This is a genomic window from Polaribacter sp. 20A6, assembly GCF_011378915.1.
Lineage (GTDB): Bacteria > Bacteroidota > Bacteroidia > Flavobacteriales > Flavobacteriaceae > Polaribacter > Polaribacter sejongensis.
Window position 1 is genome coordinate 1 of sequence record NZ_WTPZ01000007.1, and the last position, 57,671, is coordinate 57,671.

The 57,671-nt window shown below is 30.8% G+C and carries 49 protein-coding genes and 2 tRNA genes (1 of these 51 running past the window's edge); 31 read left to right on the plus strand and 20 right to left on the minus strand.

The window, feature by feature from the left end; genetic code table 11:
- Positions 1 to 1,285 precede the first annotated feature (1,285 nt).
- The 10 genes from thrS to GQS57_RS15160 all read left to right on the plus strand — a co-directional run bounded on the left by thrS (position 1,286) and on the right by GQS57_RS15160 (position 14,605).
- Positions 1,286 to 3,226, plus strand: coding sequence for a threonine--tRNA ligase (gene thrS, locus GQS57_RS15115; RefSeq protein ID WP_165733706.1), 1,941 nt, complete (start codon positions 1,286 to 1,288; stop codon positions 3,224 to 3,226).
- A gap of 115 nt (positions 3,227 to 3,341) precedes the next feature.
- Entirely contained in the window at positions 3,342 to 3,860 is a 519-nt protein-coding gene (gene infC / locus GQS57_RS15120) for a translation initiation factor IF-3 (protein ID WP_165733851.1), read from the plus strand.
- Positions 3,861 to 3,982: 122 nt separating this feature from the next.
- Positions 3,983 to 4,180 (plus strand): 50S ribosomal protein L35, encoded by a 198-nt coding sequence (rpmI, locus tag GQS57_RS15125; protein ID WP_165733707.1) that lies wholly within the window; start codon positions 3,983 to 3,985, stop codon positions 4,178 to 4,180.
- Between the two features lie 112 nt (positions 4,181 to 4,292).
- The gene (rplT, locus tag GQS57_RS15130) at positions 4,293 to 4,637 is read left to right on the plus strand and encodes a 50S ribosomal protein L20 (protein ID WP_068450935.1); all 345 of its coding nucleotides are present in this window, start codon (positions 4,293 to 4,295) and stop codon (positions 4,635 to 4,637) included.
- Positions 4,638 to 4,723: 86 nt separating this feature from the next.
- Positions 4,724 to 5,302, plus strand: coding sequence for a hypothetical protein (locus tag GQS57_RS15135; RefSeq protein WP_165733708.1), 579 nt, complete (start codon positions 4,724 to 4,726; stop codon positions 5,300 to 5,302).
- A gap of 210 nt (positions 5,303 to 5,512) precedes the next feature.
- Complete coding sequence (glgA, locus tag GQS57_RS15140) at positions 5,513 to 6,718, plus strand: glycogen synthase (protein WP_165733709.1); 1,206 nt, start codon at positions 5,513 to 5,515, stop codon at positions 6,716 to 6,718.
- Between the two features lie 4 nt (positions 6,719 to 6,722).
- On the plus strand, positions 6,723 to 7,988 hold the full coding sequence (locus tag GQS57_RS15145) for a glucose-1-phosphate adenylyltransferase (RefSeq protein WP_165733710.1): 1,266 nt from the start codon (positions 6,723 to 6,725) through the stop codon (positions 7,986 to 7,988).
- A gap of 42 nt (positions 7,989 to 8,030) precedes the next feature.
- Positions 8,031 to 9,968 (plus strand): alpha-1,4-glucan--maltose-1-phosphate maltosyltransferase, encoded by a 1,938-nt coding sequence (locus tag GQS57_RS15150; RefSeq protein ID WP_165733711.1) that lies wholly within the window; start codon positions 8,031 to 8,033, stop codon positions 9,966 to 9,968.
- Between the two features lie 46 nt (positions 9,969 to 10,014).
- Positions 10,015 to 11,922, plus strand: coding sequence for a 1,4-alpha-glucan branching protein GlgB (glgB, locus tag GQS57_RS15155; RefSeq protein WP_165733712.1), 1,908 nt, complete (start codon positions 10,015 to 10,017; stop codon positions 11,920 to 11,922).
- A 277-nt stretch (positions 11,923 to 12,199) separates the two neighbouring features.
- Complete coding sequence (locus GQS57_RS15160) at positions 12,200 to 14,605, plus strand: glycoside hydrolase family 31 protein (RefSeq protein ID WP_165733713.1); 2,406 nt, start codon at positions 12,200 to 12,202, stop codon at positions 14,603 to 14,605.
- A gap of 1,006 nt (positions 14,606 to 15,611) precedes the next feature.
- Here the strand turns inward: GQS57_RS15160 and prfA are convergent.
- Complete coding sequence (gene prfA / locus GQS57_RS15165; protein ID WP_165733714.1) at positions 15,612 to 16,688, minus strand: peptide chain release factor 1; 1,077 nt, start codon at positions 16,686 to 16,688, stop codon at positions 15,612 to 15,614.
- A 69-nt stretch (positions 16,689 to 16,757) separates the two neighbouring features.
- Between prfA and GQS57_RS15170 the strand changes: the two genes are divergently transcribed.
- Both GQS57_RS15170 and GQS57_RS15175 read left to right on the plus strand, forming a co-directional pair.
- Positions 16,758 to 17,189 carry a hypothetical protein gene (locus GQS57_RS15170; protein WP_165733715.1) on the plus strand — a complete coding sequence of 144 codons (432 nt, stop codon included), beginning with the start codon at positions 16,758 to 16,760 and terminating at the stop codon, positions 17,187 to 17,189.
- 415 nt (positions 17,190 to 17,604) lie between these two features.
- Positions 17,605 to 19,347 (plus strand): amidohydrolase family protein, encoded by a 1,743-nt coding sequence (locus GQS57_RS15175; protein ID WP_165733716.1) that lies wholly within the window; start codon positions 17,605 to 17,607, stop codon positions 19,345 to 19,347.
- 67 nt (positions 19,348 to 19,414) lie between these two features.
- Here GQS57_RS15175 and GQS57_RS15180 read toward each other — a convergent pair whose 3' ends face one another.
- Positions 19,415 to 21,331 (minus strand): ABC-F family ATP-binding cassette domain-containing protein, encoded by a 1,917-nt coding sequence (locus GQS57_RS15180; protein ID WP_165733717.1) that lies wholly within the window; start codon positions 21,329 to 21,331, stop codon positions 19,415 to 19,417.
- A 75-nt stretch (positions 21,332 to 21,406) separates the two neighbouring features.
- Between GQS57_RS15180 and GQS57_RS15185 the strand changes: the two genes are divergently transcribed.
- A complete protein-coding gene (locus GQS57_RS15185; RefSeq protein ID WP_165733718.1) occupies positions 21,407 to 21,796 on the plus strand; it encodes a DUF983 domain-containing protein in 390 nt (129 codons plus the stop codon).
- Positions 21,797 to 21,963: 167 nt separating this feature from the next.
- Here GQS57_RS15185 and GQS57_RS15190 read toward each other — a convergent pair whose 3' ends face one another.
- From GQS57_RS15190 to topA, 8 genes are all read right to left on the minus strand, one after another.
- On the minus strand, positions 21,964 to 22,647 hold the full coding sequence (locus GQS57_RS15190; protein WP_165733719.1) for a hypothetical protein: 684 nt from the start codon (positions 22,645 to 22,647) through the stop codon (positions 21,964 to 21,966).
- A gap of 22 nt (positions 22,648 to 22,669) precedes the next feature.
- Complete coding sequence (locus GQS57_RS15195) at positions 22,670 to 23,731, minus strand: FAD-binding oxidoreductase (protein WP_165733720.1); 1,062 nt, start codon at positions 23,729 to 23,731, stop codon at positions 22,670 to 22,672.
- Between the two features lie 206 nt (positions 23,732 to 23,937).
- Complete coding sequence (gene gldN / locus GQS57_RS15200) at positions 23,938 to 24,798, minus strand: gliding motility protein GldN (protein WP_165733721.1); 861 nt, start codon at positions 24,796 to 24,798, stop codon at positions 23,938 to 23,940.
- A gap of 17 nt (positions 24,799 to 24,815) precedes the next feature.
- Positions 24,816 to 26,342, minus strand: a complete 1,527-nt coding sequence (gldM, locus tag GQS57_RS15205) for a gliding motility protein GldM (RefSeq protein WP_165733722.1) — start codon at positions 26,340 to 26,342, stop codon at positions 24,816 to 24,818.
- Between the two features lie 45 nt (positions 26,343 to 26,387).
- The gene (gene gldL, locus GQS57_RS15210) at positions 26,388 to 27,041 is read right to left on the minus strand and encodes a gliding motility protein GldL (RefSeq protein ID WP_165733723.1); all 654 of its coding nucleotides are present in this window, start codon (positions 27,039 to 27,041) and stop codon (positions 26,388 to 26,390) included.
- A 28-nt stretch (positions 27,042 to 27,069) separates the two neighbouring features.
- The gene (gldK, locus tag GQS57_RS15215; RefSeq protein ID WP_165733724.1) at positions 27,070 to 28,446 is read right to left on the minus strand and encodes a gliding motility lipoprotein GldK; all 1,377 of its coding nucleotides are present in this window, start codon (positions 28,444 to 28,446) and stop codon (positions 27,070 to 27,072) included.
- A 105-nt stretch (positions 28,447 to 28,551) separates the two neighbouring features.
- Positions 28,552 to 29,712, minus strand: a complete 1,161-nt coding sequence (locus GQS57_RS15220; RefSeq protein WP_165733725.1) for a formimidoylglutamase — start codon at positions 29,710 to 29,712, stop codon at positions 28,552 to 28,554.
- Between the two features lie 36 nt (positions 29,713 to 29,748).
- On the minus strand, positions 29,749 to 32,262 hold the full coding sequence (gene topA, locus GQS57_RS15225; protein WP_165733726.1) for a type I DNA topoisomerase: 2,514 nt from the start codon (positions 32,260 to 32,262) through the stop codon (positions 29,749 to 29,751).
- Positions 32,263 to 32,462: 200 nt separating this feature from the next.
- Here topA and miaB point away from each other — a divergent pair, with 200 nt between their 5' ends.
- From miaB to groL, 7 genes are all read left to right on the plus strand, one after another.
- A complete protein-coding gene (miaB, locus tag GQS57_RS15230) occupies positions 32,463 to 33,917 on the plus strand; it encodes a tRNA (N6-isopentenyl adenosine(37)-C2)-methylthiotransferase MiaB (protein WP_165733727.1) in 1,455 nt (484 codons plus the stop codon).
- A gap of 113 nt (positions 33,918 to 34,030) precedes the next feature.
- The gene (locus tag GQS57_RS15235) at positions 34,031 to 35,254 is read left to right on the plus strand and encodes a sigma 54-interacting transcriptional regulator (protein ID WP_165733728.1); all 1,224 of its coding nucleotides are present in this window, start codon (positions 34,031 to 34,033) and stop codon (positions 35,252 to 35,254) included.
- 248 nt (positions 35,255 to 35,502) lie between these two features.
- Positions 35,503 to 36,009 (plus strand): LptE family protein, encoded by a 507-nt coding sequence (lptE, locus tag GQS57_RS15240; RefSeq protein WP_165733729.1) that lies wholly within the window; start codon positions 35,503 to 35,505, stop codon positions 36,007 to 36,009.
- 63 nt (positions 36,010 to 36,072) lie between these two features.
- On the plus strand, positions 36,073 to 36,879 hold the full coding sequence (locus tag GQS57_RS15245) for a hypothetical protein (protein ID WP_165733730.1): 807 nt from the start codon (positions 36,073 to 36,075) through the stop codon (positions 36,877 to 36,879).
- On the plus strand, positions 36,876 to 37,208 hold the full coding sequence (gene secG / locus GQS57_RS15250) for a preprotein translocase subunit SecG (protein ID WP_165733731.1): 333 nt from the start codon (positions 36,876 to 36,878) through the stop codon (positions 37,206 to 37,208). Before GQS57_RS15245 ends, secG begins: the two co-directional genes overlap by 4 nt.
- A 175-nt stretch (positions 37,209 to 37,383) precedes the next feature.
- Positions 37,384 to 37,659, plus strand: coding sequence for a co-chaperone GroES (groES, locus tag GQS57_RS15255; RefSeq protein WP_068449432.1), 276 nt, complete (start codon positions 37,384 to 37,386; stop codon positions 37,657 to 37,659).
- An 80-nt stretch (positions 37,660 to 37,739) separates the two neighbouring features.
- Entirely contained in the window at positions 37,740 to 39,371 is a 1,632-nt protein-coding gene (gene groL / locus GQS57_RS15260) for a chaperonin GroEL (RefSeq protein WP_165733732.1), read from the plus strand.
- 133 nt (positions 39,372 to 39,504) lie between these two features.
- Here groL and GQS57_RS15265 read toward each other — a convergent pair whose 3' ends face one another.
- From GQS57_RS15265 to xrtF, 5 genes are all read right to left on the minus strand, one after another.
- Positions 39,505 to 39,912, minus strand: coding sequence for a heavy-metal-associated domain-containing protein (locus GQS57_RS15265; protein WP_165733733.1), 408 nt, complete (start codon positions 39,910 to 39,912; stop codon positions 39,505 to 39,507).
- A gap of 45 nt (positions 39,913 to 39,957) precedes the next feature.
- The gene (locus GQS57_RS15270; protein WP_165733734.1) at positions 39,958 to 42,204 is read right to left on the minus strand and encodes a TonB-dependent receptor; all 2,247 of its coding nucleotides are present in this window, start codon (positions 42,202 to 42,204) and stop codon (positions 39,958 to 39,960) included.
- 74 nt (positions 42,205 to 42,278) lie between these two features.
- Positions 42,279 to 42,677, minus strand: coding sequence for a hypothetical protein (locus GQS57_RS15275; RefSeq protein WP_165733735.1), 399 nt, complete (start codon positions 42,675 to 42,677; stop codon positions 42,279 to 42,281).
- Between the two features lie 44 nt (positions 42,678 to 42,721).
- Entirely contained in the window at positions 42,722 to 43,153 is a 432-nt protein-coding gene (locus GQS57_RS15280; protein WP_165733736.1) for an exosortase F system-associated protein, read from the minus strand.
- The gene (xrtF, locus tag GQS57_RS15285) at positions 43,150 to 43,686 is read right to left on the minus strand and encodes an exosortase family protein XrtF (RefSeq protein WP_165733737.1); all 537 of its coding nucleotides are present in this window, start codon (positions 43,684 to 43,686) and stop codon (positions 43,150 to 43,152) included. The genes GQS57_RS15280 and xrtF overlap by 4 nt, the downstream gene beginning before the upstream one ends.
- Positions 43,687 to 43,734: 48 nt before the next feature.
- Here xrtF and GQS57_RS15290 point away from each other — a divergent pair, with 48 nt between their 5' ends.
- From GQS57_RS15290 to rodA, 8 genes are all read left to right on the plus strand, one after another.
- Positions 43,735 to 44,187, plus strand: coding sequence for a GAF domain-containing protein (locus GQS57_RS15290; protein WP_165733738.1), 453 nt, complete (start codon positions 43,735 to 43,737; stop codon positions 44,185 to 44,187).
- Between the two features lie 77 nt (positions 44,188 to 44,264).
- Positions 44,265 to 44,390, plus strand: coding sequence for a hypothetical protein (locus GQS57_RS19140; protein WP_262887631.1), 126 nt, complete (start codon positions 44,265 to 44,267; stop codon positions 44,388 to 44,390).
- A gap of 135 nt (positions 44,391 to 44,525) precedes the next feature.
- Positions 44,526 to 46,052, plus strand: a complete 1,527-nt coding sequence (gene purH, locus GQS57_RS15295; protein ID WP_165733739.1) for a bifunctional phosphoribosylaminoimidazolecarboxamide formyltransferase/IMP cyclohydrolase — start codon at positions 44,526 to 44,528, stop codon at positions 46,050 to 46,052.
- 78 nt (positions 46,053 to 46,130) lie between these two features.
- Positions 46,131 to 47,159, plus strand: a complete 1,029-nt coding sequence (locus GQS57_RS15300; RefSeq protein ID WP_068449442.1) for a rod shape-determining protein — start codon at positions 46,131 to 46,133, stop codon at positions 47,157 to 47,159.
- 19 nt (positions 47,160 to 47,178) lie between these two features.
- Positions 47,179 to 48,009 (plus strand): rod shape-determining protein MreC, encoded by an 831-nt coding sequence (gene mreC, locus GQS57_RS15305; RefSeq protein WP_165733740.1) that lies wholly within the window; start codon positions 47,179 to 47,181, stop codon positions 48,007 to 48,009.
- Positions 48,002 to 48,505, plus strand: coding sequence for a rod shape-determining protein MreD (mreD, locus tag GQS57_RS15310; RefSeq protein WP_165733741.1), 504 nt, complete (start codon positions 48,002 to 48,004; stop codon positions 48,503 to 48,505). The genes mreC and mreD overlap by 8 nt, the downstream gene beginning before the upstream one ends.
- On the plus strand, positions 48,505 to 50,370 hold the full coding sequence (mrdA, locus tag GQS57_RS15315) for a penicillin-binding protein 2 (protein ID WP_165733742.1): 1,866 nt from the start codon (positions 48,505 to 48,507) through the stop codon (positions 50,368 to 50,370). Before mreD ends, mrdA begins: the two co-directional genes overlap by 1 nt.
- Position 50,371: 1 nt before the next feature.
- Positions 50,372 to 51,652 carry a rod shape-determining protein RodA gene (gene rodA / locus GQS57_RS15320; RefSeq protein WP_165733743.1) on the plus strand — a complete coding sequence of 427 codons (1,281 nt, stop codon included), beginning with the start codon at positions 50,372 to 50,374 and terminating at the stop codon, positions 51,650 to 51,652.
- Positions 51,653 to 51,946: 294 nt separating this feature from the next.
- Here the strand turns inward: rodA and rpsT (GQS57_RS15325) are convergent, their stop codons facing one another.
- The 5 genes from rpsT (GQS57_RS15325) to proS form a co-directional block, all read right to left on the minus strand.
- Positions 51,947 to 52,198 (minus strand): 30S ribosomal protein S20, encoded by a 252-nt coding sequence (gene rpsT, locus GQS57_RS15325; protein WP_165733744.1) that lies wholly within the window; start codon positions 52,196 to 52,198, stop codon positions 51,947 to 51,949.
- Positions 52,199 to 52,234: 36 nt separating this feature from the next.
- Positions 52,235 to 52,306, minus strand: a tRNA-Glu gene (locus GQS57_RS15330).
- A 358-nt stretch (positions 52,307 to 52,664) separates the two neighbouring features.
- Positions 52,665 to 52,916 carry a 30S ribosomal protein S20 gene (rpsT, locus tag GQS57_RS15335; RefSeq protein WP_165733745.1) on the minus strand — a complete coding sequence of 84 codons (252 nt, stop codon included), beginning with the start codon at positions 52,914 to 52,916 and terminating at the stop codon, positions 52,665 to 52,667.
- Between the two features lie 34 nt (positions 52,917 to 52,950).
- Positions 52,951 to 53,022, minus strand: a tRNA-Glu gene (locus GQS57_RS15340).
- Positions 53,023 to 53,117: 95 nt separating this feature from the next.
- Positions 53,118 to 54,596 carry a proline--tRNA ligase gene (proS, locus tag GQS57_RS15345; protein WP_165733746.1) on the minus strand — a complete coding sequence of 493 codons (1,479 nt, stop codon included), beginning with the start codon at positions 54,594 to 54,596 and terminating at the stop codon, positions 53,118 to 53,120.
- Between the two features lie 155 nt (positions 54,597 to 54,751).
- On the opposite strand from proS, the gene GQS57_RS15350 reads away from it, so the two are divergent.
- From GQS57_RS15350 to GQS57_RS15360, 3 genes are all read left to right on the plus strand, one after another.
- Complete coding sequence (locus tag GQS57_RS15350; RefSeq protein ID WP_165733747.1) at positions 54,752 to 56,029, plus strand: hypothetical protein; 1,278 nt, start codon at positions 54,752 to 54,754, stop codon at positions 56,027 to 56,029.
- Between the two features lie 42 nt (positions 56,030 to 56,071).
- On the plus strand, positions 56,072 to 57,460 hold the full coding sequence (locus tag GQS57_RS15355; protein ID WP_165733748.1) for an OmpP1/FadL family transporter: 1,389 nt from the start codon (positions 56,072 to 56,074) through the stop codon (positions 57,458 to 57,460).
- A 132-nt stretch (positions 57,461 to 57,592) separates the two neighbouring features.
- Positions 57,593 to 57,671 carry the beginning of a NifU family protein gene (locus GQS57_RS15360; RefSeq protein ID WP_165733749.1) on the plus strand. It continues 827 nt past the right edge of the window, so the window shows 79 of its 906 coding nt (coding positions 1–79); its start codon is at positions 57,593 to 57,595; its stop codon lies off the right edge, out of view.

Sequence of the window (57,671 nt, forward strand, 5' to 3'; positions counted from 1 at the left end):
TGTAAAACTAAAAAACTCTGAACGTTTTTGCCGAAAATTTCGGACTGCAAACATACAACTCTTTTTAATTATAAACCTAAGGAAATTGTTATTTTATTTTTAATAAAATTTTGACATTTTATCTAGATAAACTACTAATCCTCACCTTACTTACAACTCCTCAATGAACGCTGCTAACTGTGTGATATTACCGTTAGCGGGTGCAAACTTACAACTCATTTTTAATCTAACAACTATTTTTTTACCTTTATTTTAATTTAATTTTACATACCGTTTTAATAGACTTGTTTTTAAGGGGTTATGAAGGAAGTTTTTTTGAGGGAGTTTGGAAGGTTTTAGGGATTGGGGTGGTTTTGGAAGTGGATGTTTGTTTTAAACACATAAGAGCATAAAACATAGAGCTTGCTTGGAGGGTTAATTTTAGTGTAAATAGGTCTTTTGGTTGTTTGGGATTTGGTGAAATGTGGATGATTCTTTGAAATAGCATGATTGAAATAGGCTTTTCTGGTTATGAGAAATCCTTTTTTAAGCACTATACACTCTAACCGTTCCTTTCTTTTGCCAATAGTTGATACAATTTACAATATTAAAAATGGTTAAGTATTTTTTAAACAAGAAATTCTTTGAATATAAATACTATTGTATCATACTATTTAAGAGAGTATTTTTAAAAACAAAGATTATTAAGCATTAAGATGAGGAAAGGGTTGGCTTTGCTTCGCTCCTCCCAATAAGGTAAATCTAGCAATTGTGGATATATTTTAAGAATGTAAAAATCATGTTTATCTAAAGTCGAAATTGTTAGATTTCTTTTAAATACATAGGAATAGGTAAAACATAGTTTTGATTGCTCCTGTATACATAAAGGTTAGATAATTTTAATTAATTGGAATAGCTTAAAAACAACCAACATCTCCAGTTCAGAGAAATCTAACCTTATTTTTAGAGTTTAATAGTTCTCGACTCCGCTCGAACTGACAAAATAATAAGTTACTTCAAAATTTGTATTTATATATCCCTACTTGTCGTCTATATATAACGTACCAATTTTAAAATGGAAATTAAGTTAGCAAATACTCGTGTTAGGGATAGAAACGGCATCCTTTTTTGGAGGTTATTAAAGCGATAGCGAAAATAAGAACCTAAAAAGATATAGTGCAAAGCCCGACTGCGCTTTTTTAGCGTAGGAACACCCGTAAAAAAACTAACCTTTAATAAGTACATATATATATTGTGTGAAATATTGTTTTCTAATATCTTTGTATCCTCAAATATTATACATTAAATGATTAAAATAACTTTACCTGACGGAACTATTAAGGAGTTTGCTAAAAATAGCACTCCGATGGATGTTGCAAAAAGCATTAGTGAAGGGTTTGCTAGAAACGTAATATCTGCAAACTTTAACGACGTAACTGTTGAAACCACTACCCCACTAACCACGGACGGTTCTTTAACTTTATATACATTTAATGACGATGGCGGAAAGAAAGCTTTTTGGCATTCATCTGCACACGTATTAGCAGAAGCTATTTTAAGCTTTTATCCGAATGCTAAATTGACTATTGGACCAGCTATTGAAAATGGTTTCTATTATGATATTGATTTAGGAGAAGATGTTATTTCTGACAAAGATTTTTCTAGCATAGAAAAAAAGTTTTTAGAGATTGCTCGTGGAAAGCATGAGTTTTCTTTACGTTCTGTTTCTAAAGCAGACGCTTTGTCTTTATATAAAGCAGAAAATAACGAATATAAAGTTGAGTTAATTGAAAACTTAACAGACGGAGAAATTACTTTTTGTGATCATAGTAACTTTACAGATTTATGTAGAGGAGGTCACATACCGAATACAGGGATTATAAAAGCGATTAAAATAATGAGTGTTGCTGGTGCTTATTGGCGTGGTGACGAGAAAAATAATCAATTAACACGTGTTTACGGAATTAGTTTCCCGAAACAAAAGTTATTAACTGAGTATTTAGAGTTATTAGAAGAGGCTAAAAAACGTGACCATAGAAAATTAGGAAAGGAATTAGAATTGTTTACTTTTTCTCAGAAAGTTGGTGCTGGTTTACCTTTATGGTTGCCAAATGGTACTGCTTTACGTAATCGTTTACAAGATTTCTTAAAAATCGCACAAAAGAAAGCTGGTTACGAAGAAGTAATGACTCCACATATTGGCCAAAAAGAACTATATGTTACATCTGGTCATTATGAAAAATATGGTGCGGATAGTTTTCAGCCGATAAAAACACCTAAAATGGATGAGGAGTTTTTATTAAAACCAATGAATTGCCCACATCACTGTGAAATTTATAACTTTAAACCTTATTCTTATAAAGATTTACCTAAGCGTTTTGCTGAATTTGGTACCGTATACAGATATGAACAAAGTGGTGAATTACACGGCCTAACACGAGTTAGAGGTTTTACGCAAGATGATGCGCATATATTCTGTACGCCAGAACAATTAGATCAAGAATTTAAAGATGTTATAGATTTAGTTTTATATGTTTTTGGTTCTTTAGGTTTTGAAGATTTTACTGCACAGGTTTCTATTAGAGATAAAAGTAATCCTGACAAGTATATAGGAGATGCTGAAACTTGGGACACTGCAGAACAAGCTATTATTAACGCTGCTACAGATAAAGGTTTAGATTTTGTGATTGAAGAAGGTGAAGCTGCCTTTTATGGTCCTAAATTAGACTTTATGGTGAAGGACGCTTTAGGCAGAAGTTGGCAACTTGGAACGATACAAGTTGACTATAATTTACCAAAACGTTTTGATTTAACCTATAAAGGAGCCGATAACCAACTACACAGACCAGTGATGATTCACAGAGCCCCGTTTGGTTCTATGGAGCGCTTTATTGCGGTATTGCTAGAGCATACGGGTGGTAACTTCCCTCTTTGGTTAACTCCGGATCAGGTTATCTTATTGCCAATCAGTGATAAATATGAAAAATATTCAGAAAAAGTTTTAAAATCGTTAGAAAATTCCGAAATTCGCGCCCTGGTAGATAACCGAAGTGAGAAAACTGGTCGTAAGATTAGAGATGCAGAAGTTAGCAAAGTACCATTTATGGTAATTGTTGGTGAAAAAGAAGAACAAGATGGCACCGTTTCTGTAAGAAGACATGGTGAAGGTGATCTTGGTACATTTACAATTGAAGAATTTATTTCTTTAATTAAAGCAGAAGAAAGTAAAACATTGAGGAAATTTTAATTAATTTTGAAATTCATCTAGAAAATAAAAAGGTTGGAAAACAACCATTAGTTAAATTTAAAATTTATAAGTCATAGCAATTCGTAGAAGCAGGTCAAGAAGACCGTTAAGAGTAATCAAAGAAGATCAACATAGAATTAATGAGAAAATAAGATATGTTGACGAAGTTCGTCTTGTGGGCGATAATATAGAAGTTGGTGTATATCCTTTAGATAAAGCTAAAGAGCTAGCCAGAGAGCAGGAATTAGATTTGGTTGAAATATCACCAAAAGCTAAACCACCTGTTTGTAAAATTATTGATTACAAGAAATTCTTGTATGAGCAGAAAAAACGTGAAAAGGTTTTAAAATCGAAAGCTACAAAAGTGACGATTAAAGAAATTCGTTTTGGACCTCAAACTGATGAGCATGATTATGAGTTTAAAAAGAAACATGCTCTTAAATTCTTACAAGAAGGTGCTAAGTTAAAAGCATTTGTATTCTTTAAAGGACGTTCTATTATATTTAAAGAACAAGGACAAATTTTATTATTAAAATTAGCCCAAGAGTTAGAAGAATATGGTAAAGTAGAACAGTTACCAAAATTAGAAGGTAAACGTATGATTATGTTTATAGCTCCTAAAAAACTAAAATAAAAAAGTTTTTAAAGTTTAAAGCTTCTTAGAGATTTTAAAGTTAGGTATTACTTAACTTTAAAACTTTTTGGACTAATAACTTTAATACTAAAGATAATAAGCAAGTTAAAAACGAAGGAGAGATGCCTAAAATGAAAACCAAATCTAGCGCCAAAAAACGATTTAAAGTTACTGGTACTGGGAAAATCAAAAGAAAGCACGCGTTTAAAAGTCACATCTTAACAAAGAAGTCTAAAAAACGTAAGCTAGCCTTGACACATTCTGCATTAGTTCACAAAGCTGATGAATCGAATATCAAGCAACAATTAAACTTAAAGTAAATTTAAGTTTAAACAGGAAATTTAATTATTAACCATGTAATGTAGCAATTAAAAGTCATTTTTAATTAAAAGTACGTAAGTAGCGTCGCTCTTTACAAAACACATTGAAATTATGCCAAGATCAGTAAATTCAGTAGCCTCAAGAAAAAGAAGAAAAAAAATCTTGAAGGCTGCAAAAGGTTACTTCGGACGTAGAAAAAACGTTTACACAGTAGCAAAAAATGCAGTTGAAAAAGGTATGCTTTATGCATACAGAGACCGTAAAAACAATAAGAGAAACTTCCGTTCTTTATGGATTGTGCGTATTAACGCTGCAGCTCGTTTACACGGAATGTCTTACTCTCAGTTTATGGGGAAAGTGAAAGCTAATCAAATCGAATTAAACCGTAAGGTTTTAGCAGATTTAGCTGTAAACAACCCAGACGCTTTTAAGGCAGTTGTAGAAAAAATAAAATAAATAATAATACTTGCTTATAATAAAACCCAAACAGTTACGTTTGGGTTTTTTTTATAGACTTACATTACATTTCAAAAAACAAAAAAATGAAATCATTATTAATTACCTTACTAATATTTACTGCTACTATTTCTTTTTCACAAGAAACCGTAGAAGAAACAAACTCAATTGAAAACCAGTTTGATAAAATTTATAGAGTATCTACAACTTATCAGTCGTATAAAGTAATTAGTAAAGATAGTTACCAGAGTTTAAAGTCGAATGTTTTAGATTCTCTTAAGTCTTCAAAAATGATTATATCAAAAAAAGATATATTATTAAATGCAGAAAAAGAGAATATTGAAAAAAACAAGATTCTTCTATCTAAAACAAAATTAGATTTAGAAGCTTCTTTAATAAAAGAAAATTCTATATCTGTTGCTGGTTTACAATTAAGTAAGGTAACGTATAATCTTATACTTTGGAGTATTGTAATTATCTTGCTTTTAGCACTATCTTATTTTATATTTAAATTCACTAGAAGTAACGTGTTAACAAGAGAAGCCAAAGATAATTTAGCTGAGATAGAAGAAGAGTTTGAAAAACACAGAAAAAACACCTTAGACAAAGAGCAAAAACTTAGAAGACAATTGCAAGATGAAATAAATAAACAGAGAAATAGTTAATTTCATAAACAAAAAATTCATTAATTAAACATAAACTCTAAAATCTATGATAATTTTATATTAAGGCTCACTATTTACACCTTAATATTATCACTTTCGTAATATTTATGACTGAAATAAAAATACCCTCAATTATTTAGTCCATTAAATAGTATTTTGTTAACTTAGGATTTCTAAAAAAAACTAAACCAACTTAATTACTAAAATTTTATGAAAGCCCTTTTTTATACTAGAGAATATCCTCCTTATGTATATGGTGGTGCTGGTGTTCATGTAGAATATCTTGCTGCAGAATTAGCGAAGCTTATGTCTGTAGATGTTAAATGTTTTGGAGACCAGGACGACAGTAACAACAATCCAACAGTAAAGGGTTTTCCCTATGAAAACCCAATTTTCGATAACTCAGACGATAAACTTAAAGCCATCTTTAAAACTTTAAGTACGGGTCTTCATATGAATGCAGATCCTATAGATGCAGATGTTGTACATTGCCATACTTGGTATTCGCACTTTGCAGGGATTGTAGCTAAACTCTGCTACGGTATTCCTTTAGTAATTACTACACACTCTTTAGAACCCTTAAGACCCTGGAAAAGGGAACAATTAGGTCGTGGTTACGATGCTTCTTCTTGGATAGAAAAAACAGCTATTGAAATGGCAGATGCCTTAATTGCTGTTTCTGAAGAAACAAAAGAAGATGTTTTAAAACATTTTAATGTAGATGAATCTAAAATTAAGGTTATTTACAACGGTATTAACTTACAACAATATATTACTACTGCAGAAACTGCTACTTTAGATGAATATGGTGTAGATAAAAATAAACCTTATGTACTTTTTGTTGGAAGAATAACAAGACAAAAAGGAATTATTCATTTGGTAAATGCCATAAAATACATAGACCCAGATACTCAAATAGTACTTTGTGCTGGTGCACCAGATACTCCAGAAATTGGTGCGGAAATGAAAGATGCCGTTAACGAGGTTAAGAAAACTCGTAAAAATGTAATCTGGATTGATAAGATGGTAACCAAAGAGGAAATTATTCAATTATATTCTCATGCAGATGTTTTCTGTTGTCCATCTATTTACGAACCTTTTGGTATTATCAACATAGAAGCAATGGCCTGTAATACAGCTGTTGTAGCTAGTGCTGTTGGTGGTATTAAAGAAGTTGTTGTGCATGGAGAAACAGGTTTTCTAATCCCTGTAGAACAGCAAGACGCTGCCCCATTTGAACCTATAAACCCAGATAAATTTGCTAGAGACTTAGCAGAAGGTGTTAATAAAGTTATTAGAGATCCTGAGTTAAGGGAAACGATGGCTCAAAAAGGAAGAAAAAGAGTAGAAGAACATTTTGATTGGATATCAATCGCTAAGCAAGTAGAAGAATTATATAAATCACTAAAAAAATAACGCAATGATAAATGAAAAAGTATTAGGAATTATTTTAGGAGGTGGACAAGGCTCCAGATTATACCCACTAACAAAGGATAGATCTAAACCAGCTGTACCAATTGCAGGTAAATATAGATTAGTAGATATCCCTATTTCTAATTGTATCAATTCTGATATTAAAAGAATGTATGTATTAACTCAATTTAATTCTGCTTCTTTAAATAGACATATAAAAAACACTTATCATTTTAGTTTCTTTAGTTCTGCTTTTGTAGATGTATTGGCTGCCGAACAAACTATTAAAAGTGATAAATGGTTTCAAGGAACTGCTGATGCTGTAAGACAAAGTATGCAACATTTTTTAGCAAACGATTTTGAATACGCTTTAATTCTTTCTGGTGATCAATTATATCAAATGGACTTTAATGATATGATTAAAAAGCATGAAGATAGTGGCGCAGAAATATCTATTGCTACATATCCTGTAGAGGCTAAAGATGCAACCTCATTTGGTTTACTAAAAACAAATGAAGAAAATATAATTACTTCATTTATAGAAAAACCTGCAGCAGAGTTATTACCTGATTGGACTTCTGATGTAGGTGATGAAATGAAAGCACAAGGAAGAGACTACTTAGCTTCTATGGGTATCTATATATTTAATAGAGATTTATTAATAAAGTTAATGAGTAATCCTGATACGAATGATTTTGGTAAAGAAATTATTCCTCAAGCAATTGATAAGCATAAAACATTTAGTTATCAATATGAAGGTTATTGGGAAGATATTGGTACTATCGAATCTTTCTTTGAAGCAAATTTAGGTTTAACAGATGATGTTCCTCAATTTAATTTATATGATGAAAAAGGAATTTATACAAGACCAAGAATATTACCTACTTCTAAGATTGCAGGTTCAATTTTAAATAAAGTAGTTATAGGAGACGGTTGTCTGATTCATGCAGAAAAAATAGAAAGATCTGTTATTGGTATTCGTTCTAGAATTGGAAAAAACTCTTTAATATCTAATACCTATATGATGGGTAACGATTCTTATGAAACTTTAGACGAAGTGTCTGAAAACAATATTGATATTATGATGGGAATTGGAGACAGATGTTACATACACAACTGTATTGTAGATAAAAACTGTAGAATTGGTGATGATGTTAGAATTAATGGAGGAAAGCATATAAAAGATGTAGAAACAGATACCTATATGGTTAAAGATGGAATTGTAGTTATTAAAAAAGATGCTATTATCCCTAAAGGAACAAACATAGGATAGCACATTTTTTTACTTTTTTATTATTTAAACTTAACAAAATTAATGCAAAATCAAAGTAGAATTGTAGTAGAGAATATTGCTCCGCAAATAAACCATGGAACAGTAGACATTAAACGTGTTGTAGATGAAATTGTAAATGTAACTGCAGATGTTTTAGTTGATGGTCATGATGTACTTCAGGCTAATTTATTATTCAAACATGAAAAAGATAATGAATGGTCAGAAATTAGAATGACACCAACATCTAATGACGAGTATTTAGCAAGCTTTCAAACATCAAAACAAGGTTATTATTCATATAAAATTGAAGGTTGGGTAGATTATGCCTTAAATTGGCAACATGGTTTAGGAAGAAAAATAGATGATTCTCAACATGTAAGTTCAGAACTTTTAGAAGGAGCAGAACTTTTAGTTCCAATGCTAGAAAAAGTTTCTTCTGAAGATAAAAATTATTTACTGCACCTTATATTCATCTTTAAAAATAATGAAACCTATTCCGAAGCTGTAAAAGAAGCTGTCTCTAAAAGATTAACATCAATTTTTAAAAAACATCCAGAGAAAATTTTAATAGAAACTTCTCCTGAATACAAAGTATATGTAGATAGACTAAAAGCAAGATTTAGTACTTGGTATGAATTCTTTCCACGTTCTGCCTCAGAGCAAGAAGGAAGACATGGAACTTTTAATGACTGTCACAGATTATTACCAAGAGTTGCTAAGATGGGATTTGATACTTTATACTTCCCTCCTGTTCATCCTATTGGTGAAGTAAATAGAAAAGGTAAAAACAACACTACTGTAGCACAAGATGGCGATGTTGGTTCTACTTGGGGAATTGGTTCTAAACATGGTGGCCATAAAGACTTACACCCAGAATTAGGTTCTTTAGAAGATTTTAAAAACTTAGTATCAAAAGCAAAAGAATTAGGTATTGAAGTTGCCATGGATTATGCTTTGCAAGCAGCACCAGATCATCCTTGGGTAAAAGAGCATCCAGATTGGTTTAAATGGAGACCAGACGGAACCGTACAGTATGCTGAAAATCCACCTAAAAAATACCAAGACATTCTTCCAATTTATTGGGAAAGTAAAGACTTTAAAAATCTTTGGAAAGAATGCTTAGATACTTTATTATATTGGATTGATTGTGGAATTAACGTATTTAGAGTTGACAACCCACATACAAAACCATACTTTTTTTGGGGTTGGATTATTGCTGAAGTAAAAAAACAGCATCCAGATGTATTATTTTTAGCAGAGGCATTTACACGTCCAAAAATAATGCAGCAACTCGCAAAACAAGGTTATACACAATCTTATACTTATTTTACTTGGAGAGATTCTAAACACGAATTAATCGAGTATATGAACGAATTAACCAAAACGGAACAAAAAGAATATATGAGACCTAATTTCTGGCCAAATACACCAGATATTAATCCGTTTCATTTACAAGGTGCTCCAGAAAGCAAATACTTACAACGTTATGCTTTAGCTGCAACTTTAAGTTCTAATATTGGTATTTACGGACCTGTTTTCGAACAAATGATAAGTGATCCTATTCCTGGTAAGGAAGAGTATTATATGTCAGAAAAATTTCAACTTTGCAATTATGACTGGTTTAAAGAAAATAAAGTAACTACTTTAATATCTAAAATCAATCATATTAGAAAAGAGCATGAATCTTATCAACAAACAAATAATATTCAATTTTTAGAAACTGGTAATGACCAAATTATAGCTTTTTATAAATGGAATGATACTAGAACTAATGAAACCATAACAGTTATAAGTTTAGATGCTTACAACTCTCAATCTGGTTCTATTCAATTACCATTACAAGCCTTAAAAATAAATCATGGTCAGAAAATTGAGGTAGAAGATTTGGTTACTAAAAATTGTTACAATTGGTATAATGAGTGGAATTATGTAGAATTACATGCAACACTTCCGTTTCATATCTTTAAAATCAATAAATAACAAAAAGTACCTTTTTAAAAAGGTACTTTTTTGAACTCATAAAACTATGGCACAAACAAAAGTACACAGTCTTTTTACAGAATTTGATATTAGCCTTTTTCAAGCAGGAAAGCATTATAGATTATACGAAAAATTTGGATCGCACATTGTTACTGTAGATGGTGTAGAAGGAACCTATTTTGCCGTTTGGGCTCCAAGCGCAAAATCGGTCGCAGTAATTGGAGATTTTAATTTTTGGTTAGAAGGAGAGCACCACTTAAATGTACGTTGGGACGGAAGTGGTATTTGGGAAGGTTTTATTCCGAATATTGGTAAAGGAACAATTTATAAATATAAAATTAGAAGTACTAATAACGATATAACTACAGAAAAAGCAGACCCTTTTGCAAGAAGATGCGAGCATCCACCAAAAACAGCTTCTGAAGTATGGGAAGATGACTATGCTTGGAATGATAAAAAATGGATGAAAAATAGAAAGAAAAATAATGCATTAGATGCACCTTTTTCTGTTTATGAAGTCCATTTAGGTTCTTGGAAAAAGCAAATTGAGGAAGGACGCTTTTTAAGTTATAATGAATTAGCAGAAGAATTAGTTAATTATGTTGCAGAAATGAATTTTACACATGTAGAATTTATGCCAATTATGGAATTTCCGTATGATCCAAGTTGGGGGTATCAATTAACCGGTTATTTTGCACCAACATCTCGTTTTGGCTATCCAGATGAATTTAAATATTTAGTAGATAAATTCCACGAAAAAGGAATTGGAGTTTTATTAGACTGGGTTCCTTCTCACTTTCCTTCAGACGACCACGGATTAGGTTTCTTTGATGGCTCTCATTTATATGAGCACCCAGATAGAAGAAAAGGATATCACCAAGACTGGAAAAGTTTAATTTTTAACTACGGTAGAAACGAAATAAAAGCATTTCTAATCAGTAATGCTATTTTCTGGCTAGACCAATACCATGCAGATGGTTTAAGAGTAGATGCCGTTGCCTCTATGTTATTCTTAGATTACTCTAGAGAAGAAGGAGAATGGGAACCAAATGAATTTGGTGGAAGAGAAAATTTAGATGCCATCAATTTTATTAAAGAGATGAATGCAGCTGTATATGAGTCTTTCCCAGATGTACAAACTATTGCAGAAGAATCTACATCATTCCCAAAAGTATCTAAACCCATTTATGATGGAGGTTTAGGTTTTGGAATGAAATGGATGATGGGTTGGATGCATGATACGCTAGATTATTTTGCAAAAGAACCTATCTACAGAAAGCATCATCAAAACGAATTAACATTCAGTTTAAATTATGCATTTACAGAAAACTTTATGTTACCTCTTTCGCATGATGAAGTAGTATATGGTAAAAAAGCTTTGGTAAATAAAATGCCTGGTGATGAATGGCAAAAATTCGCAAACTTAAGAATGTTATATAGTTTGATGTACACGCACCCAGGAACAAAATTATTGTTTCAAGGTGCAGAATTTGGACAAACAAGCGAATGGGATTTTGACGGAAGTTTAGATTGGCATTTATTAGAATACGGTGTACATAAAGGTGCACAAAATTTAGTAAAAGGCTTAAATAAACTATACAAAAAAGAACCGGCGTTACATGAAAAACAATTTTCTCATGAAGGTTTTGAATGGATAGATCATGGAGACCATGAAAACTCTGTTATGTCTTATATTAGAAAAGGAGAAAATGAAAAAGACAATATAATTGTTATCTTAAACTTAACTCCTTTACCTAGAGAAAACTATAGAATAGGTTTACCTAAATCGGGTACCTTAAAACCTATTTTTAATAGTGATGATACCAAGTATAATGGTACAGGAAACTATGCAAACAAAAAGCTATCTTCCGAAAAAAAGGTGTGGAATAATAGAGAAAATTCTATAGAATTAAATTTACCTCCGTTAGGAATGATTGCTTACAAGTACAAATAAATTTAAAATGTAAATCCTCTTTTTTTATCATTCTATTATTCTGATAAAAAAAGAGGAATATTTTTTTTAACTTCACAATAAGAAAACCTCATTTTTAAGACATTAAGAAAAATACAGTCAATTTAAAAAAGAAAATGTAATCTATTTATATTTAAATAAATAAGCAATATTTTTACATCTTAATTAAACCAATCCATTATCGTAGATAAAAAAGTATTCCATAATACTCTTTTACAAATAATTACGATTTTTATAAGTACAACAAACAACCAAAATTATGATTGTTAATACAGAGTTAGAACAAAAAGGAAACTTATTTCCTTCAGAAATAGTGAGCTACAAGAAAGATGTAGACACATTATACTTTACCACAAAGAACAATGTAATTTTACAACTTACTGTAGTAAGAGACAGTGTAATAAGATTTAGATACTCTACAACAGGTAAATTTGAAAACGATTTTTCTTACGGAGTTACCATTCACGCATCTAGAGGGTATTACTTTTTAGACGTAACAGAAGATGAAACTCACTATGTTGTTACAACTTCCAAATTAATCTGTAAAATAGAAAAAAGTAGTTTACAAGTTAAACTTTTTGATGCTGTAGACTTAAAGTTAATAAACGAAGATGAAATTGGATTTCATTGGGAAGAAAGTTATGAATATGGTGGAGACATCGTAAAAATGAGTAAAGCTTGCCAAAGAGCAGAAAGTTTTTATGGTTTAGGAGATAAGCCTGTAGACGTTAACTTAAAAGGAAAACGTTTCGAAAATTACGCTACAGATTCGTATGCATTTGGTAAAGATACAGATCCTATTTATAAAGCAATTCCTTTTTATACGGCTATACAAGGCGATAAATCTTATGGAATTTTCTTTGATAACACATTTAAATCACATTTCGATTTTGCACATGAAAGAAGAAATGTAGCAAGCTTTTGGGCACAAGGAGGTGAAATGAATTATTATTTTATCTACGGACCAAAAATGGAAGATGTAGTTAAAAACTACACAGATTTAACAGGTAAACCACACGCTTTACCACCATTATGGGCATTAGGATTTCATCAATGTAAATGGAGTTATTTTCCAGAAAGTAACGTAAAAGAAGTAACAAAAACTTTTAGAGATTTAAAAATACCTTGTGATGCTATCTATTTAGATATTGATTATATGGATGGTTTCCGTTGTTTTACTTGGGATAAAAACCATTTTCCTGATCCTAAAAGAATGGTTAGAGAATTAGAAGAAGACGGTTTTAAAACCGTAGTTATTATAGATCCGGGAATTAAAATAGATTTAGAATACGATGTTTTTAAAGAGGCATTAGATAAAGATTATTTCTGTAAACGTGCTGATGGTCCTTACATGAAAGGTAAAGTTTGGCCTGGAGAATGTTATTTCCCAGACTACACCAAACCAGAAGTAAGAGAATGGTGGTCTGGTTTATTTAAAGAACTAATTGAAGATTTTGGAGTAAAAGGTGTTTGGAATGATATGAACGAGCCTGCAGTAATGGACGTTCCTAACAAATCTTTCCCAGATGATGTTCGTCATGATTATGATGGAAATCCTTGTTCTCATAGAAAAGCACATAATATTTATGGAACTCAAATGGCACGTGCAACGTACCATGGTTTAAAGAAATATGCGTACCCGAAGAGACCTTTTGTAATTACAAGATCTGCTTATTCTGGTGCACAAAGATATACTTCTACCTGGATGGGAGATAATGTTGCTACTTGGGAACATTTAGCAATTGCGAATAACCAAGCACAAAGAATGGCAATGTCTGGTTTCTCTTTTGCTGGTTCTGATATTGGTGGATTTGCAGAACAACCACAAGGAGAATTGTTTGCTCGTTGGGTTCAATTAGGAGTCTTTCATGCTTTTTGTAGAGTACATTCTTCTGGAGATCATGGAGATCAAGAGCCTTGGGTATTCGGTGATGAAGTTACAGACATTGTAAGAAAGTTTGTGGAACTTAGATACCAATTATTACCTTATTTATATACTTGTTTCTGGAATTACATAAACGACGGAACACCTATTTTAAAATCATTAGTTTTATACGACCAAGAAGATACCGCTACACATCATAGAAGTGATGAATTTGTGTACGGTGAGCAAATTTTAGTATGCCCAATACAAGAGCCAAATGCTAGAGGAAGAAGAATGTATATTCCTAGAGGTAAATGGTATAACTTCTGGACAAATGAGCTTGTTGTTGGTGGAAAAGAAATGTGGGTAGATGCAGACATAGATAGCATGCCAATATTTATTAAAGAAGGTGCAGTAATACCAAAATATCCAGTACAACAATATGTTGATGAAAAAGAATTTGATGAAATTACTTTAGATCTTTATTATAAAGAAGGAAAAGAATCTTCACAATTATACGATGATGCACATGATGGCTATGATTATAAAAAAGGTAGATTTAGTTTACGTACTTTTAAAGTAACAGGAAAAAAAGAAGAATTAATTATACAACAACATAAACGTGGAGACTTTAACGCAGGTTATACCAAGTTTAATATTGTATTCCATAATTTACCTTTTACTATTACTTCTATACAAATAGATAATGTTGAAACTTCTATAGACAGGGTTATTTCTGGAAACACTCAATCTATACTTCTAGATAAAGGATTTACTGAATTACATCTAATAGGAAAATAAGTTTTTTTTCACCGTTTTTAGTGAGATGACTACCTGAAAACAGTGAGATGAAAATACCCCATAAATGGGTATTGTAGGGTTTAAATTACTAGTGTAAATTTGTAGCATAAGTAATCTTTTCCCCAAGCAAGATATAATTTGTTTAAGATTTCTTAAGTATTTAAATTACACAAAAAGCGATTAATAGTTTATCTAAACTATAATCGCTTTTTTTTTGTTATAATAACAATACCAATTTTTTAAGTCTCAAAAATGCATAACCCCTTCAAATGGATATTAAAAAACAACAAAAGCAATGTTGTTTTTTACAAGAACATATAAATATCCTTGTATAAGAGTTTTATCAGCTGCAACTAATTACAAATAAAATTTAATCTCACCGTTTTCAGTGAGATGACTACCTGAAAACAGTGAGATGAAAATACCCCATAAATGGGTATTGTAGTATCTAAATTACAAGTATATATTTGTAGCATAAGTAATCTTCCCCCTAAGCAAAATAAAAATTGTTTAAGATTTCTTAAGTAATTGAATGAAAAAGAAGCGGTCTATAGTTTTTCTAAACTATGATCGCTTTTTTTTGTGCCATAAAATCTTGTTCAAATTTAAAATTGCACAAATACAAGAATCTAATGGAAAATCAAAAATTACTAAAACAATGCTATTCTTATAAAAATTATTTGAACTAGTGGCGTAAAAGAGTTTTTACAGCTATATATTTTTAGAAATAAAATCTATCATCACCATTTCTGGTGAACTGACTCACCGAAAACGGTGAAGTGAAATTACCCCATAAATGGGTATTGTGGGGTTTCAATTACCAGTATATATTTGCAGCGTAAGTAATCTTCCCCCTAAACAGCATAAAAACTGTTTAAGATTTCTTAATTATTTGAATAAAAAAAAGCGATCTATAGTTTACCCAAACTATAATCGCTTTTCTTTTTTGACCAAAAAAAAACCTTAAAACAATGTTTTAAGGTTTTTCTTATAAATATTAAGAGAACTATATTCCGTCACTTAATCCTTTTAATTTTTGAGTATTTTCTGCTAACATCAATTCATCAATAATTTTCTGAATATCTCCATTTACAATATTTGGAAGATCATATAAAGACAAACCAATTCTATGGTCTGTAACTCTACCTTGTGCATAGTTATAAGTTCTAATCTTAGCACTTCTATCACCAGAAGAAACCATAGAACCACGTTTTAAAGCGTCTTCTGCATTCTTCTTAGCTAATTCCATATCATACAAACGAGAACGTAACACTTTAAATGCTTTTTCTTTATTTTTATGTTGCGATTTTTGATCTTGACATTGTGCAACCAAACCAGTTGGAATGTGTGTTAAACGCACTGCAGAATACGTAGTATTTACAGATTGCCCACCAGGACCAGAAGAACAGAAAAAATCGATACGAACTTCTTTTGGATTAATTTCAACATCAAATTCTTCGGCTTCTGGAAAAACCATACAAGTAGCTGCAGAAGTATGCACACGTCCTTGTGTTTCTGTTTGTGGAACTCTTTGTACACGATGCACACCAGCTTCAAACTTTAAAATTCCATACACATCATTACCAGTAACTTCAAACTGAATTTCTTTAAAACCACCGTTGGTACCTTCAGAATAATCTACAGTAGAAACTTTCCAGCCTCTACTTTCACAATATTTTGTGTACATTCTAAATAAATCTCCAGCAAAAATACTTGCTTCATCTCCACCCGCACCTGCACGCAATTCTACAACTGCATTCTTAGAATCTTCAGGATCTTTTGGTATTAATAAAACTTTTATTTCATCTTCTAATTGAGGAATTCTAATATTGGCTTCTTCGATTTCCATCTTCGCCATTTCATTCATTTCGGCATCAGAACCGTCGGCAAGTATTTCTTTTGCCTCCTCTATATTGTTTGTTAAGGTTTGATATTCATCTCCCTTTTTAACAACATCACCTAAATCTTTATATTCTTTCATCAATTGCGCATAACGCTTTTGATCCATGATGATTTCTGGCTGAATAATTAAATCAGAAACTTCATCATAACGCTGCTTAACAATTCTTAATTTATCTAACATCTTCTGTCTTTTCTTGGATTGCGAATTTACAATTTTTATAATTATATTTGAACAAAGCAAACTATTTTTATGAAATTACTCTTTATAGTCTTTTCTTTTTTCTTGATCACTTCTTGTCAGAAAGAAAAACCTAGTACGCTTATCCCCAATTTTCTAGTTGGAGATTGGATTCGTGTAAACGAAGAAGAAGGAAATATTACCTATGAAACCTGGAATACAAACCTTAAAGGTTTAGATTATACTTTAAAAGAAGACGATACTATTTTTAAAGAAAAATTGAGCTTTATTACGGTAAAAGACACATTATTTTTAAAAGTGGAAAGCGTAAATGATACTGCTACTTTATTCAAATTAACACAACAAACGGACTCTTCTTTTGTTTGTGAAAATTCTAAAAACGAATTTCCTAAAACCATACAATACTATTTAGAAAACGAGCAATTAAAAGCTATTGTATCTGCTAATAATTTTAAAATTGAATTTATTTTTGATAAGCTCTAATGCTGATAAAACCTTAGACTCTTTCACTCAACAATAAAACTAGAAATTAGAAACTTCTGCTGCTTTTTAGTTTCTGAATCTTATACTTTCTAAATTTATTACCAAAAGTAAAAAGATGAACTAAATATTCTCTTTTAATAAATAAGTCAACTTTTTCTCTTCTAAATCAAGAAGAAAAATTTGTTGGTTTTGATATTATTTTGGAATTAAAATTCATTTAATCTTATATATCAGAAATATAGAATTGTATAAGCTAGCAAATTTAACATTGGTGTATTAATCAATATAAAGAGAGATAGATGTTCCATAATAAGCAATACTAACTCACTATAAATTTTATTTTATTAAATTAAAACCATAGATTCGCTAATATTTATAAAAAATTAATAAACAAAACCCCAATACCTTGCATAAAATGAAAAATAAATTATTATTAACATTCACATTTCTAGTTTCATCTTTTTCACTTTTTGCACAAACCTATATCACCAACGTAACAGTAGTTGATGTAGAAAAACAAAAACTAGTATCTAATCAAACTATAGAAATTACCAACAATTTAATTTCTAACATTAGAAAAAGTACTAAGATAAAACTGCCTAAAAACGCAACTATTATTGACGGAACTGGTAAGTACATTGCTCCTGGTTTGGTAGATGCACACATTCATTTTTTTCAAAACGGAGGATTATATACACGACCTGATGCTATTGATTTAAGAAAGTATGTTAGTTACACAGAAGAAATTGCTTTGGCAAAATCTGATATGGAAAACAAATTGAAAAGGTATTTAAAAAACGGAATTACAACTTTAATTGATGTTGGAGCTACCTATAATTTCCTTGAACAGCGTAATACATTTACTGATAAAGATTTTGCTCCAGAAATTTTCATAACAGGTCCTTTATTAACAACTTACGAATCTGAAGTTTACAAGAATTTAAAGCATGATGAGCCTTTTACTTTAACAGAAAGTATTGAAGATGGCATTAACGGCGTTAAAGATCAATTAAAATATAAGCCAGACTTTATTAAAATTTGGTATATAGCAGGTAGAGATGGTTTAAGTATAGAAGAAAGTGCTCGTAAAAACTTACCTATTGTAAAAGCTGTTATTGATGAAGCTCATAAAAACAATTTAAAAGTTGCAGTACATGCAACACAAGAAATTACGGCAAAATTAGCTGTAGAAAATGGGGCAGATTTTTTGGTACATAGTGTAAAGGATAAAATTTTATCAAAAGACCTTATACAATTATTAAAGAAAAAAAAAACGATTCTTTCTCCTACATTACAAGTCAGCGGAGGATATGGTAAAACATTTGGACAAAGATTACAGTTTAGCAATGATGAATTGTTAACAGCAGATCCTTATCAATTGGGTTCTTTATTAGATTTAAAACATCTTTCTGACACTTTATTGGTAAATAATTATAAAACACGTTTAAATAAACCCAATAGAATTGCCAACTTAAAAAAAGCAGATTCTATTTGTAGTGTAAATCTTAAAACACTTTCTGATGCTGGTGTATTAATTGCAACTGGTACAGATGCTGGTAATATTGGTACTTTACATGTTTCTTCTTATATAAAAGAGCTAGAATTAATGCAAAAAAGTGGCATGAGTAATTGGCAAATTCTTGAAGCTTCTACAATAAATGGCGCTAAAATTTTTAATAAAGAAAATGAATTTGGAAGTGTTACCATTGGTAAAAAAGCAAATCTTATTCTTTTAAATAAAAATCCTATAAAAGATATAAAAAACCTAACTGATATACATACTGTTATTAATAAAGGCGTTGTTTTTAATCCGAATGACTTATTAAAAGATACTCCCAGAGATTTAGCACAAAGACAATTAAATGCTTACAATCTTAGAAATATAGAAGCTTTTTTAGAACCTTATGCAGATGATGTAGAAGTGTATACTTTTCCGAATACGTTAAACTATAAAGGAAAAGAAAATATGAGAAAGAGGTATGCAAAAATGTTTGAGAATGTTACCAATTTACATTGCGAATTAACAGAAAGAATTGTAAAAGGTAATGTTGTTATAGATAAAGAAGTTGTAAAATTTAATGATATAACAAAAGAAGCAATAGCTATTTATCGCATTGAAAATAATAAAATTAAAAAAGTTTACTTTGTAAGAGAGTAATATTGATAAAAAAACTCCTTTAGATTTTTAAACCTGAAGGAGTTAATAAATATTTATTAAAAGATATTTAAAAATTAGAAACTTCTGCTTCTATTTTCTCCCAGTTTTCCATTACTGAATCTAATTTTGCTTTTTTAGCTTTGTATTTCTCAAAGAAATTTGGTCTTGCAGAAACTTCATCATAATTCTGTGCCAATTCTAAATCTATCTTTGCAATTTCTTTTTCTAAATCTGCAATTTCAGTTTCTACATTAGACAGTTTATTCTTTAACTTCTTTAGTTGCTTTTCTTCATCTCTAGATAATTGATGTGCTTCTTTTTTAGAAGTATCTTTCTCTACTTTAACAACCGTTCTTTTTTCTGCTTCTCTTAAATTCTCTATTTTATGTTGTTCTAAGAAATAGTCAATATCTCCTAAATATTCTTTAATTTCTTTGTCTTTAAAACCATAAACAGTTTCCGTTAAACCTTGTAAAAAATCTCTATCGTGAGATACTACAATTAAGGTTCCATTAAAGTTTCTTAAAGCTTCTTTTAAAACAGTTTTAGAGGCAATATCTAAGTGATTGGTTGGCTCATCCATTATTAAAACATTAAATGGTTGTAATAATAATTTACACAATGCCAATCTATTTCTTTCCCCTCCAGAAAGTACTTTTGCCTTTTTATCTACAGCATCACCACCAAATAAGAAAGAACCTAACATGTCTCTAACACGAACTCTGTTACCGTCTGTGGCAGCATCTTCCATAATTTCCAACACTGTTTTTTCTGGCGGTAATTCTTCAGATTGATTCTGAGCAAAATAACCAACTTCTACATTATGACCTAGTTTTAAAATTCCCTCAAAAGGAATCTCTCCAACCATCATTTTTGCTAAAGTAGATTTCCCTTGTCCATTCTGACCAACAAAAGCAATTTTACTGTTTTTCTCAATTAATAAATCTACATCTTCTAAAACATGTTTATCGCCATAACTTTTACAAAGCTTCTCTGCTTCAACAATAATTTTACCAGGTTCTTTAGAGATGGCAAACTTAACATTCATTGCTTGGTTATCATCTTGGTCAACCTCAATCAGTTCAACTTTATCAAGTTGTTTCATTAAAGATTGTGCCATAGAAGCCTTACTGGCTTTTGCCTTAAACTTATTAATTAAGTGTTGCTTTTGCTTTATTTCTTTCTCTTGGTTTTTCTGTGCCTGTAATTGCTTTTCTTTAATTTCTGCTCTTAAAACTAAGAACTCAGAATATGGTTTTTTATAATCGTAAATCTGACCTAAAGAAATCTCTATTGTTCTGTTCGTAACATTGTCTAAAAACATTTTATCATGCGATACCAACACAATGGCACCAGAATATCCTTTTAAGAAATTTTCTAACCAAATAATAGATTCAATATCTAAGTGATTCGTTGGCTCATCTAATAACAAAATATCATTATTTTGTAAAAGTAATTTTGCCAACTCTATACGCATTCTCCAACCTCCAGAAAAAGTATCTGTTTTCTTATCAAAATCTTCTCTCTGAAAACCTAAACCTTGTAAAATCTTTTCGGTATCACCTTGGTAATTATAACCACCAAGTAATTCATAACGTTCTGTATTGTCCGTTAAATCATGAATTAATTCTGTATAGCCTTCACTTTCGTAATCGGTTCTAGTTGCTAATTGTTCATTAATTTCATCAAGTTTTATCTCAATTTCTTTAATTTCTACAAACGCCTGGTATGCTTCTTCTAAAATAGTTCTTCCTTCAACAAAATCTATATCTTGTCTTAAGAAACCCATTCTAATATCTTTATCAAAAGCCATGGTACCACCACTTGTTTCTATATCTTTAGAAAGCACTTTTAAAAGCGTAGATTTCCCTGCTCCATTTTTTCCGATAAGACCAATTCTATCTCCTTTATTTAATTTGAAAGTTATTCCTGAAAATAAATCAGTTCCCATAAAAGAAACCGATAAGTTGTGTACGTTTAGCATCTAATGTAATAATTGTTACTTAAAAAAAAGTTTAAAACTCTATATTTGCAAAAGTATACAAAATTAAGGTCTATTATGTTGAAAAAGGGTACCAAGTTATATAGTATTTTTAAAGCCAAATGTCCTAGATGTCACGAAGGCGAATTCTTTGCCCATAAATTCACTTTTAATCCCAATAAAGTAACCAAATTACATAACAATTGCCCGAACTGTAATTTAAAATACATGATGGAACCTTCCTTCTTTTATGGAGCTATGTATGTTAATTATGGTTTAACAGTGGCACTTTCTGTTGCTGTATTTGTAATAAGTAGTTTGTTTTTTGGCTTCAGTCTGTTACAATGTTTTGCCGCAATTGTAATAGCATTATTAATTTTAGCACCTTTTAATTTACGCTTATCTAGAATAATATGGATCAATATGTTTATCCATTTTGATAAAAGATTTAAGAAAAAACAATTATAAACGGTTTTTGGACGCTTTAACAGGCACTCGTTACTCACTTTTTGTAAAAACAAAAAGAGCTTAAACAGTTAGCTTGTCTTGAGCTTTTCGAAGAGCTCTATCCTTAGCGCATATTGCAAACTAAGAAGGAAGTTATTGAAAAACCTCTAAAAACATACACATAATAATCAATCTTGTAAAGAATTAGCAATCTTGTTTTTTAATAAATTATTTAATTTTTCAATATATTCTTTTCGCTCAAGTAATTGAGCTATGTTGGCCTCAAATGTTTTAGTTTTATTTAATTTTGGAAATGATAATTTATTTTTTGCTATTGAATTTGAAATTAAAATATTAAAGTAATTATAAGTTAGGATTATTTTTTGTAAAAAATCAGTTTCAATAATTTTAAAACCAATTTTTTCGGCGGTTCTCTTATTTATAATATAGCTTGTACCACTAATTTTCATTCTTTTATCCTTCTCATGCTTTTTAAGTAGATGTAAAAGTCCTTCTAAATATTGTTGGATTATAAAATCAGTTCTTTGTTTTCCATTCATTTGATTTTCAATTACGAAATAGTAATCAAATAAAGTTCCACCGTGAATTTCGATTCGGCCATTTTTAGGTTTTTCGATTACAAATAAAGATGAATAATAAATTATTCTACCACTTTTTTTTAAGGATGGCATATCAAGGAATGGAGCAATTATAGATAAAGTAATAGAAAATGTTAAAATTCCAATTACATATATTCTTGAATATATTGATATAATAATTGACAACACAATAACTATAAGAGAACAAATTGCTATCGCAATTAGTATTCTATTTTGCTCTTTTTCATTCTTATTATAAAAACGATGGTTCAACGTATCAGCATGTTTTTTATTCTTACTTCCTTTTATCCTTCAAATGTTTAAAACGAACAATATCTATTTCTTCATCCAAAGATTCATCATTATAAATATGGTTGAATAGGTTTTTAGCAACCGTTGGCGCAATCATTACTCCTCGTGTTCCTAAGCCATTTAAAACAATTAATTGCGCATAATCTGGATGAATACCAACCAAAGGTCTTCTGCCAGAAACCGTAGGTCTTATCCCTGCAGATTGAGAAACGATGGTATAAGGAACATTTAGTACTTTCTTTAACTTTTCTACCAATTCTTCTTTTCCTTCTTCAGAAGGATCAGATGTTTTATCTGTCCAATTAAAAGTTGCCCCTACTTTATACGTATTGTCACCCAAAGGCATTACAAAAAGTGTGGATTTTAATAAAAAGTCGATATTTAATTCCGGAGCATGAATAGTTAATAGTTCTCCTTTTGCTTCATTTATTGGTAAATAATTAAAATACGGATTTTCTACCACTCCAAAACCTTCACAAAAAACAATTTTAGAAGCTTCAATATCTTTATACATTAAAGAATCTTCTTCGATCTTTAATTCTTCGTGTTTAAATTGTTCAAAACGAATGAAGTTTTCAGATTCTAAATATGCTCTGTAAGCATTTATTAATTTTTCTGTATCTATTCTACCTGTTTCATTTACGTTTCCGAAACTAAAATCAGCTAAAACTCCGTTATAAGAATTAGGATCTAATTTAGGATCTAAATAATCGGTCAACTTTGGCTTATCTAAAGCACCAAACCAATTATTTTGATCTTCTACAGATTTAAAAGATTTCTTAATTACAAATTTTTGGTCTATAGTAATGTTTAGTTTTTCTTCTAACCTTTTATAAAAAGGAAGCGCAACATCTAATTGTTCTTTTGCGTTCCAAACAGGTGTAAAACGTTTTAAAATTACAGGATTGTAAACGCCTCCGGCAACTAATGATGAAGTTTGGGAGTCATCTTCAAAAACAACAAATGATTTTTTTGCTGCAATTAATTCTTCTGCAAAAGCCAAACCTGCTAATCCTAAACCAACTATTATATAATCTACTTTCATGTGATAAAAATACGTGAATTTGCAATAATTATGATATTATTACTGAACTTTATTAAAATGTATAGCCCCGATAGAACGGTATGTTTGAGCTCTTTTTTATTCCGATATAGGATAAAAAAAGCGAGTAGAGATAGCGGGAAATAGCTTCAAAAAAAAACGTCCCAAAGATTTGGAACGTTTTAATATTTTTAAAAAATGGTAGAATTTTAGTAATTCCACATATCCATTTCTCTATTTCTAATACCTTCTTTAATTTTATTAGCTTCTAATAACTGGAATAAAGAATTTCCTCTAACGTAATCTGAAATTGCTCTATCGCCATAAATGTTTTCTTCTCTAACAATGGTACTGCTAAATCGTCTTGCATTTAACATATGGTCAAAAGAAATTGGTTGTGATGCATTTTTTGGATTGAAGACTTTTGCATCGTGTAAAACATCTCTTGCAGATGGATAAAACACCCAAAACAACTCATACAATTCTTCTTCATTTCCACCATCAAGTCCCAAACCTAAAGTCTGTACATCTTTACCCATTGGTGCAATTGCTAACAATCTGTATTTTAATTCTCCTTGACGTTTATCAAAATACCACATTCCCTTCATCATATACCCTTCTACATCCTGAGATTGAAGTCTAATAGTATCACTATATCCATTTGATTCTCTTACACTAGACATTCTAGAGTCTATTTCATTCTGAGTAATCTTAGACGTAAAGAAAGAGTCTGAATATACTTCATCTATATTACCTTCTTTGATTCCTTTAATTAAAGTATCAAATAAAGATCTTCTGTTAGAAGAAACATTTGAGTTATCGATAGGAAAATAATACGGTAAATTTATTTTTTGATTTAGATCTACAAATTCCCAAACTACTTTAGACCATAATACATCTCTATCATCTACATATCCGTAGGCTAAAGGAGCATCGTTATCTGCTGCAATTTGTTGCTCGTTTTTCTTTCCTATTTGATCTACTGTTTTAGCGTTTAATAAACCTATTTGTGCGTTTATTGAACTACTAATCATCAAACCGAAAAATAATACTAAACAATTTTTAAACATATTTTATTTTTTAACTTCTAGTTTGTTAATTCTATACTAACAGGTAATACTTGTTTAAGTTTTACTCCATTAGCAGTTGCCTTAATATCGAAAATGTTAATTTGATCTCCTCTTTTTGCTTTGGCTAATTTTTGTTTTGCTGCAGCATTTAAAGAAGAACCATTTACAATAATAGTTAATTCTCCTGGTACTTTTATTTTAAAACTCTGAACTCTAATACTTAAATCGAATTCAAAATCTGGTAATCCTGCCGCAATAGGAGCATTAGATAAACCTGATTTAGGCATTCTTACCGTACCAAACTGTCCTCTTACAGATCCCATGGCTGCTGGTATGTCTTTAATTCTAAAGGTAGCTTTAGAGTTTACAGATTTTCCATTGCTTAACGTTGCACTCACATTAATAACAGCTGTGTTACCTCCACCTGGTTTTAAAATATATTTACCTCTTCCACCAGATAAAGAACCTCCTGATGCAGAAACTCTTAAATTGTTATCACTAACACCTGGTAATGAAACAGAAATAGGATTGCTTAAACCTCTATAAACTACATTCATTTTATCTGCAGAAACAACAGCATCACCTGGTTGTGGTATTACAGAATACGTACTTTCGAAAGGTACTTCTACCACTTCTCCGTTTTGTGTAAAAGCAATCTGACCTTTAATATCATGACTACCAACATTACCGGCAGGCATGTCTATAATTACTTGACCCGATTGAATGTTTTTATAATCTTTACCATTTAAAGTAACATTATCTGGAATCATAGTAGCATCATAACGACCTAAAACAATTTTTCCTGTAACTTTTTCTCCAGCAAAATAAGCGTTCTTATCTAAAGCAACAATTCCTTTATAGTTGTTTAAAGACAATGCTTCTTCCATTTTACCACCTAATAAATCAGATACAATATCACTTTCTGTGTTTTTAATATCTGCTTGCATTTGAGTTAAACTTGTTAAAGAAGCTACTAAAGGAAATCCTTTGTATCTATAATCTAACCATTTTATGGTTTTACCATCTTTATTTGTAACATCACTTGTAGAAAATCTATTTGCAACAATTGGTGCAAACTTACTGTCTTTTCCTAAAGCACCAGTTACACTTGTTCTATAGCTATTTATTTTATCTAAAAACTCTTGACCTTCTACTGTAAATTTATCACCTTTAAAGAAATGTTCATCTAAAAAAGCGGTTTTATCCATAGATTCATAATCATTCTTATCTTCTATATCAGATGTCATTTTAGCTTTTAACTCTTCTAAATAAGTATAAAAATCTGCAGAATAGCCTTTAATTTTTATTGCTTCTTGATTTAATGTTGCAAATTTCGCAGCTTGTTCTGAAGCTTTAGTTGCTAAATTAGCATACGCTTCATTATTTTTTGCTGTTGTTGAAACATTATTTTCACTTAACTTTTCGTTCATAAAACCAAAAGCAGATAAAACTTCTTTACTCATGTTCATTGCTAACATTGCAATAAATACAAGGTACATTAAGTTTATCATTTTCTGCCTTGCGGACAATTTTCCTCCTGCCATTATAATTAGTTTTTTAAATTAATATTTGTATTTGTTAACTAATTATTATTTAGACATTGCAGAAAGCATATTTCCATAAACTCCGTTTAAAGAAGATAAGTTTTTTGCTAAAGACTCCATTTGATCTTTTAATTTTTCTGTATTTTCTACAACAGCTCCATTTAATGCAGACTGTTTGCTTACATTTTCTACTTGTACTTTGTACAAATTATTTAAAGACTCCATTTGAATAGCAGCCATAGACATTTGTTCGTTGTATTTGTTAGTAGATGAAATAGATTCTGATGCAGCAGATAAACCTTCTGCAGCTCCTTGAAAGTTTTTCATACTAGTACCTAAGCTTGTCATTAATCTAGCATCAATTTTAGCTTCTTGTAATAAAGTATCTAATTTTTGAGATAATAAACCTTGAGCACCAACTTCTTCTTTTTCTTCTTTCACTGCTTTTACAGTAGTAAAACCATCATCTCCTAATTCAGGATATACTTTAGACCAATCAAAATCATCTTCTGGTGTATCAAAAGCTGAAACAGCAAAAACGGCAGCCTCAACTAATAAACCAATCGTTAACATCATACCTCCAGTAATAGGACCTAAACTCATATGCTGAATTTTGAATAATGCTCCAACAATTACAACTGCTGCTCCCATTCCGTAAACGAAATTCATTATTTTTTTGTAAGATTTTGACTGTGCCATAATTTATTTTCTTTTTATTTTTTTTTGATTATTTGTTAGTTGTACCAATGTAATTCTGAACGGTTCTAAAACCAATGTAACTTCTAGCAGTATCTGCATATTCATAATCTCTAGAACTCACTTCTAAAAAGTATGCTACATCTTTCCAAGAACCTCCACGAATTATTTTTCTTTTGTTTTTTCTATCCTCTACATTCGGATTCATTGTAGAAGCCATGTAGTAAGAAGATAAGTTATAAGCGGTATTTGTCCATTCAGAAACATTACCAGCCATATTATACAAACCGTAATCATTTGCATTAAAAGATTTAGCCTCCATAGTATATAGCGCTCCATCTACAGCGTAATCTCCCCTTACCGGTTTAAAGTTTGCCAAGAAACAACCTCTATCTGAAGTGGTATTACCAGTACCCCAAGGATACGTAGCAAATTCTAAACCTCCTCTTGCAGCATATTCCCATTCTGCTTCTGTTGGTAATCTAAAGTCTGGAACACCAATTGAGTTTTTTCTGCTTTTTAAATAATTATTTTTCTTCTTAGTTCTCCAGTTACAAAAAGCAGTTGCTTGCCCCCAGTTTACCCCAACAACAGGATAATCTCCATAAGATTGGTGATAAAAATAATCTTGGTGCATTGGGTCGTTATAAGAATAACTAAAATCTTTTACCCATACAGTAGTATCTGGATAAATGTTTAATTTTTCGTGTTTTACAAAGTCTTTTCTATTACCACCTTGTCTTGCAGCATTATCTCTATCGAACCAAGTGTATTTATATTTTAAGTATTTTACGTTAAAAGTTCTAACACCATCTACAGCTTCATCTCTAGCTACAAATAAAGTATCCATAACCTCTACATAATCAGCATCCGGAAAATCTTCTTTTTCCCAAATAATATCATTTTCCCAGTTTAATGGTCTTACAGAATCTGAATCCAACTCTAAACTCGTGTAGTTTTCATACATGTATTTTTCATAAGCATTAGCTCCTGTAGTATCTTTTAATACAGCAAATGCATAATCATTAATACCTCCAGAAGGAAGTGCACCGTTTGGATCTGGTGTTCCCATCATACTTGCAAATTCTTGTTGATACCCTAATCTAGTTCTTACAACAGAATCTCTAACCCACTGAACAAATTCTTTATATTCGTTATTAGTTATCTCAGTTTCGTCCATGTAATATGGTCTTAAAGTAACTGTTTTAGTAGGTGAATTCATTGTACCGATAAGGTCCTCGTCTTGTTTACCCATTGTAAAAGCACCTCCAGGAATTAACGCCATACCAAATGGTTTTTCTGAAAACCACTTTTTATTCGATTTAACTCCAACCAATTCTCCTCTATCATTAGAGCCACAACTGTAAAAAACTACTATTAAAAGTGCAAATATTGCTGCTTTCTTCATATTTAAAAATGTCTTTACTATAAAGTCCGTAAACCTATTATTTTTTTTGTTAAAAAACAATAAGCAAATTGCTTTTTAACGTTCTAATCTTTTAATCTTTATTTATTACACTAATTTTCGCATCGCTTTATACCACTTTTCAGGAATATTTTGCTTAGTGGCTTCTGTATAATCATTATATGTACATGGTATTAACGCATGTCTTTTGTATTTATTATCTGATAAGATTTTTATCTCTATCCACCATCTTCCAGATTTATTACTTTTATAAAACGTTAAAGGATCATCATCATCTAATAAAACGGTAAACTTCTGATAATTTTCCTTTCCAGAAAACGGATAATCTTTTACCCTAAAATTAACACCTTCAATAAAATACCAAATCATTTGAGCAATTAAATGTGCTGTCTGATGGTTGTTATCTAGCTTAGAATTGTACTCATAAACACCAAATGAAGTTACTTTATCACTAAGGCCTGCATATCTAGAAATGGCACAAATTTCTTCTCCATAAAACCCATTCGGAGAAGCATTATTATTTGCAGGTGCTTCACTTTGTCTCACAGAACCCAAATCTATAGAAACAATATCAGCATTTCTAAAAACAGGTTCAATATTTTTTAATTCTTTTGCATTCCCTAATCTATACGCATCAAAAAATAAGTTATCCAACAACTGTATTTCATCTTGCGAATTAAAATACGTCTGATAACCTACATTGCTATAATTAAACAAGTTATTAGGCTCTTGCATAATTATTTTACTTAAATAAGATTGAGAAGTTAATGGATCATCTAAATGACCTAAATCGAAACGACTGTCTACAGCAGCAATATTAACGGTCTGCTCTAAAGAATCATAAGCTCTATAATTTACATATGTAAGATCTTGACCTCCACCAATAATTACAGGTATTATATTTTTCTTAAGTAGTTCCGTAATAATTTCTGAAACAGCATAATACGTATCTGTAACAGAATTTCCTTTTAAAACATTTCCTAAATCTGCTATCTGAGTGTTCCAATTACCTGGAAACAAATTGTATAATTTTTTTCTGATAAAATGTAAATCTTCTCCACAGCCAAAATTATTCTCTGAGTTCCTATCTTCTTGAACTCCTAAAATTGCAATTTGCACATTTTCTAAATCAGGCAAACCGTCTTCTAGAGTATGTATTCTAAAGGTTTTCCCTAAGCACAAATTAGATTGTTCTTCTAAAGATTTTACAATCGATTCTTTTACAGGGGTTAAAAAGTCTTGGTTCATTAATTTTTTAAAATCAAATGTAATTTATGAAAAATATTATTTCTTTTTGGTTACTTTCTTCTTAACTACCTTTTTCTTGACAGCTTTTTTCTTCGCCACTTTTTTCTTTGGCGTTTTAGCTTCAATCATTTTAACAGCCTCTGCCTTAGAAAGTTTTTCTATTTCTGTAGTTTTAGGTAATTCTATTTTAATTTTCCCTTTTATTACATTAAAACGTCCCCATCGTGCTTTTTCTACACGAATTTCTACATCTTCCCAGTTATGGATAACTTTATCAATCTCTTTCTGTTTCTTAACTTCTATTAACTCAATAATATCGTCATCAGTAAGATTATCGAAATCGTATTTTTTATTAACGTTGATAAATATATTATTCCATTTTAAGAAAGGTCCAAAACGACCAACTCCCTTTTGTACAGGTAAATCTTCATAATGATAAATAGGCGCATCTGCTTTTTGTTTTGCAACAATTAACTCTATAGCTCTTGGCAAATCTACTTCCATAGGATTTTCTCCCTTATCTAAAGAAACAAACATGGTTCCGAAACGAATGTAAGGACCAAAACGACCGTTAGAAACAATAACCTCTTCATCTTCATAACCACCTAATGTTTTTGGAAGCAAGAACAATTCTAGTGCTTCTTCCATAGTGATGGTTCCTAAATTCTGATCTTTATTTAAGCTAGCAAACACCTTTTCTTCGTCTTCTGGTGCTCCAATTTGTGCAATTGGTCCAAATTTACCCAGACGAACTAAAACCGTTTTACCAGTTTCTGGATGCTTCCCTAAAATACGTTCTCCACTTTCTCTTTCTGCATTTTCCTTAACATCTTCCACCGTGTCATGAAACTTTGTATAGAAACCTTTAATCATTTCTATCCAATCTTCATTTCCTTCAGAGATATCATCAAAAGAAGATTCTACTTTAGCAGTAAAACCAAAATCTAAAACATTAGAAAAGTTAGCAACTAAAAAGTCGTTCACAATATTACCAATATCCGTAGGTATTAACTTATTTTTATTAGAACCTGTTTTCTCCGTTAATGCTTCACTTTTTACAGTTCCATCAACTAAAATCATTTGTTCGTAATTTCTTTCTAACCCTTCATCCTCTCCTTTTTCTACATATCCTCTTCTTTGTACAGTAGAAATGGTTGGTGCGTATGTAGATGGTCTACCAATACCTAGTTCTTCTAATTGTTTTACCAAAGAAGCTTCTGTAAAACGATAAGGCGGACTTGTAAAACGTTGTGTTGCGTTTATAAAAGAATACTCTAATGCTTCACCAACTTTTAAATTTGGTAGCATTCCTGCTTGTTCTTCCTCATCATCATCTTTTCCTTCTAAATACACTTTTAAGAAACCATCAAACTTTATCATTTCACCATTTGCAGTGAATATTTTTGAGTTCTCAGAATTTTCGATCTTAAAATTGGTTCTCTCTAACTGAGCATCACTCATTTGAGAAGCCAATGTTCTTTTCCAAATTAAATCATACAATCTAGTTTGGTCATATTCTGTATCTATGGAATGCATTTTCATGTTGGTAGGACGAATCGCCTCATGCGCCTCTTGGGCACCTTTTGCTTTCGTTTTAAAAACACGTTGTTTGCTATATTCTTTACCGTAATAATTAGTAATTTCTTCTTCAGCAGCGTTTCTTGCATCAACAGATAAATTTAAACTATCTGTTCTCATATAAGTAATTAAACCGGCTTCATACAAACGTTGTGCAACTTGCATTGTCTTTGCAACCGGAAAACCTAATTTTCTAGATGCTTCTTGCTGCAACGTAGACGTTGTAAATGGTGCTGCTGGGGATTTCTTTGCTGGTTTTTTAGTTAATTCAGCGATAGAAAAATCTGCATTTGCACACGATTTTAAGAAATTTTCTGCTGTTTTTTTAGTATCAAAATTCTTTGGAATCGTTGCTTTAAACGTTTTTCCTTCAACATTAGAAAACTCTGCTACTACTTTATAATGTGTTTCTGCATTAAACTCTTGAATGCTTCTTTCTTTTTCTACAATTAAACGAACTGCTACAGATTGTACTCTACCTGCAGACAAACCTCCTTTAACTTTACGCCATAAAACTGGCGATAATTCGTACCCAACAAGTCTGTCTAAAACTCTACGTGCTTGTTGTGCGTTTACCATATTATAGTCAATATCTCTAGGATTATCGACTGCTTTTAAAATGGCGTTTTTTGTTATTTCATGAAAAACAATACGTTTTGTATTTTCATCTTTTAAATTTAATTGCTCTTTTAAATGCCATGCAATTGCCTCACCCTCTCGATCCTCATCACTCGCTAACCATACAGTATCTGCTTTCTTTGCTAAAGCTTTTAACTTTTTAACTACTGGTTTTTTATCATCAGAAATAATATATTTTGGACTAAAATCTCCTTCTACATCAATACCCAATTCTTTGGATGGTAAGTCTGCAATATGACCATAACTAGACTCTACTTGAAAATCTTTTCCAAGAAATTTTTCGATGGTTTTTGCTTTTGCTGGTGACTCTACAATTACTAAATTCTTTGCCATTTATCTCTCTTTTGTCGCTAAAACGCTTTAAAAACGCGCTATTTTTGATTGCAAAAGTAGTTAGTTTTTTGTAAAAAAAAATTATTTCATCAATTTTCAACAAAAAACATTAGAATTAGCTCATTAAATTTTCTGCCAATTTGTCACAATAAATTAAATTTGGTTGTATCTTTGCGCACCTTTAAATGATAAATTGAGAGATGGAATACGTAGAAAAAATCATAGACGAGAAAATACAAGGAAAAGCTCTTGTTACCGAAAATAAAAAAAATAACACTAAAAAATTATTCATAGAAAGCTACGGCTGTCAAATGAATATGAATGATAGTGAAATAGTAGCCGCTATTTTAGATAAAGAAGGCTACAACACAACTCAAATTCTAGAAGAAGCAGATTTAGTTTTAGTAAACACCTGCTCTATTAGGGAGAAGGCAGAAACTACTGTTCGTAAAAGATTACAGAAATACAACGCTGTAAAACAAGTAAACAAAAACATGAAAGTAGGTGTTTTAGGCTGTATGGCAGAACGCTTAAAAGAAAAGTTTTTAGAAGAAGAAAAAATTGTTGACTTAGTTGTTGGACCCGATGCATACAAAGATTTACCTAATTTACTAGAAGAAGTAAATGCTGGTAGAGATGCCGTAAATGTAATTTTATCTAAAGAAGAAACCTATGGAGATATTTCTCCGGTGCGTTTAAATTCTAACGGAGTTACTGCATTTGTATCTATAACCAGAGGTTGCGACAATATGTGTACTTTCTGTGTGGTTCCGTTTACACGTGGACGAGAAAGAAGCCGTGATCCGAAAAGTATTCTTGAAGAAATTCAATCTATGGTAGATAGAAACTTTAAAGAAATTACGCTTTTAGGTCAGAATGTAGATAGTTTCTTATGGTATGGTGGAGGATTGAAAAAAGACTTTGGCAAAGCATCTGAAATGGCACAAGCAACTGCTGTAAATTTTGCACAATTATTAGATATGTGTGCTACAGAATTCCCAAAAACACGTTTTCGTTTTGCAACTTCTAATCCGCAGGATATTAGTTTAGATGTAATTCACGCAATAGCAAAACACAAAAATATTTGTAAATATTTGCATTTACCTGTACAAAGCGGAAGCAATAACATGCTAAAAGCTATGAACAGACAACATACTCGTGAAGAATATATCGAGTTAATTGATAATATTTTTAAGATTGTTCCGGAAATGTCTTTAAGTCAAGATATGATTGTTGGTTTTTGTGGAGAAACAGAAGAAGATCATCAAGATACTTTAGATTTAATGAAATATGTAAAATACGATTTCGGCTTTATGTTTACGTATTCTGAAAGACCAGGAACTTTAGCGGCTAAGAAAATGGTAGATGATGTACCTTTTGCAACAAAAAAACGTCGTTTACAAGAAATTATAGATTTACAACAAGAACACGCTTTATACAGAACGCAGCAACATTTAGGAAAAGTAGAAGAATTTTTAATTGAAGGTACTTCTAAGAAAAACCCAAATGAATGGAAAGGTAGAAATACGCAAAATACCGTAGCTGTTTTTGATAAAGGAGACTATAAATTAGGAGATTTTGTAATGGTAAAAGTAGAAGATTGTACTTCTGCAACCTTAAAAGGAACTGTTGTTGGATATTCTGATAATAATTAAAAATTAGTGAAAAAGTTACAAAGGCTCAAAGTTGCAAAGTGGGCTTTATATAATTCTTAAAAACTTTTTTACTTTGTTACTTTGCAACTATAAAAACTTTGCACCTTAAAAAAATGGAAAACTTACAAGCTTTAAAACAGCGTTTTGGAATTATCGGTAACGATATTCACTTAAATAGAGCTTTAGAAAAAGCACTTAGAGTTGCACCTACAGATATTTCTGTTTTAGTTACAGGAGAAAGTGGTGTTGGTAAAGAAAATATTCCAAGAATTGTACATCAATTATCACATAGAAAACATGCAAAATACATTGCTGTAAACTGTGGTGCAATTCCAGAGGGAACCATCGATAGTGAATTATTTGGTCACGAAAAAGGATCATTTACAGGGGCAACACAAGACCGAAAAGGATATTTTGAAGTTGCCGATGGTGGAACTATCTTTTTAGATGAGGTTGGAGAATTGCCTTTAACAACCCAAGTACGTTTATTACGTGTTTTAGAAAATGGCGAATTTATAAAAGTTGGTTCTTCTAAAGTTATAAAAACCAATGTTAGAATTGTAGCTGCAACGAATGTTAATATGCAATCTGCAATTCAGAAAGAAAAATTTAGAGAAGACCTATATTACAGATTAAGTACCGTAGAAATTCATTTACCTGCTTTAAGAGAGCGTGATGAAGATATTCACTTATTGTTTCGGAAATTTGCTGCAGATTTTGCTCAGAAATACAGAATGCCTTCTATTCGTTTAGATGATAACGCGGTAAAAATGCTATTAAACTATCGTTTTCCGGGGAATATTCGTCAGTTAAAAAATTTAGCAGAACAAATTTCGGTTATTGAAGAAGAAAGAGTTATTTCCGCCCTTAAAATGCAACAGTATCTACCGAATAATAATGGTAATTTACCTGCTGTTATTGGTGGTAAAAAGGAAAATGACTTTTCTACTGAGCGTGATATTATGTATAAGATTTTATTTGATATGCGTAATGACATCAACGATTTAAAAAAGTTGACGCTAGATTTAATGAAAAGTGGCAATGTAGAAGAAGTGCAAGAAGAACATCATCAATTAATTGAAAAGATGTACGAAAACAAAGATGCACATAAATCTAATGTAGAAGTGATGAATATTCCACAAAACTCATCCACAGAAAAAGATTATGATTTTATTGAGACGATAGAGGAAGACGAGTCTTTATCTTTACAAGACAAAGAAGTAGAAATGATAAAAAAATCTTTAGAGAAAAACAGCAATAAACGTAAGTTAGCTGCTAAAGAACTAGGAATTTCTGAGAGAACTTTATACCGAAAAATTAAACAATACGATTTGTAAAAGAATGTGTAATTGTTTAAAAGTTGAATTGTTTAATTGAAAAAAACACGGACAGTTTGAGAATCAAAATTTTATAAAAGCGAAAAAATAACGTGCAGTTGTGTCATTTCGACCAGAGGGAAAAATCACATAAAGCTTCATCGTTTTAGTTTTCTAAATTATGAGATTTCTCCTATCGTCGAAATGACAATTGGAAGTTTTTTTAAAAAAAATTTGAATCTAAAACTTAAAATTCTGAACCAATAATTATGAAAAAAATACTCTACATAACATTATTCTCATTAAGCACATTATTTTTTGTTGCTTGTGGAGCATATTCTTTTACAGGAGGAAGTACAGGTGATGCAAAAACATTACAAATAGATTTTTTCCCAAATCAAGCATCTTTAGTAGAGCCAACTCTAAGTCAGCGTTTTACCCAAGACATGCTAGATTTATTTACAAGACAAACCAATTTAACCACAGTAACCTCCAATGGAGACTTATATTTTAGCGGAGAAATTACGGGCTACAGAATTACTCCTATGAGTGCTACTGCAGACCAAACTGCTGCGCAAAATAGACTTACCATCACTGTAAATGTTCGTTTTGTTAATAAACTGATTGAGAAAGATGATTTCGAAAAACAATTCTCTTTTTATTCTGATTATGCTGCAGACGCACAACTTACCGGTGGAGTTTTAGAAGCTGCCTTAGATGAAATTATGGAGAGATTAACACAAGATATTTTTAATGCTTCCGTTGCAAAATGGTAATATTAAAAATATACAGTGTTCAGTTGCAGTATTCAGTAAAAAGTAGATAAAAATAACTAAGATTTGAAATCAAGTACTTTTATAGATTTAATAAAAAACAAAAGACAAATTCAGGAAGTGGAAACTGCTGAATTAAAAACTGCTGTTGAAGAATATCCGTATTTTCAAGCAGCACGTGTTTTATATTTAAAAGGATTAAAAAATCAGGATAGTTTTAAATACAATAACGAATTAAAAGTAACTGCTTCTTATACCACAGATAGAACTTTATTATTCAATTATATTACCTCAAACAATTTTAGTAATCAGAAAGAAGATATTCATCAACAAATATTTGAAAAAATATCAGCAGAAAAAATAGTAGCAACTCTTCCTGAAACAGAACCCCATTCTGAAACAATTGAAAGTCCAGTAGAAAATACTGAAGCAATTTCAGAAAACATTATTGAAGTAGAAACTGCATTAGAAATTGGCAAGCCGATATCTTTTTCTTCTGCAGAGAATCACTCTTTTGGAGAATGGTTACAACTTTCTTCCAAAAAACCTATTGTTAGGGAAGAAAAAAAGCAAATAGAAAAAACTCCTGTAGAAAAACCTACAGAAAAAGAGTACTTAATAAACACTTTTATAGAAAATAACCCTAAAATTAAGCCTTTAGCAAAAGATAAAATAGTAGCTGTTCCGGTTGCTAAAAACAGTCAAGATTCCTCTTTAATGACAGAAACATTGGCTAAAGTTTATTTGGAACAGAAAAAGTATGAAAATGCAATGCAAGCTTATAGAATTTTAAGTTTGAAATATCCAGAAAAAAGTGGTTTCTTTGCAGACCAAATTAAAAGAATACAAATTTTACAAAAAAATAAATCATGAGTTACACAGCATTTTTAATTCTAATTTTGATTGTAGCCGTTGCATTAATCTTAATCGTGATGGTTCAAAATCCTAAAGGTGGAGGATTAACTTCTTCTTTTGGAGGTAGTGGAGCACAATCTTTGGGTGGTGTACAAAACACTAACAATTTCTTAGACAGAACAACTTGGACTTTAGCAATTGCTATGTTTGCATTAATTTTATTAGCAAACTTTGCAATTCCTAGAGATGGAGACAACAACTTTGAGTTAAACGATACTTTAGATGGTATTGAAACTTCTACTCCTGTTGAAAACACAACTCCTATAACTAACGATAGTTTAAATTAATTATCCGTTAGAGATAAATTAAAAATGCCAACGTAAATGACACGTTGGCATTTTTTTTATGCTTAAAATTTAACAATAAAATCAATCAAAGAAAAATTGTCAGTTTTAGTGTAATGGCACAATTTCTGACAATTTACTGTTAGTAATAATAAATTAATTAACTAAAAATATAACAATGGGATTAAACATTAAACCTTTAGCAGACAGAGTTCTTGTAGAACCTGCTCCAGCAGAAACAAAAACAGCATCAGGATTAATTATTCCTGATAACGCAAAAGAAAAGCCACAACAAGGAACTGTTGTAGCAGTAGGTAATGGTAAAGTTGATGAGCCATTAACTGTAAAAATTGGAGACACTGTTTTATATAGTAAATATGGTGGAACTGATTTAAAATTAGAAGGTAAAGATTACCTAATGATGCGTGAGTCTGATATTTTAGCGATTATCTAAAAGTATTTAGTTTTCAGTTGCAGCATTCAGTAGCAACAATTAAACGAATAAATAGTTAAACAAATAAACATTTAAAGAAAATGGCAAAACATATAAAATTTGATATTGAAGCAAGAGACGGATTAAAACGTGGAGTTGATGCTTTAGCAAATGCAGTAAAAGTAACTTTAGGACCAAAAGGAAGAAACGTAATTATTTCTAAATCTTTTGGAGCTCCAACAGTTACTAAAGATGGAGTTTCTGTAGCAAAAGAAATTGAGTTAGAAAATGAGCTAGAAAACATGGGAGCTCAAATGGTAAAAGAAGTTGCTTCTAAAACCAACGATTTAGCTGGTGATGGTACAACAACCGCTACAGTTCTTGCACAAGCAATTGTAAAAGAAGGTTTAAAAAACGTTGCTGCTGGTGCAAACCCAATGGATTTAAAACGTGGAATTGACAAAGCTGTCGCTGCAATTATTGCAGATTTAGAAAAACAAGCTAAAAAAGTTGGTAATTCTTCTGAAAAAATTCAACAAGTTGCTGCTATTTCTGCAAATAACGATGCAATTATTGGAGATTTAATTGCTACTGCTTTTTCTAAAGTTGGTAAAGAAGGTGTTATTACTGTTGAAGAAGCAAAAGGAATGGAAACGTATGTTGACGTTGTAGAAGGTATGCAATTTGACAGAGGTTATTTATCTCCTTATTTTGTTACCGATGCAGATAAAATGATTGCAGATTTAGAAAATCCTTATGTTTTATTATTCGACAAAAAGATTTCTAACTTACAAGAAATTCTTCCAATTTTAGAACCAGTTTCTCAATCTGGACGTCCTTTATTAATTATTGCAGAAGATGTAGACGGACAAGCGTTAGCTACTTTAGTTGTAAATAAATTAAGAGGTGGTTTAAAAATTGCTGCTGTAAAAGCTCCAGGATTTGGAGACAGAAGAAAAGCAATGTTAGAAGACATCGCTATCTTAACTGGTGGGACTGTAATTTCTGAAGAAAGAGGTTTCTCTTTAGAAAACGCAACATTAGATCTTTTAGGTACTGCAGAAGGTATTACTATTGATAAAGACAATACAACTATTGTAAATGGTGCTGGTAATGCAGATGCTATTAAAGCAAGAGTTAGTCAAATTAAAGCTCAGATTGAAACTACAACTTCTGACTATGACAAAGAAAAACTTCAAGAGCGTTTAGCTAAATTAGCTGGTGGTGTTGCTGTTTTATATGTTGGTGCTGCTTCTGAAGTGGAGATGAAAGAGAAGAAAGATAGAGTTGATGATGCTTTACACGCTACAAGAGCTGCAGTAGAAGAAGGTATTGTTGCTGGTGGTGGTGTTGCTTTAGTACGCGCTAAAAGAGTTTTAGAAAAAATTACTACAGATAATTTAGACGAAACTACAGGTGTACAAATTATTAATAAAGCTATTGAAGCTCCTCTAAGAATTATTGTAGAGAATGCTGGAGGTGAAGGTTCTGTTGTTTTAAACAAAGTTTTAGAAGGTAAAAAAGACTTTGGTTATGATGCTAAAAGTGATACTTACGTAGATATGCTAGAGGCTGGAATTATAGATCCTAAAAAAGTAACACGTGTTGCATTAGAAAATGCTGCTTCTGTTGCCGGAATGATCTTAACTACAGAATGTGCTTTAGTAGACATTAAAGAAGATGCTCCTGCAGGAATGCCTCCAATGGGTGGTGGAATGCCAGGAATGATGTAATAGCGAATCGCTATAGATAATTTATTTTACTCTTGGGTGAAATAGAGATATTAAAAAATCCGATAGATTAATTTCTATCGGATTTTTTTTTGGTTTCGAAAAACAAAACTTTTAGATTTTATAAGTAAAAAACTTATTCCTTCTTCTGCTTTTTCAATTCTCCATTGTGATCTGTAATAATTTCTTCATCTCTATATTTACAGCATCCATGCACAGAACCATACGCTTCATCTGTTGCAATTATTTTATTTTCTTCATCTAAAATAACATCATGCCCTACTGCTAAAACACTTTTCTGAACCGCATCTACATCAGTTTTACGTTCGTCTAAAATTACATTTAATTGATGTGTTTCTACACTCCAAATTGCAAATTTTACGCCTTTTGTTTTTAAAGCAGCTGTTTCTAAACGTTTTTTACACATACCACAAATTCCATCTACTTCTATAGACACTTTTGCACTTTTATTCTTTTTTACTTCTTGAGATTGTGTTGAGAAACCAATCAAACATAAACTGAATACGAATAATAATTTTTTCATCTTTTTTCTAATTTTATATTATGTTACTTATTTCCACTGCGTGGGTTATTTAATCTTAAATCTTAATCCTGTATACAATGCTCTTCCAAAAATTGGTGAATACACAATGGTACTATCAAAGTTTGAACCAAAAGGATTATCACTACCTAAAATAGGATTTTTCTGCTGAACATTTGTCAAGTTCTCTGCCCCAACATATACTTCAAACTTGTCTGAAAAAACCTTTGTTATTTGCGAGTTTAATAATTGATAAGGATCTGAATACCCCAAAGAATTAACAGTATTTGGCAAACGCTGTTCACCTATGTTATTAAAAGTAACATCAAACTTCCAGTGTGCATTATTTTCCTTTACAGGTGTTTCATAAGAAAGATTTGCAAAAAATCTATTCTTAGGTTGAATCGGTTTTTGCAAATTACCCGAAGTATAATCCGTAGAAATATCAAAATATTTATATGCCGTTCTAAAATTAAAATACGGCGCAATGTTATAATTTACTTCAACCTGAAAACTATTTGCGATACTTTTTCCGTCTAAATTATAAAATGATATTTCTTGTGGGTTCTCCCAATCTACCACTACTTGATTTGAAAAATCTGTCTGATAAAAATCGAAAGTAACATCTCCTTTTTTATTGAATAGATTAAACCTTTGCATATAAGAAACTCCGTAGTTCCATGCAACTTCAGGATTTAATCCGTAGATATTACCGCCAACATCATCAATATTAATGACTCTTGAACTAGCAAACAATTGTTGATTTTCTGCAAAAATATTAGCACTACGCTTGCCTCTTCCTGCAGATGCTCTAAAAACACTGTTTTCCCAAGGTACATATCTTGCGTGAATTCTAGGGGTTACAAAAGTTCCTAATAAATTATGTGTGTCTATACGCAAACCTGCTGTTAAACTAAAATCATTCAAATTATCGAAAGCATACTCAAAAAAAGCACCAGCAGAAGTTTCTTTTCTATCGTAATTGGTAATATTTACCAATTCTTCATATTTATCATGCGTAAAACTAAGTCCTGTTTTAAACTTATTTCTAGTATCCCCTATTATAGAATTGAAAATAATATTAGAAAATATACTTTCATGCTCTATATCGTAAATTTTTTGTCCGAAATAAGAATCTTGTTGATGATTGCTATACGCAAACTGAAGACTTACACTTTGAAAAGGCAATTCTGGAAAAACATAGCCTAATTTAGCAGAAGTCTCAAAACGTTTGGTATCTATTTCACTCCCCCATGTATCATTAGCAGTTGGCACAGAACTTGGAAATAACCTATCAGTATCAGGGTTAAAATCAATCTCTCCTGTTTGTTTTTCATCATTTAAAAAACGCACATTAATAAAACTCACCCAACCTTTTTCTGCATCTACATATTGCCAACGGTTCATTACATTTATTTGATCTGCTAACGGACTGTCTAAAAAATTATCATTGTTTTTATCAAATTTTTCACCTCTATAATTTCCATGTATATAAACACCTGTAGACCATTTATCAGATACTTTTTGATTAAAATGTGTATTTAATTCAAACCTACCATCTAAAGAACCATAAGCATTTACAAAGAGTTTATTATCAGAAAAAGGCTTCACCAATTCTGCATTTATTTGTCCGGATATGCTCTCATACCCATTAACAACAGAACCAGCTCCTTTTGTAATTTGAATACTTTCTACCCAAGTACCTGGCGTAAATGTGAGCCCAAAAACCTGAGCTGCACCTCTAACAGAAGGAATATTTTCTTGGGTAATTGACAAATACGGACTCGTTAATCCTAACATTTGTATTTGTTTCGTTCCTGTTAAAGCATCAGAAAAACTAACATCTATAGACGGATTGGTTTCAAAACTTTCTGCCAAATTACAACACGCAGCTTTTAGCAATTCTTCAGAATTTACAGTAAACATATTTGCCGTAGACAAAAATGATTTCTGAATTGCATTTCGTTTACTTTTAATTATTACTTCATCTAAATCACCTTCTGGAGTAATATAATGATGAATAGGATCTAAGTTATCAATAGTTAAAGTATCGGTTTTATATCCTAAATAATTAACTACTAATTTTTTATATTCTGGTTTATAGTCTATAGTGAACCAACCTTTCTTATTTGTAATTGCACTTACGTTTGTGTTTAACCAATGTACAGTTACATCGGCAACACCTAAATTATCTTTAGGATTATTTTTGTCCATAATCATCCCTTTAAATGTAGTTTGAGAAAAGAGTATGACAGGAATAAATAGCAGAAAACCACTAATTATATATTTTTTCATTATGTGTATTAATTTTAATTTATAACGCTAATTTTTATCGCCTTTAGGCAATATTTATAGTTTAAAAATTAAAATCAAATTAAAAAAGACTGGTATATAACCTGATAATCTAATAGAATTTCAGGCGGAGAAATATTGTTGTAGTTTATTTCTTTAGAATCTTGTTCAAGAAATAGATCATTAAAAGAAATATAAAATGCTGCTAAAAATTGTTGTTTAGAAAAATCAAAATCGTCAACTTGAGTTTGCCTTAATTGATCTTGACCCTTAATTTGATGAATTTCATTTTTACAACAGTTAGTCTTAGCTGCAATTTCTTGCATTTCTAATCCGCAATCATTTGCATTCCCTATAAAAGAAACGTCCATAAGAGAATCTCCACAGTAATGCTTTTCTACCGTAAAAGAAAACGTAGAAAACAACACTAGAAGTGCTAATAAGAAAGACGCTATTTTAGAAAAAATTTGTTTCATTGCTTTTGCAAATTTACAATAAGAAAATCAAATTCTATATAAAATTATTTGTTACTCAATTTTTGATAATAGAAAGCAGGCAACAATATTAGTAAAAACAGTGGATGAATTATAAATCTACGGATATAAAAAGGCAACAAATAACCACTTTCAAAATTATCTTTAATAAAAATTACAAATACAGCAATAAGGATTACAAAAGCTATCATTAAAAAATAACTAGCAAATCTTAAATACTTTTTTCGCTCAAACAACACCCAAATTATACCTAATGAAATGACAGAATTTATGAGGTACCTAAAGAACATATTTATCACTAACTTCCAAACATCTATATTCTGAATACCCGTGTACAAATAATCATTTTTAAAATATACAATTAAAGGGTCATAAAAAAAATTCGTCTGAAAAGCTCTTACAGCAATTAACAGCACAAAAAGTAAGGATACTAATACTATTTTTAGGTATTTACTCATTTTTTAAACTTAGAAAATTTATCAACCCAAATAACCCAAAGCATAAAAATAGTACCATAAATAATTGCAGGAAATACCAAACCATGTAAAAATTCTTGATTTTCTGGATATTTATAAATCATTACTGTCAGAAATGCAATTCTTAATACATTGATTGTATAAATGAGCAAACTACCAAACAGAGAATAAAAGAAAGTCGCTTTTAAAGATCCTGAAAAAGCAATAATAAATGATATAAATAAAATAATTAAACTAATAGAATTACACCCTTCTATAACCCTAGCGGTATATTTACCTTCTATGATTAGTTTTACCGAAACTTCTTTATCATGCTGAACAGCCTCTACGTTATAATCGAAAAAAGTAAGCACTTTTACGGTTTGGTCGGCCACAAGTGTTGTTATGGATGCTGTTTTATAAGTCCCTTCTTTTTCTTGAGAACGCTGTAAGTAAGTGTTATAAATTGTAACTAATAAAAAATAGGTTACAAAAAACTTAATCAGAAAAATGATGATGCTTTTATGTTTCTTCACAATAAATTTTAATTAATTTTGCCACTTATTTACACAACGAATATACAAATGAATATAGATACTTTACAACAACAGATAGACAAAATTATTTCGTCTAACACTACAATAGAGGAGAAGTTACAAGCCATATGCGATTATTTAGAAAAAGAAATATCTTACTATGATTGGGTCGGTTTTTATTTTAAAAACGGAGATAAAAACGAGTTAAAATTAGCACAATATACAGGAGAAGAAACAGAACACACAATTATTCCGTTTGGGAAAGGTATTTGCGGACAAGTAGCTGTTAGTAACGAAAACTTTGTAGTACAAGATGTTTCTGCTCAAGACAATTATATTTCTTGCGGATGGAAAGTAAAATCTGAAATTGTAATTCCAATTTTTGTAGCAGGCGAGAATATTGGTCAAATTGATATAGATTCTCATACAGCAAATACATTTTCCGCAAAAGACGAAGCACTTCTAGAGTACATTTGCAAAGAATTATCAAATATTCTGTAATTTTGTTGATTTATTTTTATCTTTTTACTACTTTTGATAAAAATACTACAATTCACAAATCGACATACTTCTAAATAATGAGAAAATACGAATCCACTACCATAACATCTAAAAATTCAACATCTAATTATGCTTCAAAAAAAACATCTATTGTAGATAATTTTGTAGTTTGGTTTCGAGATTTTTTAGATAACGCCGAGTAGTGGATCTGTTTTTTTTCTAATTAAAAAAACTTCATTAAAAGTTTGTTGTTAATTACTTACTTGTTTTGTTACTATCTTTTATTGCCTTAGAAGATTGCTTTACCTAAATTTGCACGCTTAACAACACAACACTAAATGAGCACTTCAAAAACAATTAAATCCGCATTAATTTCGGTATTTCACAAAGATGGTCTAGAACCAGTTGTAAAAAAATTAAATGAATTAAATGTAACTATCTATTCTACAGGTGGTACAGAGAAATTTATTAAAGATTTAGGAATCAAAGTAATTCCAGTAGACGAAGTAACTTCTTACCCATCTATTCTTGGTGGTAGAGTTAAAACATTGCATCCAAAAGTTTTTGGAGGTATTCTTAACAGACAAGACAATGAAAGCGATGTTGCTGAATTGGCTGAATACAATATTCCACAAATAGATTTAGTAATTGTAGATTTATATCCGTTTGAAAAAACGGTAGCTTCTGGAGCACCAGAACAAGATATCGTAGAAAAAATTGATATTGGTGGTATTTCTTTAATTAGAGCTGCTGCAAAGAATTTTAAAGACACTGTTATTGTTTCTTCTATGGATCAATATGAAGGTTTCTTAAATACTCTTTCTGAAGGAAATGGAGAAACTACCATTTCTGAAAGAAAAAAATTAGCTGCAAAAGCGTTTAATATTTCTTCTCATTATGATACTGCTATTTTTAACTACTTTAACGAAGATGAAATAGTTTACAAAGCAAGTGAACAAAATGCAAACGTTTTACGTTACGGAGAAAACCCTCATCAAAAAGGATATTTCTTTGGTGACTTAGAAGCAATGTTTGATAAACTTCATGGTAAAGAATTAAGCTACAATAATTTATTAGATGTTGATGCTGCTGTAAATTTAATTCAAGAATTTAAAGGAGAAGCACCAACTTTTGCTATTTTAAAACATAACAATGCGTGTGGTTTTGCACAAAGAGACACAATTAGTGAAGCGTATACAGATGCTTTAGCAGGAGATCCTGTTTCTGCTTTTGGTGGTGTTTTAATTGCAAATACAGAAATTGACAAAGAAACTGCAGAGAAAATTCATACTTTATTTTGCGAAGTTGTAATTGCTCCTTCTTTTTCTGAGGATGCATTAGCTATTTTAAAAGGTAAGAAAAACAGAATTATCTTAATTCAGAAAGATGTTGCATTACCAACAACAACTGTTAGAACTTGTTTAAATGGTTCTTTAGTGCAAGATAAAGATAGTATTACAGATCAATTATCAGATTTAAAGTACGTAACCAACAATAAACCAACTCAAAGTGAGTTAGATGATTTGTTATTTGCTTCTAAATTGTGTAAAAACACAAAATCGAACACCATAATACTTGTTAAAAACAAACAATTATTAGCTGGTGGAACAGGACAAACAAGTAGAGTTGATGCATTGAACCAAGCTATAGAAAAAGCAACTTCTTTTAAATTTGATTTAAATGGATGTGTAATGGCAAGTGATGCATTTTTCCCTTTCCCTGATTGTGTAGAAATTGCAGATAATGCAGGAATAAAAAGTGTTATTCAACCTGGAGGATCTATTAAAGACCAATTAAGTATAGATTATTGTAATGAAAACAATTTATCTATGGTAATGACAGGAACAAGACATTTTAAACATTAATAATAAATATGTATTTTACATACAGAATTTTAGTAATTTTGTAAGAATACATCAAGAATAAAACAACAAATATATTTTATGGGTTTTTTCGATTTTATGACGGAAGATATTGCGATTGATTTAGGTACCGCAAATACTTTAATAATCCACAACGGAAAAGTGGTTATTGATAGTCCTTCTATTGTTGCCAGGAACAGAATTACTGGAGAAATCATTGCAATTGGTAAAGAAGCCAACCTAATGCAAGGAAAAACCCATGAAAATATTAAAACTATTCGTCCCTTAAAAGACGGAGTTATTGCAGATTTTGAGGCGTCTGAACAGATGATTAAAGAATTTGTAAAGCAAATTCCATCAATTAAAAAACGATTATTTCCACCTGCATTAAGAATGGTTATTTGTATTCCTTCGGGAATTACAGAAGTAGAAAAACGAGCTGTTCGTGATTCTGCTAAACACATGAATGCAAAAGAAATCTATCTAATTTATGAGCCTATGGCTGCTGCAATTGGTGTTGGTATAGACATTATGGAGCCAAAAGGAAATATGATTATTGATATTGGTGGTGGTACAACAGAAATTGCTGTAATAGCTTTAGGTGGTATTGTTTGTGATCAATCTGTAAAAGTTGCAGGAGATCTTTTTACAAATGATATTATGTACTACATGCGTACCCAACACAACTTACATGTTGGAGAATCTACTGCAGAAAAAATTAAAATTACTATTGGTGCCGCAACAGAAGATTTAGAAACTCCACCAGACGAAATGTTGGTTCAGGGTAGAGATTTACTAAGCGGAAAACCTAAACAAGTACAAGTTTCTTATAGAGAAATTGCAAAAGCATTGGACAAATCTATTTTAAGAATTGAAGATGCTGTAATGGAAACTCTTTCTAAAACTCCGCCAGAATTGGCTGCAGATATTTATAATACAGGTATCTATTTAGCAGGTGGTGGTTCTATGTTAAGAGGTTTAGACAAACGTTTGTCTAGAAAAACAGATTTACCTGTTTATGTAGCCGAAGACCCTTTAAGAGCAGTTGTTCGTGGAACAGGAATTGCATTAAAAGAATTAAAAAAATACAAAAATGTATTAATGAAATAGTAGTTTTTAAGTTCTTACAATGCAGCAGATTATCTATTTTTTTCAGAAGTTTAAGTATTTTCTGTTTTTTATATTGTTAGAGTTAATAGCGCTAACTTTCACTTTTAACAACCTTCGTTTTCATAAAAGCAAGTTTATAAACTCTGCTAATAGTGTGACAGGTGGTTTTCTTACAACCCTTTCTAATTCTACAGAATATTTAGGATTAAAGTCTGAAAATAAATTATTATCAGAAGAAAACACACGTCTAAAAAATCTTTTAGAAAAAAACAAATCTGTAAATTTTGATATTGATTCTACTGTGATGGACTCAACAAAATACCATCAAAATTACACTTTCACAAACGCAAAAATCATCAACAATAATTATTCTAAACCATTTAATTTTTTAACTATAAATAAAGGTAAAAATCAAAATATAGATAAAGAAATGGCTGTAATTAATAGTAAAGGAATTATTGGAATTACAGAAAACTCATCAAATAATTATACGAGAGTACAATCTATTTTAAATAAAAATAGTGGTATTAATGCACGTCTTAAAGGAAATGATTTTTATTATGGAACGTTAAAATGGAACAGTATAGATTACAATATTGTTCAGTTACACGATATGCCAAGACAAGCGCCATTAAAAATTGGAGACACAATTGAAACAGGAGGAAAATCCACTATTTTCCCTGAAGGAATACCTATTGGAACGATTTCTAAAATAAACAAAGGAAACACCGCTAACAACCAAGTAGATGTAACGTTATTTAATGATATGAGTAACCTTGGTTATGTGTATATTGTTAAAAATTTAGATAAGGAAGAATTACAATTTTTAGAAAACACGAGCAATGAATAAAAGTATAAATCAAATTTTATCTTTTTTATTCTTGCTATTCTTGCAAGTATTAGTGCTAAATAACATCAATTTTTTAGGCCATATAAATCCATATCTTTATATAAGCTTTGTAATTCTATACCCTTTAAATGAAAAAAGATATTCCTTTCTTTTCATAAGTTTCCTTTTAGGACTATTTGTTGATTTCTTTTCAGATTCTGGAGGTATACATGCATTTGCAACTTTATTTATCGCTTATATTAGGTTGTTTTTTGTGAATGTATATTTTAGAAAAATACCAGCAGACTATCCTTTCTTTAGCTTAAAATCTGAATCTTTTGGTAAAGTTTTCAACTATGTAGTAACTTTAACAGTAATTCATCACCTTATTTATTTTACTTTTGCTAATTTTAGTTTTGAAAATTTATCAATGGTTTTTTTAAACACATTATACTCTAGTGTTTTTACATTGATTTTATTTTTTCTAGGAACTTATATTTTTACTAAAAGCGAATAATGCAAAGAAGTTTTTTACTCTATTTTTTAATAACACTTATCGGAATTCTTTTTATTGGTAGACTTTTTCAATTGCAAGTAATTAGAGGTGCTAACTATGACCCTATTCATAATTCTGCCGTAAAAATAGAGTATGATTATCCAGAAAGAGGATACGTATATGATAGAAACGGAGAACTTTTAGTTGCAAACCAGCTTTCTTATGACGTTATGGTGCAACCCAACCAGGTAACACCATTAGATACATTAGAATTTTGTAATCTATTAAAAATTGATAAAGCAGATTTCTTAAAAAGATTAAAAAAAGCAGACAATTATGCCCCTTACCTACCTTCTGTATTTTTAAAACAATTGGCAAAAGAAGATTTTGCTTTTCTTCAAGAAAAATTACATAAATACACTGGTTTTTTTATTCAAAAAAGAATCATTAGAAAATATCCTATAAATGCAGCTGCAAATGTACTTGGCTATATTGGAGAAGTAAATGAAACTTTAGCAAAAGAAAATGCCTATTATCAACCCGGAGAATTAATTGGAAAAGATGGAATTGAAAGGCAATATGAAGATTATTTAAGAGGAACTAAAGGTAAAAAATACTTACAAAGAAACAACCTAAATAAAGTTACAGGATCTTATTTAGACGGTTCATACGACACTATTCCAGAAAACGGAAAAGACTTAACATTAACCTTAGACATACAACTACAACTTTATGCACAGAAACTTATGTCGGGTAAAAGAGGTGGAATTGTAGCTATAGAACCATCTACCGGAGAAATCTTAGCATTAGTTACTGCACCATCCTACGATCCTAACATGTTGGTTGGTAGAAAACGATCTAGAAACTCTACAATACTATTTAATGATACCATAAGTAAACCTTCTTATGACAGGGGGTTGTTGGCTACCTATGCTCCTGGTTCTCCTTTTAAAATGATGAATGCTTTAATTGGCCTTCAAGAAGGTGTTATTACAGAGGATTCAGGTTTTAGATGTAACCATGGTTTTAGATACGGTAGTAGAGCAGGTGCATTTATGGGATGCCATTGCGGAATTACAGGAAGGCCAGTACAACTAAAAGCAGCCATTGCTAGATCTTGTAACACTTACTTTTCTCAAACCTATAAGAAAATTATAGAAAAAAACAATAAACCCTCAGAAGGTTTAGATACATGGCACAACCATATTGCCAGCTTTGGTTTAGGTAATTATTTAGGTTATGATTTACCTGCTGGAAGTCCAGGTTTAATACCTACCGGAAAATATTATGATGATATTTATAGATATTCTTGGAATGGTTCTACTACTATTTCCAATGCAATTGGTCAGGGAGAAGTTTTAACAACACCTATTCAACTAGCTAATTTTACAGCAGTAATTGCCAACAGAGGATATTTCTATACACCACACGTATTAAAAGAAGTGAATAAAAATCCTATTAAAGATTCTGTATATACAATTGCAAAAAAAACAACGATAGATAAAAAGTATTTTTCTCCAGTAGTGGAAGCAATGCATGAAGTATTTAAAACAGGAACAGGGAGATTTAATCAAGTAGAAGGTATTGAAATTTGTGGAAAAACCGGAACTGCAGAAAACTTTGCTAGAATAGACGGTCAAAAAATTCAACTACCGGATCACTCAATTCTAGTGGCATTTGCACCTAAAGAAAACCCTAAAATAGCGATAGCAATTTTTGTTGAAAATGGTGGATATGGATCTACAATAGCTGCTCCAATTACCAGTTTACTGATAGAAAAGTATATAAATGGTAGTATCTCTAAAGAAAATAAATATAGAGAACAACGAATGTTAGACTTAAACTTAAAAGATATTTACGCTAAACTAAATCAAAAAACTAAATAAATTGCGCCAAGAACGAAATAACATTTTTGCTGAGATCGATTGGCTTTTAGTTTTCTTATTTGCTATTCTTGTAGGTTTTGGTTGGATGAATATATATGCTGCATCCAAAACTGAAGATAATATACAGATATTAGATTTTTCTACTAATTATGGTAAACAAATTCTTTGGATTATTTTAAGTGTTCCATTAATTGTGATCATCCTTTTTTTTAATTCAAAATTTTACGAGAAATACTCAAGTATATTCTACATAGTTTCATTGATTATGTTAATTCTTTTATTTCCATTTGGAAAAGAAATAAATGGTGCAAAATCTTGGTTTAGTTTTGGGGGTATGAGTTTACAGCCTTCTGAATTTGTAAAAGCATTTACAGCACTTGCTGTTGCCAAGCTTTTAAGTGATAGACAATACAATTTAGGTTTAGTTAAAAACCAAATAAAGGCTTTTATAATAATTTTTACACCCGCCGTATTAATAACATTGCAACCAGATGCAGGTTCTGCCTTAATTTATTTGGCATTTTTCTTTGTTCTAAACAGAGAGGGATTAACCCTAAATTACATAATTTTAGGTACTCTGGCTATCGTTATTTTTATTTCAACTATTTTCTTCGGATTTGCTTCTGTATTAATTACCCTATTATCATTAATTACAATCGCTGTTGGTTATGCCATTTATAGAGGAGGAAAAACATTTTTTAGATTTAATTGGTATAAAGTATTAGCACTATACATAGTTACCGCACTCTTTGTATTCGGAACAAACCTAACTTATAACAATATTTTTAAACAACACCATAGAGATCGTTTTGAAGTATTATTAGGTTTAAAAACTGATAAAAAAAATATTGGATACAACTCACACCAATCAGAATTAACAATTAGTTCTGGGGGCTGGACAGGAAAAGGTTTTTTAAAAGGAGATATTACTAAAGGAAATTTTGTACCAGAACAACATACGGATTACATTTTTAGTACTATTGGAGAAGAATGGGGTTTCTTAGGAAGTAGTATTGTTATTATTCTTTTTATGTTGATGATGTATAGAATAATATATCTATCGGAAACACATGCTAATAAGTTTGGAAGAATATACGGCTACAGTGTAGCTTCCATTCTCTTTTTTCATGTTATTGTAAATATAGGAATGGTTATAGGCTTACTACCAACTGTTGGTATACCTCTACCCTTTTTTAGCTACGGAGGTTCGTCTCTTTGGGGTTTTACAATCTTACTCTTTATCTTTATTAGATTAGATGCCCATAAACACTACGATTGGTAAAGTAAGTATTAAACCTTCTCTTAGCACAACTATTTTATTAACTTTTAATTATTATTCTTATACAAGACTATAAAAACCTCGCTGTAAGAGATAATAATACACAAAACCGAATAGGCTTAACAAGGATAAAGAAAAGCCTTTAAACAGTAAATTAGAAGCATAGTAATATAGAATTCTCTTTACAAAGAGTAAAGAACTACTTTAATACTTTACAAGAATAATTATTTAAATTTTGAACAAAAAAAAGCTCTGAATTTTCATTCAGAGCTTTTAAATTTTATATGCTTTTAAACCTTACAATGCAGCAACCTGCTTTGTTAATTTAGATTTTAAGTTAGCAGCTTTATTCTTGTGAATAATATTATTCTTAGCTAATTTATCTAACATAGAGATAACCTTACCTAATTTAGTTTCTGCATCTGCTTTATCTTCTACAGTACGTAAATCTCTTACAGCATTACGTGTAGTTTTATGCTGATATTTATTACGTAACCTTTTAGCTTCGTTACTTCTAATTCTCTTTAATGCTGACTGATGATTTGCCATAATACTTAATTTATTAGTTTTTTATATTAAAACTTGTAGTCCGTACGGGAATCGAACCCGTGTTACATGGATGAAAACCATGCGTCCTAACCCCTAGACGAACGGACCAGAACAATTAACAATGCGTTAATTGCGGCTGCAAATATACAATGTTTTTTAATTCCTGCAAGTAAATTTTATAAAATATACATTTTTTTGTAAAATAATTGATCAACATCGAACGAATACAAATCAAACACAACCCAAATTACTATATATCAGTTAACTAAACCACATTCTTACTTTTTTACAAAAAAAAGAAAATTATGAGTTTTAAATAAATATCATATCAGTAGCAGATATTAAAAAATACCCCACACAGTATATTAAAAAAAAATAGAGAAATAAGTATTAAAACTTAAAATAAAGGCAAAAAAAAACTCTGAATAATAATATTCAGAGTTTTAAATGTTTTTAGGCGTAAATCTTACAATGCAGCTACGTGCTTTGTTAATTTAGATTTTAAATTAGCCGCTTTATTTTTATGGATAATATTAGTTTTTGCTAATTTATCTAACATAGAAATAACTTTAACTAATTTCTCTTCAGCATCTTTTTTATCTTCTACAACACGTAAATCTCTTACAGCATTACGAGTAGTTTTATGCTGATATTTATTACGTAACCTTTTAGCTTCGTTACTTCTAATTCTTTTTAATGCTGACTTGTGATTTGCCATAATACTTTAATTTGTTTTTTTTAATAAAACATTGTAGTCCGTACGGGAATCGAACCCGTGTTACATGGATGAAAACCATGCGTCCTAACCCCTAGACGAACGGACCAGAACAATTAAGTATATCCTAATTGCGGCTGCAAATATACAATGTTTTTTAATTCTCACAATAGTTTTAGAAAAAAAAATGATTTTTTTTCTAAATTAATATGCTTTTGCAAAAAGAACTCGTTTAGAAGACGGTTTTCCTGTTAAAACACAAACACCTGCTTCTTCTTTAGCATCATTAGGTATACATCTAATTGTAGCCTTGGTATATTCTTTTATTCTGTCTTCAGTTTCCTCTGTACCATCCCAATGAGCAGATACAAAGCCACCAGTATTTTTAATCGCTTTTTTAAACTCTTTAAAATCGTCTACTACTGTTGTGTGTTCTTTTCTAAAGTCGATTGCCTTATTAAATAAGTTCTCTTGTATCTCTTCTAAAAGGTTCTCAATAAAAGAAACAGCATCATCTTGTGCTACGATTTGTTTTTCTAAAGTATCTCTTCTAGCAATCTCTAAAGTTCCATTTTCTAAATCTCTATTTCCTATTGCAATTCTTACAGGCACTCCTTTTAATTCGTATTCAGCAAACTTAGCTCCTGGTCTATACGTATCTCTTGTATCAAACTTTACAGAAATTCCTTTTGAACGTAATTCTTTTACAATTACATTCATTTTTTCAGAAATAGCTTCTAATTGATCATCTCCTTTGTAAATTGGAACAATTACAACTTGAATAGGAGCTAATTTAGGAGGTAATACCAAACCTAAATCATCAGAATGCGTCATAATTAACCCACCAATTAAACGTGTAGAAACACCCCAAGAAGTAGCCCAAACATGTTCTTGTTTTCCTTCTTTAGAAGTAAACTTCACATCAAATGCCTTTGCAAAATTCTGACCTAAGAAATGACTTGTTCCTGCTTGTAAAGCTTTCCCGTCTTGCATTAAAGCTTCAATAGTATATGTATCTACTGCTCCAGCAAAACGTTCGCTATCAGATTTTACACCTTTTACCACTGGCATAGCCATAAAGTTCTCTGCAAACTCTGCATAAACATCTTGCATCTGCTTAGATTCTGTTATAGCTTCTGCTTCTGTTGCATGAGCAGTATGCCCTTCTTGCCATAAAAATTCTGCTGTACGTAAAAACAAACGTGTACGCATTTCCCAACGAACTACATTTGCCCATTGATTTATAAGTAAAGGCAAATCTCTATAAGATTCAATCCACCCTTTATAAGTATTCCATATAATTGCTTCAGAAGTTGGTCTTACCACCAATTCTTCTTCTAATTTAGCTTCTGGATCTACTCTTAATTTACCTGGATTTTCAGGATCGTTTTGTAAACGATAATGTGTAACAACAGCACATTCTTTAGCAAAACCTTCTGCATTTTTCTCTTCTGCTTCAAATAGACTTTTAGGCACAAGTAAAGGGAAATAAGCATTTTCATGCCCAGTTTCTTTAAACATTCTATCTAGTTCTGCTTGCATTTTTTCCCAGATGGCATAACCATAAGGTTTAATAACCATACAACCTCTAACGGCTGAGTTTTCAGCTAAATCCGCTTTCACTACTAACTCGTTATACCACTTAGAATAATCGTCGGCTCTTTTTGTTAAATGTTTACTCATAATCAAAAGTTTGGCACAAATATTGTAACCTTTATTGTGTAAATGTTTGTTAAAAATTAGTTATAATATACGAAAACAGTACAAAACTACTATAAATTAAAGAGTTTTAACTACATTTAATTAATAAAATAAGTATTCATCTAAATATATTCATTATGAAACTAAAATATACAAATCTTAACCTAAGCCAACTATTAACTATACTAACAACTAGTTTAGTATTGGTTTCTTGCGGTACTTACCAAAGTGCGTATAATAATGATGGTATTTATGGTAGCGATACAGCAAATAATGAAAATAGAAATGTAATCTATGTTGATCAAGATGGATATGATGATTACAATGATAATTATTTTTTAAACAAATTAAATAGTTTAGAAAATGTAGATAATAATGATGTTTTTACAGATGTTGACAACTACAATTCTGCAGACACCATTTATATTGATGAAGCAGATATAGATGAAACATTAAACTATAAATCTAACCAACCTTGGGGTCAAAACAGCAACAACGATGTAGCTGTAAATATAAATGTAATTGAAAGTCCATATTGGAATAATTATTACGGTTATAATTACTACGATACTTGGGGGTATAGAAACTGGAATTATAGAGGATATGCTTGGAATCATAATCCTTATTGGCATCCTTACCATAATTATTATGCTTGGAATGTAGGTTTTTATTCTCCTTATTATTACCAACCTTATCATTATGGTTACACTAACAGATATAGAAACTACAATAATAGATATACTAATAATACTTACAGAAGAAGAGCAACTAACAATAGTACATACAGAAGAAGTAGTACCATTAATTCTAGAAACAGAACTACAACAAGTAGAAGAAGTAGTACTGTAAATAGACGACCTACAAACACTACAAGTAGGAGAACTAGTACAACAACATCACCTAGAAGAAGATCTACTACAACTACAAGAAAAAGTACAACTCCTACAAGAAGTACTAGAAGTAGTACTTCTACACGAAGCAGCGGAACTAGAAGTAGTGGCACAAGAAGCAGCGGGACTAGAAGTCGTTCTACAACAACAAGAAGAAATAATAGCGCAAGCGTAAACAACAATACAAATAGTAGAAACAACAGGCAAGTTGTAGTTGTAAGAAGAGCATCAACACCTTCTACTACTAGAAGTTCTAATTCATCAACAAATAGAAGTACTAGCAGAGCTGCAACAACTAGAAGCTCAAGTTCTACAAAAAATACATCAACAAGAAGTAGAACCAATACTTCTAGCAGGAGTAACAATACCTATACACCATCTACAAGAAGTTCGTCTTCATCTAGATCATCTTCTACAAGAAGTACTCCAACTAGGTCTTCATCAACAAGAAGCACACCAAGTAGAAGTTCTTCTACAAGAAGCAGTAGCTCTAGCAGTTCTTCTTCATCTAGAAGAAGAGGATAAAAAAGTTATACAATCTTTAAAAGGTAACAAACAAATACTAGTATGAAAAAAATTATAACGATAGCTTTCTTATTCGCAGTAACAGTTACAACATATTCTCAATCTTTAAGATACCAAGATTTAGGTATCTTATTTTCTAAAAATGATGATAATGGCTCTGCCCGATTTACAGCAATGAGTGGCGCTTTTGGTGCATTAGGTGGAGATGTTTCTTCAATGAGCGTTAACCCTGCAGGCATTTCTGTATTTACAAATAGCTATTTTACAGGAACAATAAACTCTAGAAATACAGGTATTGCTGCCACATATGGAAACGCCGCTAATTTAAATGATAGAGAAAAAACAACAACTAACAATAAGTATTTCAACCTTTCTCACGCCGGTGCTGTATTAGTTTTTGACAGTGCTTACAGATCTGACTGGAATAAATTTGCAATTGGTTTTAACTATAGAATTACGAACGATTTTGAAAACAGTTTTTCAGCACAAGGAAATGAAACTGTTACTAGATTCGACACAAACCCTCGTAATCCAGGTACCATATACAATTACACAGTTGGACAGCTATACGACACAAATTACAACGGAGAAACAACGGAATTAAACATCGCTTTTTCATCAGTTCATAAAAACAAACTACACGTAGGTTTAGGTCTAAATTTTTATGATTTGAATTTTACTCAACAATCTGTTTTAACAGAGTTAAATAGTGATAAAGACGGCAATATCCTTGACGTAGAATTATATCAAGAAAACCTTACAACAGGAACAGGTTTCTCTGCAAACGCAGGATTTATCTATAAAGCTAATCAAAATTTCAGATTTGGTTTAGCTTATCAAACACCAACTTGGTATACCGAAATCTTACAAGACACAAATTACAACCAAGACAGTAATATTGATATTGGAGAAACAGCTTTTTTCCCGGATGAAGTTTACTCCTTTTCTGAAAACAATCCTCGTCAATTTATATCTTATAAATTAAAAACACCAAGTAAAATAACCGCAAGTGCTGCCTTTATTTTTGGAAAAGATGGTTTAATTAGTTTAGATTACATCAACAAAAATTATAAAAATATAAAATTATCCAACGGTGGTTTTACGGTTGAAAATGAGTTTTTTGAAAACGACTTAAGAAACACACATTCTCTTAATATTGGTACAGAATGGCGTATAGATAGATTTAGTCTAAGAGGTGGTTATAAATTTGAGCAAGATCCTAGCAAATCATCTATAGCCTCAGATAATTTAAAAGGATATTCTTTAGGTGCAGGTTACAACTTTGGGAATATGAAACTAGACTTTTCTTTTAGCGATAATAACAGAACTGGTGTATACAATTTATACTCAAACCTTAATACTGTAGTAAATCCATCAGAATTAAAAATAGACAATAAAACGATTACAGCATCGATTAGTTTTAATTTGTAAACGATAACAACATACAATAAAAAATCCGCTTGTAGATACAACTAGTATCCGCAAGCGGATTTTTATTTAACATATCAAAAACAATTCTATCTCCCTTTTTTCCCTTAATTTTGCAAATCAATATTTAGCACTATGCAAGACGTAAAAATAACAATTCAAGAAACTACTAACAATACCATTATAAAATTTAATACCAATCAAATTTTAATCA

Excerpts from the sequence above, each read along its gene's own strand:
- gldL (WP_165733723.1), bottom strand. The coding sequence starts at position 27,041 with ATGGCACAGTCAAAATCTTACAAAAAAATAATGAATTTCGTTTACGGA.
- mrdA (WP_165733742.1), top strand. The coding sequence starts at position 48,505 with ATGCAAAGAAGTTTTTTACTCTATTTTTTAATAACACTTATCGGAATT.
- GQS57_RS15290 (WP_165733738.1), top strand. The coding sequence starts at position 43,735 with ATGAATATAGATACTTTACAACAACAGATAGACAAAATTATTTCGTCT.
- GQS57_RS15300 (WP_068449442.1), top strand. The coding sequence starts at position 46,131 with ATGGGTTTTTTCGATTTTATGACGGAAGATATTGCGATTGATTTAGGT.
- GQS57_RS15280 (WP_165733736.1), bottom strand. The coding sequence starts at position 43,153 with ATGAGTAAATACCTAAAAATAGTATTAGTATCCTTACTTTTTGTGCTG.
- GQS57_RS15160 (WP_165733713.1), top strand. The coding sequence starts at position 12,200 with ATGATTGTTAATACAGAGTTAGAACAAAAAGGAAACTTATTTCCTTCA.
- groES (WP_068449432.1), top strand. The coding sequence starts at position 37,384 with ATGGGATTAAACATTAAACCTTTAGCAGACAGAGTTCTTGTAGAACCT.
- secG (WP_165733731.1), top strand. The coding sequence starts at position 36,876 with ATGAGTTACACAGCATTTTTAATTCTAATTTTGATTGTAGCCGTTGCA.
- GQS57_RS15175 (WP_165733716.1), top strand. The coding sequence starts at position 17,605 with ATGAAAAATAAATTATTATTAACATTCACATTTCTAGTTTCATCTTTT.
- glgB (WP_165733712.1), top strand. The coding sequence starts at position 10,015 with ATGGCACAAACAAAAGTACACAGTCTTTTTACAGAATTTGATATTAGC.
- rplT (WP_068450935.1), top strand. The coding sequence starts at position 4,293 with ATGCCAAGATCAGTAAATTCAGTAGCCTCAAGAAAAAGAAGAAAAAAA.
- GQS57_RS15355 (WP_165733748.1), top strand. The coding sequence starts at position 56,072 with ATGAAAAAAATTATAACGATAGCTTTCTTATTCGCAGTAACAGTTACA.
- GQS57_RS15170 (WP_165733715.1), top strand. The coding sequence starts at position 16,758 with ATGAAATTACTCTTTATAGTCTTTTCTTTTTTCTTGATCACTTCTTGT.
- thrS (WP_165733706.1), top strand. The coding sequence starts at position 1,286 with ATGATTAAAATAACTTTACCTGACGGAACTATTAAGGAGTTTGCTAAA.
- GQS57_RS15220 (WP_165733725.1), bottom strand. The coding sequence starts at position 29,712 with ATGAACCAAGACTTTTTAACCCCTGTAAAAGAATCGATTGTAAAATCT.
- GQS57_RS15275 (WP_165733735.1), bottom strand. The coding sequence starts at position 42,677 with ATGAAACAAATTTTTTCTAAAATAGCGTCTTTCTTATTAGCACTTCTA.
- glgA (WP_165733709.1), top strand. The coding sequence starts at position 5,513 with ATGAAAGCCCTTTTTTATACTAGAGAATATCCTCCTTATGTATATGGT.
- GQS57_RS15150 (WP_165733711.1), top strand. The coding sequence starts at position 8,031 with ATGCAAAATCAAAGTAGAATTGTAGTAGAGAATATTGCTCCGCAAATA.
- proS (WP_165733746.1), bottom strand. The coding sequence starts at position 54,596 with ATGAGTAAACATTTAACAAAAAGAGCCGACGATTATTCTAAGTGGTAT.
- GQS57_RS15270 (WP_165733734.1), bottom strand. The coding sequence starts at position 42,204 with ATGAAAAAATATATAATTAGTGGTTTTCTGCTATTTATTCCTGTCATA.
- GQS57_RS15185 (WP_165733718.1), top strand. The coding sequence starts at position 21,407 with ATGTTGAAAAAGGGTACCAAGTTATATAGTATTTTTAAAGCCAAATGT.
- topA (WP_165733726.1), bottom strand. The coding sequence starts at position 32,262 with ATGGCAAAGAATTTAGTAATTGTAGAGTCACCAGCAAAAGCAAAAACC.
- rpmI (WP_165733707.1), top strand. The coding sequence starts at position 3,983 with ATGCCTAAAATGAAAACCAAATCTAGCGCCAAAAAACGATTTAAAGTT.
- GQS57_RS15235 (WP_165733728.1), top strand. The coding sequence starts at position 34,031 with ATGGAAAACTTACAAGCTTTAAAACAGCGTTTTGGAATTATCGGTAAC.
- GQS57_RS15265 (WP_165733733.1), bottom strand. The coding sequence starts at position 39,912 with ATGAAAAAATTATTATTCGTATTCAGTTTATGTTTGATTGGTTTCTCA.
- GQS57_RS15135 (WP_165733708.1), top strand. The coding sequence starts at position 4,724 with ATGAAATCATTATTAATTACCTTACTAATATTTACTGCTACTATTTCT.
- GQS57_RS19140 (WP_262887631.1), top strand. The coding sequence starts at position 44,265 with ATGAGAAAATACGAATCCACTACCATAACATCTAAAAATTCAACATCT.
- rpsT (WP_165733744.1), bottom strand. The coding sequence starts at position 52,198 with ATGGCAAATCATCAGTCAGCATTAAAGAGAATTAGAAGTAACGAAGCT.
- GQS57_RS15195 (WP_165733720.1), bottom strand. The coding sequence starts at position 23,731 with ATGAAAGTAGATTATATAATAGTTGGTTTAGGATTAGCAGGTTTGGCT.
- GQS57_RS15180 (WP_165733717.1), bottom strand. The coding sequence starts at position 21,331 with ATGCTAAACGTACACAACTTATCGGTTTCTTTTATGGGAACTGATTTA.
- GQS57_RS15145 (WP_165733710.1), top strand. The coding sequence starts at position 6,723 with ATGATAAATGAAAAAGTATTAGGAATTATTTTAGGAGGTGGACAAGGC.
- miaB (WP_165733727.1), top strand. The coding sequence starts at position 32,463 with ATGGAATACGTAGAAAAAATCATAGACGAGAAAATACAAGGAAAAGCT.
- lptE (WP_165733729.1), top strand. The coding sequence starts at position 35,503 with ATGAAAAAAATACTCTACATAACATTATTCTCATTAAGCACATTATTT.
- GQS57_RS15350 (WP_165733747.1), top strand. The coding sequence starts at position 54,752 with ATGAAACTAAAATATACAAATCTTAACCTAAGCCAACTATTAACTATA.
- rpsT (WP_165733745.1), bottom strand. The coding sequence starts at position 52,916 with ATGGCAAATCACAAGTCAGCATTAAAAAGAATTAGAAGTAACGAAGCT.
- purH (WP_165733739.1), top strand. The coding sequence starts at position 44,526 with ATGAGCACTTCAAAAACAATTAAATCCGCATTAATTTCGGTATTTCAC.
- mreD (WP_165733741.1), top strand. The coding sequence starts at position 48,002 with ATGAATAAAAGTATAAATCAAATTTTATCTTTTTTATTCTTGCTATTC.
- gldM (WP_165733722.1), bottom strand. The coding sequence starts at position 26,342 with ATGGCAGGAGGAAAATTGTCCGCAAGGCAGAAAATGATAAACTTAATG.
- groL (WP_165733732.1), top strand. The coding sequence starts at position 37,740 with ATGGCAAAACATATAAAATTTGATATTGAAGCAAGAGACGGATTAAAA.
- gldK (WP_165733724.1), bottom strand. The coding sequence starts at position 28,446 with ATGAAGAAAGCAGCAATATTTGCACTTTTAATAGTAGTTTTTTACAGT.
- prfA (WP_165733714.1), bottom strand. The coding sequence starts at position 16,688 with ATGTTAGATAAATTAAGAATTGTTAAGCAGCGTTATGATGAAGTTTCT.
- mreC (WP_165733740.1), top strand. The coding sequence starts at position 47,179 with ATGCAGCAGATTATCTATTTTTTTCAGAAGTTTAAGTATTTTCTGTTT.
- gldN (WP_165733721.1), bottom strand. The coding sequence starts at position 24,798 with ATGTTTAAAAATTGTTTAGTATTATTTTTCGGTTTGATGATTAGTAGT.